The organism is Facklamia sp. P12950, assembly GCF_050409465.1.
Taxonomy (GTDB): domain Bacteria; phylum Bacillota; class Bacilli; order Lactobacillales; family Aerococcaceae; genus Facklamia.
The window spans coordinates 1-57,671 of sequence record NZ_JBNUPK010000009.1 but is presented as its reverse complement, the minus strand read 5'-3'; the positions used below and the strand labels follow the sequence as shown (position 1 = coordinate 57,671).

Below are 57,671 nucleotides of genomic sequence, written 5' to 3'. Positions count from 1 at the left end.
GAGTGTCGCTATTGATGCGGCAAATGGAGCCACTTCACCCTTAATCAATCAATTATTTGCTGATTTAGACACTGATTTTTACACCATGGGTGATCGACCTAATGGGATAAACATTAATGATCAGGTTGGATCAACTCATCCAAAAGCTTTGCAAGAGCTAGTTAAGGAAAAAGAAGTGGATCTAGGATTAGCCTTTGACGGTGATGGAGATCGTTTAATTGCAGTTGATGAAAAGGGAAATCTAGTTGATGGAGATAAGATACTCTTTATTTGTGGAAATCATCTGAAGCAAAAAGGACGATTAAATGATAATACGATTGTCTCAACGGTTATGAGTAATATAGGTTTCCATAAAGCTTTAGAAGCCAATGAAATGGTTGCAATAAAAACGAATGTTGGAGATCGCTATGTTGTAGAAGCTATGCGTGAAGGTGGTTATACCTTAGGTGGTGAACAATCTGGACATATCGTCTTCTTAAATTTAAACACAACAGGAGACGGTCTATTAACAGCCGTACAATTAATGGCTGTTATGAGTGAAACGGGGAAGAAACTATCGGAATTAGCAGAAGAGGTCATCATCTATCCGCAAAAGTTAGTCAATGTTCGAGTTAGAGATAAACATACTGTTTTAGAAGAAGCAAAAGTTCAACAAGCCATTGAATCGGTTGAAAAAGAAATGGCCGGTGAAGGAAGAATTTTAGTTCGCCCAAGTGGAACGGAACCATTACTGCGAGTAATGGCCGAAGCTCCGACCGACGAATTAGTGGATAAGTATGTGCATAAAATTGCAGATGTTATTCGCCAAGTTAGAGGGATTGAATAAAATAAGCGCTTCATGAAATAGAATTTTCATGGAGCGCTTTGTTTTATTAAGCTAAACTAGAAAACTTTCGTCGATAAGCTGAAGGGGTCATATGATTACTTTCCTTAAATGTTTTTGAAAAGTGTGAAGGAGAATGAAAGCCAACTATATCAGAAATTTTTGAAATCGTAATAGACGTTTGAGCTAACAGTTTTTCTGCTTCAGACAGTCGCACATGAATTAAATAATCAATGGGAGAAAGTCCTGTTTGTTGTTTAAACAGTCTAATCATATAGTATTTATTGATATCAACAATATCAGAAAGCTGTTCAAGAGTTACTTTTTCAGAAAAATGTTCACGAATATAGTTTTTGATTATTTCGATTTCTTGGTGACGCACTTGAATAGAGGAGTCTTTAATGGACAGTTCATGGTGCCTCAGCACATGAACCATGACACACTCAATTAGTTTTCTTAAAACAAGTTCAGACCCTCTAAAGGGTTGTTTATATTCGATAAGGGCAAGATCTAAGTAATTTTTAATGGTCTGCGATTGATCGCAAACGATAAAAATATTATCCATTGATTCAATTTCAGCAGATGAAGTAAACAAAATTCCGGAAATTTCAACACGAAACCATTCTAATTTACGGATTGGTTGGATTTCAATCGAATGGTTAGGATTTAGGATGATGATATCACGTTTCTTAAAACCACCTATTTTCTCTTCAGAGATGAAATCAGCTGCCCCTTTATGAACATAAATTAAAACCAATTTATCTGAAGATTGGACTGTGAATCTTTGACTGGATGTGATTTTTTCGGATTGAATACTGTCTAGTTTAACAGAAGCTGAATTAATATTAGAAATATACATAGCGACCCTCCTTATTTTATATCTTCCCTACAATATATCATTTTAACAATATTATACACTAATTTTATTCCGATTGGTATAGTTAGAGTATTAAAAATTTTATATGATATTTTATTAATAAAAAGAAGCTTAACCATATAAGATTAAGCTTTGTGATATAAATTTTTTTAAACTTAATGAGAAATCATTTGAAAAACTTATTAAAACAATAAGAAAATCTTATATAATCAAAAAAATGGAATAGATGGACAATAAGGGTTATTTAAAATAGAAATAAGATACTAATAAAATCCTTTAAAATCAACTGTTAAAAGAAAAAATATTCTTTTATTTAGTAGCGCTTCAAGGATTATGGAGTCGTTTTATTTTGCATAAAATACTCTGCATAAAGATTGAGCCAGCGAATAATTTTATGATCAAATAATGTCAAGATGTCTGCATCGGGAATAATTAATAGATGGCGAATTAGAAAGGCCCCTTGATAATAGATTGATTGAATAAAATCGGAATTTTCATAAAGAGTGGTGGCGAATTCAGTGAGAATATACGCCAATGGGACGGTATCTTTTTTAATAACTGTTAATTTACCAGCTTCGAAGGCCACTTCTTTAGAAGTGGTAGTTTGCTCGGACAGCTCAGAGGTTTCGGATTTTTCCTGAGTTGTCGTTATTTTTTCTTGATTATGATTATCATTATCTTCTTGATCGTTAGTGACGGTTGTTAATTGATTGCTTGTGATTGTTGACTCATCTTTACTAGCTTGACGACTTGTTTGAGTACTTTCATTCGGATCGAAAGTAATCGGTGGAGTAGGAGCAATCACTTCCTGGGTGGTAGTTGTTGATTCATCCTCGGGTTTTTCAACGCTGAAGGTTTGTTTGTTGCTTGGGTTTTTAACGGGATTAGTCTCAACTGGACTGGATAGCCTGTGGAAGCCTGAAGCTTGCGTTTCAATATAGGGAGATTTGATGCTGATGATAAAAAAACACATCAACATTATAAAGCATAGAATAGTCTTTGAATGGTTTAATTTTAGCTTGTTTTTCTCACACACTTTTATGCTCTCCTCCCTAATGATTTGTTAATACTAGTTTATCATTAATTATTTAATTTATGTGGTTTGTTACCTGAATGTTGCCAGCTTGAGAAGAATGTCATTTAATGTTGCTTTGTTAAATATATATTTAATGATAAACTATTTAAAAGAAAAAAGCCTAATACTTAAGGAGGATTTATTATGAGAGTTGAAATCTATAACAGTTCAGAAGAGGCATCATTAAGAGCTTTAGAAATATTCAAGCTTAGTCAGCAAGAGGGGGCTGATGTATATGGTATGGCGACTGGATCGACCCCGGAAAGATTATATGAGCTTTTAAGTCAGTCGGATATGGACTTCAGTCAGGCTGTTGCAATTAATTTGGATGAATACGTTGGATTAGATGACGAGAATCCTCAAAGTTATGCTTTCTATATGAATGACCATCTCTTCAAAAACAAACCCTTTAAAGGCTCTTTTATTCCGAATGGACAGGCTAAAGATATCGATGCTGAGTTAGCTCGATACGATCAAGTAATTAAAGACAATCCGGTTGATTTGCAACTATTAGGCTTGGGTTCGAATGGCCACATAGGGTTTAACGAACCTGGGTCCGATTTAGAAGCTGGCACATCCCTAGTGAGTCTGACGCAATCTACAATTGATGATAATCAACGTTTTTTTGGTTCTAAAGAAGAAACGCCTACCAAAGCAATTACGATGGGTGTGGGAGCTATTATAAAAGCTAAAAAAATAATAATTATGGCCTTTGGTAGTCAAAAGGCTCAAGCTGTACGAGGTATGATTGAAGGCCCTATTACATCAGACTTACCGGCTAGTGTTTTACAAAAGCATCGGAATGTTTACGTACTCTTAGATAGAGAAGCGGCATCCTCATTGACTCGTTAAAGTCTAAGAATAAATAATGGTGCTTCATCTTCGCTGATATTAAGTGTTAAAGATAATAGCTTTATATTCACTCTTTTATTGCAATCGCTTATAATAGATTTATATGAAAGGATGTGCTAAGGATATGTTTATGTATATTTTGTTAGGTGTAATAGGTATAATCGCTCTTTTTTGGGTAGGTGTTTATAACAATTTAATTAAAGCTCGTAACGGGGTAGAAGGTTCTTTTAGTCAAATTGACGTTCAACTTCAAAGAAGAAACGATCTGATACCGAATGTGGTTGAAACAGTTAAAGGATATGCTGAGCACGAACGCCAAACACTAGAAAATGTGACCAAAGCGCGTCAGCAGTTAGTTAATCTACCTGCTGATGCAAGTCCAGAAATGATCAATAGCAAATCTAACAGCTTAACTTCAGCATTATCACGTTTGCTTGTCGTAGCGGAACAATATCCTGATCTAAAAGCGAACGCTAATTTTCAAGAATTACAAAGATCACTTGAAGATACAGAAAACAAGATTGCAGTTTCTCGCCAACTTTATAATTCAAGTGTACAAACCTATAATGAGAAGGTTCAAGTTTTTCCTAACAATGTGGTAGCGGGAGTCCATGGATTTGGCGAGAAAACTTATTTAGAAGCTCCAGAAGCTGCTCGTCAAGCACCTCAAGTCTCTTTTGACTAATAATTTTATGCCTTCTTTAAAATTAGGCTTTGCATTGGAAATCAAAGAGAGTAGAATGTGAGTTACCGATCTTTAAAAGAAAGGAGGTAGAGAATGAATCGGATTAATCTTTATGTGCATTATGATGCCGTTACTAATTATTTTATGACGCGAGGAATAAGTCTAAAAATAATGGATTTCAATCGTCAATATTTACCACAAAATATTATTTTAGCGAATGCACCGGAAGAATTCGGTCGTTTTGACGTTCAAACGGATTTTAAAATTCTACGCAATCAGACAGAAGTTTTAGACTATTTTGAACTTTGTCAAAAAGAAGGGCGTCGAATGTCTAATTGGATTGATTTCGATAGTATGGAATTGATGCACCAATTAACCCCCGTTGAAATTTCAGAACTACTCTACCTTTTTCACGCTAATAAAGCCTTGAGATCACCTTTCTTTTATAAGTTGCAAAATAACTATGTTTATTTAACCATGTCAAATGGCCTAAATAAAACATATTATCGGCATATGTCTCACTTTTATGGGCGCTTTGCTCGGGCTCTAAGTGAACATCTGTCTAACATAATCAATGAAAATGTTGGGTGGTTTACAAGACGGAAAAAAGTAATAGCACCAATGCCCGTTAGACTAGTAGAGGAATTAAGCCCCCTATTTATGAATGGGTTAAAAATTGATTTAAAACAAGCCATTAAAGAAAATGATACTTGGAGTATCCCTCTATATATAATTGAGGATGAATTAACTTATTTAACACGTAATTTCGATCGTAAAGATGCTGTTGGACAGATAATTTACCAAGAATCAACCAGTCAATGGCGCATCGAAGACTTAAGCCAACAGTTGGAAGACAAGACGGAGGGAACTCAATGAAAATAATATTACTATATGGTGGGCAAAGTGCTGAGCATGAGATCTCTATTATTTCAGCTCATAATATTTCGCAAGCAATTATGTACAATTTATATACAGTGCAGCCGATTTATATCACCAAAGATGGGCAATGGATTCAAGGGCCGGAAATGAATGAACCTTCTTTAGGTGATCAGCAATTAATATTTAATGAATCCGATCATGCAAAGTGGTCAACCACAAATACACCTTCAAAAGGAGTGGTTATAAAACCGGGAGAGATTCAAGAGGAGGATGCCATAGTCTTTCCTGTTTTACACGGTCCTAATGGTGAAGATGGCACTATTCAAGGCTTTGTAGAAGTTTTAGATATGCCATATGTTGGAGCAGGGATTACCGCTTCAGCAAATGGTATGGATAAAATCATTTCTAAATCTTTATTTACCCAAGCAGGCATTCCTCAAGTTCCTTATGTTTCCTTTGATGATGTAGAGTGGAAAAATCAGCAAGAAAACTTAATTATTAAAGCTGAAGGAACATTACTGTACCCAATGTTTGTCAAGCCAGCTAATATGGGATCGAGTGTTGGGATTTCTAAGGCTCAAGATAAATATCAGCTAATTGAAGCAGTTAATGAAGCTTTGAAGTATGACCGTCGCATTGTGGTTGAGCAAGGAATTAGTGCTGATGAGTGTGAAGTAGCCGTTTTAGGTAATGAAGATATTCACGTGTCTTGTGTGGGACGATTGGTAAAAACCCAAGATTTCTACGATTATTCCGAAAAATATATTAATAATACGGTTGAAATGGAAATTCCAGCTGATTTACCTGAAAGTCTATCTGAAGAAATTCAAAACTATGCGAAAAAAGCTTATCGGGTGATTGATGGTTCTGGATTAGCAAGGGCCGACTTTTTTGTCACTGCTAACCATGATATTTACATTAATGAGCTAAATACCATGCCAGGATTCACCCAATACTCGATGTATCCAAGTCTTTGGAAAGCAACAGGCTTAGAATATCGGGACTTAATTGAAGAACTCATTCAATTGGGGTTGAGCCGACATAAAACAAGGTCTCAAATGAAAAGTTATAAAAGTTAGGGAGCGAGTCTTTGAAAGCAATTCAAATTAACGAAATCATCAAGACTTTAAAACTAAATCCGTTTAATTATCAGCCAGTCTTAGGTCAAGAAATTACTAGTGTAGAGTTTGACTCACGTAAGGTCAAAAAGGCTAGTCTTTTTGTGCCATTAGTAGGGGGTACTACGGATGGTCATGACTATATTCAAAATGCAATAGATAATGGTGCCATCGCTTGTTTTTGGTCACGTCCTATAGAAGAAGCACCCTCTGAACAATTAATTGTTATCAAGGTTGAAGATACATTAGCGGCCTTTCATCAATTAGCAAATTATTATCGTCATCTTATTCAGCCTATTGTGATAGGTATCACAGGGAGTAATGGTAAAACAACTGCTAAAGACATGACAGCCATGAGTTTAACTTCAAAATATAGTGTCCATAAAACCCAAGGGAATTATAATAACGAAATTGGTATGCCTTATACACTATTGCAAATGCCTGAAGATACGCAGGTATGTGTCTTAGAGATGGGGATGAGTGACTTTGGAGAAATTAGTCGATTAAGTAAAATCGCTGAGCCTGATATTGCTGTAGTGACTATTATCGGAGAGAGCCACTTAGAATTTTTAGGGAGTCGGCAAGGCATTACACAAGCAAAATTAGAAATATTAGATGGTCTCACTTCCAATGGTATTTTCTTATACCCTGGCAATGAGCCTTTAATTGAAGCAGAGTTGCAAAAAAAACAGGTTAAAATTAAAAGTTACTGCTTTGGTTTTGAAAAAAGTGATGATTTTTATGCTTACGCTATTAATCAAGAATATAATAAAACTTTTTTCCGCACGAATATTGATGAAAATGTGCTATGTTCGATCCCAATCATTGGAGCCTATAATGTTACTAATGCTTTAATTGCTCTAAGCATTGCTAAACTATTAGAAGTTCCTACCGAACAAGCTATTTTCCAATTATCACAATTTAAACTGACAGCCAATCGGGTACAATGGTTAACCACTAAAAATGGCGCTAGACTTTTAAATGATGCTTACAATGCCAGTCCAACTTCCATGCGAGCTGTTTTAAATACTTTGGCTGATGTTGAAGTAGAAGGTGCGGGCCGTAAAATTGCTGTTTTGGGTGATATTAGGGAGTTAGGAGCCAAAAGTGAAGAATATCATCGTAGTTTAAAAGATTCACTGGACGTAAGCGTGTTAGATAAGGTATACTTGTTTGGCGACCAGATGGCTTATTTATACGATGAATTGCAAAAAACTTTTGCAAAGGAACAGTTGTTTTATGAAAAAGCAGATCATCAACGTTTGATAGACGCTCTTAGTATAGAGACATCAAATGAAGATGTCATCCTAGTTAAGTCTAGCTTCGGTGTTGACTTACTGAGCGTTGTGACGGCGTTAACTGGAATCAAAACACAATGATCAACCATAAGGTTTCAAAACTTTATAAACAGATGATAGTGGGGCTGGGGTAAATACCCAGTCCCTTGTTGAAATTCTTATCAATAGAAGAAAAGGAAGAATTATTTGAAATTTAAAGATTTACAATTAGATGAACGATTAGTTAAAACACTTGATGAGTTAGGTTTTGAAGAGCCAACTCCCATCCAGCAAAAAGCAATACCTGTAGCACTGGAAGGCCGTGACTTAATCGGTCAAGCGCAAACAGGAACAGGAAAAACAGCAGCCTTTGGTCTGCCTTTATTAAATAAACTGGAAACTAACCATGATAATATTCAAAGTTTAGTGGTAGCTCCAACAAGAGAACTCGCTATCCAAGTTCAGGAAGAGTTATTTCGTTTAGGAAAAGGCGTTCGTTCGCGTATTTATGTGGTCTATGGTGGCTCACCAATCGGTAAGCAAATTGAGCGTATTAAACGTAATAAACCACAAGTTATTGTGGGGACTCCAGGACGACTACTAGACTTAATCAATCGAAAAGTTTTGAAATTAGAGCATGTACAAACTTTGGTTTTAGATGAAGCCGACGAAATGCTAAATATGGGTTTTATTGAAGATATTAAGTCAATTGTTTCTAAAACACCTCAAGCAAGACAAACGTTACTCTTCTCAGCGACTATGCCACCAGCAATTCGAAACTTAGCAGATCAATTTCTTAAATCACCAGCTCATGTACATATTGAAACAAAACATGTAACAGCAGACTTGATTGAGCAATTTTATGCTAAGTGCCGTGACGATGAGAAATTTGATGCCTTATCACGTTTTCTTGACGTTCAAATGCCTAAGCAAGCGATTATCTTCTGTCGGACTAAAAAGCGTGTCGATGAAGTCGGCCGTGGTCTAAAACTAAGAGGTTACAATGCAGAAGTGATCCATGGTGATATTACTCAACAGAAACGGTCTAGCGTGATTAACGCCTTCAAAAAAGGCAATGTAGAACTCTTAGTCGCAACTGATGTTGCCGCCAGAGGATTAGATATTACAGGCGTTACTCACGTCTATAACTATGATATTACGCAAGATCCTGAGTCTTATGTTCACCGTATCGGGCGTACAGGGCGTGCAGGCAATGAAGGTTTGTCATTAACCTTTGTCTTACCGACTGAAATGCCTTATTTAAGAACCATCGAAAAATTAGTCGGTAAACAAATGCAACCGATGAAACCACCAACCATTCAAGAAGCACAACAAGGACAAATCCACCAAATTATCGAACAGATTAATGAGCAATTAGAAGGCGACCAGGTTAATCATAGTCGGCAAAATGCTAAACTACTTTTAGCTAACTATGAAGCGGAAGATTTAGTAGCAGCCCTTTTAGGACAAATTGTTTCAGAAAGCCGTGAAATTGCCGTTTCGATTTCACCACAAAAACCATTACCAAATGCAGACCGCAAAAAACGGAATAATCGTGACAACTATCGCAAAAAGTCTGGCAAATCAAACCGCAATAAATATTCCGGTGGTAATAAAGGCAACTATTCAAAGTCTAACAAGAAAAATTTTAAGATGAAGAAAAAAGAGCGTTAATATTTGAGGTATTATAATGGAGATAGGAATTGATATTGTAGAAATTGATCGGATTGCTAAGGCCCTAGCTAGACACAAAGCTTTTCCAAATAAAATATTATCAGATCAAGAACTACGAGTATTTGATAAATATTCCTCTCAGCGGCAGCTCATTTATTTGGCTGGCCGCTTTTGTGCTAAAGAGGCTTATGTTAAAGCTATGGGTACAGGGATTGGACACTTGAAGTTTTCTGATATTTCAATTATCAATGACGAGAGAGGACGACCTAAGATTACAGCAGGTCCAATAATAAAACATGCCAAAGTATCGATTAGTCATGGTCAAGATTACGCAACGGCTATGGTTGTAATGGACTGTGATCAGCAAACAATTGACCAAGCCTATCAAAAATTTATAAACAAGTCGTAAGGAGTCAAAAAATGTATCGAGCAAGTGAGCACCGCCCAACGCAAGCAGTCATTAGTTTAGAAAACATTAAACATAATATCAAGCTATACCAAGATAAGAAAGCTTCACATCAACAAATATATGCAGTAGTTAAAGCCAACGCTTATGGACATGGAGCAATTCCAATTGCTAAGGCAGCCATTGAAGCAGGTGTGAATGGATTGTGCGTTGCCACAGTAGATGAAGCCATCCAACTCCGCAAGCTGGGTCTGACTAAAATACCAATTTTAGTAATGGGCTTAACATTACCCTATGGAATAGCCGAGATTTTATATTATGATTTAACGATTACTGTTTCAGATTTAAGCTTTTTTGACCAGTCTTTCCACCAGCTTAAAAAGAATCAGCAAGAGAATCTGTTGAAAGAGAATCCATTAAAATTTCATTTGAAGCTGGATACGGGGATGTCACGAGTGGGGTTAAGGACCAAAGAAGAAGTACTAGCCTTTGTTGAAGGCGTTAAAGCTTATTCGTGGCTAAATTGGCAAGGGGTTTTCACTCATTTTGCAACGGCTGGTGGTGGCCCCTTAAGTTATATTGACTATCAATGGGAGCGTTGGCAAGCTTTAATTTCTTATATTCCTGATTTTGTGTCTTTAAGACACTTTGATAATTCAGCCATGGGACTTTATCCTGCAATTGGCGACCGATCAGATATTATACGCTTAGGTATTTCCATGTATGGTCTCAATAGTAGAGACTGTGTCCCTGAAGATTTAGTGACGGACCAGCAAATTACTGATTATCATTTAGATAAAGAGGGTTTACGCAGTAAAAATTCTACAAATGAACTTAATTTGAAGCCAGCATTTCAATTGTTGTCTGAATTGTCCTATGTGAAGAAAGTTGAAAAAGGAACGCGTATTTCTTATGGAGCAAGCTATGAAAGTCCAGAGGATGAATGGATTGGTACTATTCCGATTGGCTATGCCGATGGTTGGCTTCGCGCTTATGCTAAAATTCCTATTTTGGTAGAAGGATATGCATGCCCTGTTTTAGGTGTGATTAATATGGATCAATTAATGATTCGTTTACCCAAGGAATTCCCTGTGGGAACGGAAGTGACAATAATCGGTCAAGATGGTAAATATTATAATCACCCCTCTTTGTTGGCACATATGGCAGGAACTATTTCCTATGAAATATTATCATGTATTAGTGAAAGAGTTCCTCGAATTTATATATAGGAGGATAATATGTTAGAAGTAGCTATGAAAACAGTGGGTCCTATGCAGGAAAATACTTATGTAGTGATTCATCCCAATCAAGAGGTCATCCTTTTTGATCCGGGTGCAGAAGCGGATAAATTAATTGAATGGATTGATGGTCAAGGCTGGAAACCGAAAGCTATTCTTCAAACCCATTGCCATTTTGATCATATTGGTGGTTTAGACCAATTGAGAGATTATTATCACGTTCCAGTCTATGTACATACATTAGAAGCTGATTTCCTCGGTGATCCAGCCTTAAACTTGTCTACAATGCTTACTCAACCGATTATTCAGCGTAAAGCTGATCATCTTTGGGAAAGTATGGGGGAAGTTTCAATCGCTTCTTTTAAGTTTGAAGTGAAGCATACACCCGGACACAGTCCAGGTCATGTGATTTATCTATTTGATGAGGATGAATTTGTGATATCTGGTGACCTTGTTTTTGCAGGCAGTGTTGGACGTACGGATTTACCGAATGCTAGTCATCAACAATTAATGGAAAGTATTCAACGCGAAATTTTACCTTTGAGTGATAATTATCAGTTGTACCCTGGACATGGCAACCCAACGTTTGTAGCCCAAGAGCGTCAGAATAATCCTTATTTTCCTAAATAATTATAAAATCCCCGTTAACTCTTCTTCGATTAGAGGTTAGCGGGGATAAATATTTTAAATGTACCAGAATTCAACCGTGTATTTACGGCGTTGCAAATCTTGAACGAGGTTTTGAAAGGTAAGACGGCTAGTATCTTGGTGGATTTGAAAGAGGATATAGGAACGGTTGTTAAAATCGGTCTTATCAATGGTCATTGAGGAAGAAATATCGCAATAACGGTTAACTAGACGGGCAATCTTAGTGAGATTGCCCTTTTTACCGAGGGCTTCTACTTTTAATATATAGCCTACGACCGGCATATCCCAAGCTTGATTTAAAAAGCTCAGAAAGTTTGTGTGTTCCACAATCCCTAAAAAGGTATGTTCCTTACTTAAGACAGCAACATAGGGTAGGTCTTTTATGGCAAAAAACAATTCCAAAATTGAATGGTGAATACGGATAATTTTGGTGGTGTTTTTTAAAAAGCGGGTCACGGGTAAAGAACTAAGATCAGCGTCAGGATGATGAAATTTATATTGATAAATATGGAAGCGGTAAATGTTACCACGGAAAATGGATTGGCTATCATCTACCACCGGGGCGCAACGAAGATTATTTTTTTCTAATAATTCAATAGCTTCTAGACAAGTGCATGTTTCCGGTAGAGTGAGAAGGGCATTTTTGGGTGTCATTAAGTCTTCAATCATTAGTTTCTCCAATTCTTTACTAATTATTTAGGTAAAAGTTGGCATCTACTCTCCTATTTTATCATAGTAATTAAAATGCGCAATCGTTCTCTCATAGTTTTTTAATAATTTGCTAGTTTCTATCCAGATAAAGTGTTGCTTTTTATATTGAAATTACCTATTATAAAAGTAGTCGAAATTTTTAGATGCATAAAGGAGAAATGAACTTAACTATGGACTCTTCGGAGAATTCACTGATAGCGCAATTAGTCTTAATTTTATGTTTAACCGCAATTAACGCTTTTTTCGCTGCAGCAGAAATTGCTTTTGTTTCAATTAACCAATCGAGAATGAGAACGTTAGCGGAAGAAGAGCAGAACAAAAAAGCACAACGAGTGCTGAGATTAATCGATAATGCAGATGATTTTTTAGCGACCATCCAAGTAGCAATTACTTTGGCAGGTTTCCTTTCATCTGCGTCAGCTGCAACAAGTTTTGCAGATTATATAGTAAGATGGATACCATTTTTTCCGGGTGCGAAGTCACTTTCAATAGTGATAGTAACGGTCTTGCTTTCTTATGTGACCTTGGTCTTGGGTGAGCTTTACCCTAAACAAATCGCTTTACAAATGCCTGACAAAGTAGCTATGGCTACTAGCGCCATTGTTGAATGGGTTCAAAAACTATTCACTCCATTTGTTGCCTTATTATCGGTTTCTACTGGCTTTTTAAAGCGGTTAACACCTATTGATTTCAATGCTGATAACGACCAGTTTACCCGTGAAGAAATGGTGGCTATTCTAACCCAAAGCCAACAAGAAGGAACAATCGATTTAGCGGAGTATTCAATGCTTGAAGGAGTCCTGTCGCTTGACTCTAAGCTTGCAAGAGAAGTCATGGTTCCACGGACCGACACACAAATGGTTGATATAGAAGATGAGTACGATGAAATTCTCACAACTATTTTAAATAGTCCTTTTTCACGTTTGCCTATTTATGAAGAAAGTAAAGATAATGTCATTGGTGTGCTCCATGTTAAGCAATTATTAAAAACGGCCAGTCAACAAGGTTTTGATCAGATTGATTTTTTAGAAATTGCTAACGATCCTCTATTTGTCCCTTCTACGGCCTATATTGATGACTTGCTGTTGGAATTCCGTCGAGAAGAGACCCATATGGCTATCTTACGAGATGAGTATGGTGGTGTCGAGGGAATCGTTACTCTTGAAGATTTAATTGAAGAAATAGTAGGTGATATCAATGATGAGTCCGATATTACCGCTTCTGTCGTTCGCAAGATCGATGATATGAATTATTACATTAATGGCGTTATGACCTTAGAAAAGTTCAATCATTATTTTGATGAGCACTTAGACTCAGAGGAAGTAGATACTATCGCTGGTTTGATGATTCAAGTGATTGGCTATGTACCAGATGATGACGAGCGTACATCAGTCAGAATGAATGACTATGTCTTAACGACCAGTAATGTTGAAAATGGAAGAATCCGTGGTATTCAAGTCACTCATGATTCAGCCTATGCTTTAGAAACAGATTATAGTCTCTATGAATTTGAGCACGATAGCGATCGTCGGGATAATGACTATGGTTTAGATACTGAAAAAAAATAAAACAAACCGCAGTGAACGAGTGAGTCAAAAGACCTTCTCGTTCACTCTTTATTTATAAGGAGATGAAAGTATGTTAAATGAAATGATGCATCGACCGGTAGTGATGGAATCCATCGTTCAATTTATGCGAGAGGGTCAATTGCCTTTTGAAGGACAAGTTGCAGAGATAGAAGCCTATGCTAACGAGAGAGGAATACCCGTCATTCCTCATGAAACAGCAAAGTTTATTGATTTTTTATGTGCAAGTCTTCAACCCCAGCGCATTTTAGAAATCGGAACAGCTATTGGTTTTTCTGCTAGTTTAATGGCTCAGCACTTACGAAATGATGGACACTTAACCACCATTGACCGCTACCCTGATATGTATGAAAGGGCAAAAGAAAATTTTGCTAAACAAGGGCTAAATAATCGTATTGAACTTCTTGAAGGAGATGCAGCAGACTTATTGCCCCAGCTAGATGAGGCTTATGATCTTATATTTATGGATTCCGCCAAGGCAAAATATATCGAATTTTTACCTGAGTGTATGCGTCTTTTGCGACTTGGAGGGATCTTGATTATTGACGATGTTTTTCAAGGAGGAACCATTTTACACGACGAAAAAGAGATTCCCAAACGGGTTCGTAAAATTCATCGTAAACTCAATGAGTTGCATCAAGTAGTTTTAACTTCCAAAGAACACCGTTCTTGTTTAATTCCTTTAGGAGATGGTTTGCTAATGATTCGTAAAGAATCAGATAAGATTGATTTTTAAAGCCAAAAACAAAGCAATTAAAAGTGTCGTATTTTGACTATTTACATGATAAAGGTATAATATGCATAGAAGAAAAAAGGAGTCGCAAGCTCAATAATAAACCCTTCCTCGTTAATTTTTTTATGAGAAGGAGATAAGGAGTGAAACAGCGTGAAATTAATTCTTGTTGTGGACGATGAGAAACCAATCTCAGACATCATTACATTTAATTTGAAAAATGAAGGATTTGAAGTAGAGACAGCTTATGATGGTGAAGAAGCTCTTGAAAAGTTTGCTGAAAAATCACCTGATCTCATTTTGTTAGATCTAATGCTCCCTAAAATTGAGGGACTCGAGGTGTGCCGTGAGATTCGAAAAACCAGTTCTGTGCCAATTATTATGTTAACCGCTAAAGACTCTGAAATCGATAAGGTTTTAGGCCTAGAGTTAGGTGCAGATGATTATGTGACAAAACCTTTTTCAAACCGTGAGTTGGTTGCTCGTGTTAAAGCTAATTTACGTCGAAATACTGTAAGAGAAGAAGAACTAGAAGCTGCTCAAAATAATGACATCGAAGTGGGAGACTTGATTATTCATCAAGATGCCTATATTGTTTCAAAAAATGGAGTTGAAATCGAGCTAACTCACCGAGAATTTGAATTGTTACATTACCTTTCTTTACATATTGGACAAGTGATGACGCGTGAACATTTATTAGAAACTGTTTGGGGCTATGATTACTTTGGTGATGTTCGAACAGTGGATGTTACTGTAAGACGTTTACGTGAAAAAATTGAAGATTTACCAAGTCATCCGACCTATATTATCACCAGAAGAGGGGTTGGCTATTTTCTTAAGAACCCAGATCAAGAGTAGGGAGCAGTTTAATGAATCGTTCGTTTTTATGGATACAATCGATTTATGTGAAAATTCCCTTGCTATTTGTAGTGATTTTAGTAATCGTTTTTCAGTTTGTCAGTATCTATTTTATTGATCAGTTGGAAACACAGACCGTTACTGCAATGAAGGAACAGATAAATACGCAAATCGATTTTCTTACCAATAATGTTGTCCCCATTTTAGAAGATCAACAATTGACGACTGAAGACCGTAACCAGCGCCTAGAACAGGCGCTGGATTCTTTCAGTTCAACCTATTCCACTAAAATTCAAATTGTTAATTCACAAGACTATCTATTAGCTACTAATGACTTGGCTGAGCGTTCTTCGATTGGAACTCGCACGAATGATGAATTAGTCCGTAATGTTTTAATTAACCAACGTCCCTTAGAGGATGATTATTTCATTCGTTTTCAACAACCTTATCATGTGGTGAAGCCGATTCTTTCGAACAAGGGAGATCGAACCGTCATGCTAGGGGCTATTGCTGTGCAAACAGAAATGGATCGGATAAATGAACAAAGAGAGAAGGTAACAGATCTCTTTTTAAGAGCCATTTTAATTGCCATTTTAGCTGGTTTTATTTTAGCCTTTGTGCTTTCGCAAGGGATTACTACCCCGATTGAAAATATGCGGCAACAAGCTTTACGCATTTCGGAAGGAATATATGATTTTCCGGCTGAAGTCTTTGGACATGATGAAATAGGAGACCTTGCTGTAACCATTAATGACCTGGCTGTAAAAGTTAGAGATGCGCAAGAATCGACTGAATCGGAAAAGCAACGCTTAGATGGTGTTTTAAGACATATGACTGATGGCGTAATTGGTACCGATCGTCGAGGAAATATTCTCTTAGTAAATGATCGAGCCTTACTCTTATTAGACATGTATCAAAACGAAGCTGTAGGTCAGCCGATTTTAGAAACTCTAGGCATTAATGAAAATTATACCTTAGCTAAGTTTTTAAAAGGGGATCATGAGGTTTTGGTTAATCGCTTCGTCGATGGGATGAAGACGGTTTTAAAATGTGAGTTTTCAGTGATCAGGCGAGAAACAGGCTTTGTAACGGGCCTAGTTTGTGTGATTCAAGACGTTACTGAACAAGAGAAAAATGAACAAGAACGTCGTGACTTTGTTTCCAATGTTTCTCATGAATTAAGGACCCCGCTGACAAGTATCAAGTCTTATTCGGAAGCCCTAGTGGATGGAGCTTGGAAAGATGAAATGCTTGCTCCGGAGTTTCTTGAGGTTATACAATCCGAATCTAATCGCATGATTCGGATGATTGGTAATTTGCTAGATTTGTCTAAGCTAGATGGCGGTCAAGTGAAGCCAAACTTTGAATATATTGATTTTAAGCGTTTAGTTAACTATATCCTAGACCGGGCAGAGTTTACCTTAGAAAGTGAAGATAAACCTAAGTACCAAATTGTTCGTCATTTAACCTCAAAAGAAATTTATGTAGAAATAGATCAAGACCGTATTACTCAAGTGATTGATAACTTAATGAATAATGCGATGAAATACTCCCCTGATGGTAGTAAGATAATTGTAACCTTGGCGGATTATCGTGACCATGTTGTATTTAGTGTGAAAGACTCAGGCCTAGGAATTCCGCAAAAAGATCTTCCCTATCTGTTTGATCGTTTTTACCGAGTAGACAAAGCACGTTCGCGCCAACAGGGAGGTACTGGATTGGGGTTAGCCATTTCTAAAGAAGTAATTGAACTTCATGGCGGTAAAATTTGGGTTAAAAGTGAAGAGAATAAAGGTTCAATATTCCTTTTCTCTCTTCCATATACTGAGCTTGAGTTCGAAGATGATTGGGAGGATGCCTAATGAATAAACGAATTTGGATTTCAGTTTCTTTAATAGTGGCTATTCTCATTAATATTGTTTTTTCTTATTTTCTAATTAATAATCAAGCTTTTAAAATGCTTTATCAAAAATATGCTGATTTACCTAAGTCAGATATGCAGATAGGTGAGGTAACGATTGATCAACCCTATTTTCAAACGCATCAGTTAGAACTTACCGACTTGGTCGCCCCTTACCAACTTATTATTAAAAATGAAGGTAAGTACTATCATGCTTATCAATCTCAAGTTCTTCAAGAAGTTCATAAATTAACTGATGAGCCCATCACTGTGCTAGTGGATAATCAACCACAAATTGATCCGATTCAATTGGATGAGATCATGGGCGAAGATCATATCCAATTTATCTATTTGACAAAAATTTCGCTACTTTTATTAGAAGATATGGTCGAAATACCAGAGGGTGCATCTACTCAATTCAAGGTCAACCGTGTCATCCTTCCCGTTGAAAAGCCAGGAAAAGTTTATTTTGTAGATTCTGTCAATAAATCCTTCTTGGAAGGGAGAATTAGACGATCGATAGATATTGAGCAATTGTTTGCCGCTATTGCTACAGGATCTGCTGATCGAATTGAAATGGCTGAATATGAGATTAATCGAGACACAGTGTATCTGCCTAAAGAATCCTTAGCTTCTCCAAGTCAAGTGTATTCTCTTGAAAAAGTACCTGAAAATTATTTTATTGATCCAGTATTTGAAGGAGCTAACTTTGATATTACTCAACCCGACTTAAATAATGTGCGTTCTTATCATACTTATAATAGTAGTTTGATGATTGATGATGACACCAATATTATGACTGTAAACCATCATAATAATCAAATTAACGGTCTTTTAAGGAGTGAAGAGGATTTAGTAACGCAAAAGGATTTAGTAACGCAAAAGGATTTATTGCAAAAAGGCTTAGAATTAGCTGAGCGGTTTAATTATTGGGGGGAAGATGTAAGGGTCTTTTCTGAGCAAAATAACCAGTTGATTTTGCGTCGCTTTTTAGCAGGGATGCCTATCTTTTCAGATCCTACTTTACCGGATTATGGAGCAAGCAAATTGAGATTCACTTCGCAACGCAGTCAATTAAAATTAGAAAAGTTACAAATGTCTTTAGTGATTTTAGGTGTAAACATTTCAGATTTATCTTCACCTCAGCTTGTTGAATCAGGAGCAGAAATTGCTGAGCTTTTAGAAGAACAGAATCTCAAATTCTCAAAATTTAATCAAATTATTTTAGGCTTCGAATGGCAAAAAGATATGGAAAACTTCAAGAAAGTGAATTTGGTACCAAAGTGGTTTTTTGTAGTAGGGACTCAAGTCTATTCGATTGATCAATTAAAAGATGGCAGTCTACGCATTATGCTGCAGCAAAGAGACGCCAGGACCAATGCTTAGCTGACTGAGGATAGAAGGGAGAAAAAATGGATTTCAAAAGGATACAAATTATATTGCTTGTTTTCTTTGTAATTTTTGATATGTTTTTAGCCTATCTCCTAGTAGAGCGCGGAGCATTTGGTCTCAACTTTCAAGACCCGACAGCTCAAATTAATCCCGTTCAGGAAATGAAAGATCGTGGAATTAAATTCAAGGATGCTGTTGAATTGAACGATAATGCTCCTGAATTGGCAGTGTTAAAAAACACCCCTAACAATGAATTGTGGAGTAAAAGACAACAATTACAAAATCAAATTGTTTCACTTGATCCTGATGGCGTCTTGGTTAGTGAATTCTCAAGTCCGGTCGAATTAGACATTTCTCTTGGAGAGGAAACATACAGTTTAACTAATGAAGATTTTGCATGGATTCATGAAAATATCTTAAAAGACCCTACTTACTTTATTAATGGAGAATTTTATTTAAATCATTGGTATTCTCCGCAAGAGCGAATGATTATCATTCGGATGGTGACTAAAAAAGGGGGAAGTTTAGAAGATTCTTCCATGAAATCGGCAGTACCAATTTCTGATGGAACAGCAGAGATTCGTATTTTATTAGATGAAAATTATGACATGATTTCTTATATGCAGACCTATCAAGAGCCTTTTGTACGTTTAGAAGATCAAAGACAATTAATCTCAACCAATGAGGTAATTGCTGTTGTAGAAAACCGAATTGATACCACCTTGCCCAACGATGCTGAAATAGTTTCAATGACTTTAGGCTATTTTCGTTCAGTTGAAACCAAGCAATTTAATTTATATTTACCCGCTTGGGAATTAATCTACTATCGTAAAGAGAGTGGTCAGACGATCTCAGTATTAGTGGATGCTATTAAGGGTAATGTTGTTAACAAAAAACCAAAAAATTAAAAGATAACTTTTTAAAAATTAGTAGTGAAAGAGTAAAGGTGTGAGATATGAAGACTTATTTTTGTTTGCAGACATTACGAAAACACATAATTTATAGCATCATTCTTTCTGTTTTTCTAATTGGAGGAGTTTTGCATCATACAGTAATTGCTCAAGAAAATGCCTATGAAGTCAAAGAACAAAGCATTGAAGCGACAATAGATGCTAAAGGTAGGACCCAAGTACGTCTATATTATCAAATCCAGGCTGAGTATCTGAATCAATTAGAATTAAGTATTCCTACTGAAAATCAGAATTTATCGTCTTATCGAATGGGAATGATCGAAAAAGATCAATCCATTAATTATCTTGCTGAAACTTCTAGTGGAGTAGCAGGAAGCTATCAAATGACTCAAACCCCACAAGAAGCAAGGTTGATTATAAGCTATCCGGTTGTCAATGATACAGTGGAGTATATTATTGAATATGATTTGGAGCAATCAGTGACTAACTACCAAGATGGTGCTTATTTTGAAGGAAGCTGGATTCCTTTAGTCGATACAGCCAAAGAAAGAAAAAGCCAACTGAAGTTGATGATGTCTTTTGCTGGCTTGATTGAGGAGGAAGCACTTTCTTATTGGTTACAAGGAGGAAAAGTAGAAAATAGCGAAATGCTTAATCAAGAAGGTCAAACCACTTTTACTTTGAATCTTTTCATCAATCACCCTACAGAGAATAATGACCTTCTTTCTCTTCATATGTTTTTCCCTAAATCGGTTACTCCTAATAATACCAATATAATCGATATTAAAGGGAAACAATCGATTGAAATTAGAGAAGCTCAAATTCAAAAAGATATCGCTGATCAAGTTAAACAAAAGGAGTATCAATTATTATTAAGAACCTTCTTAGCCATTCTTATTCCTCTTATTGCGACCCTCTTTCTTTATCGTAGCTACCAATTAAATAAAAAGAACGACACAATTCCCATGGTTGAGAAGACTAGATTAGGAATGATACCTGAACCGATGGATGTTTGTTTGATTAATGCGGTTGTTTATGATCAAGCCCCTGGGTCTAATGAGTTAGCGGCTAGTCTGTTAGAATTAGGAAGAAAAGGGTATTTGAAGATTCTTCCGGTTAGAATGAAAAATAGGAGTCACAGTCGAATAAGAAGCGGTTACACTCTGGCTTTTCAATTGTTAGAAGACCGATCAAGATACACCCACCTTCCGAGCCATGAACGCTATGCATTAGAGTTAATTAGCTTAAGTATGAAGGAAGGAGCAGTCATAACTTTAGAAGAAATTATTGTAAAAATTCGCCAACAAAAACAAATAAAGAAGAAATATCAAGATTTGTGGAAAAAATATACTGATGCCATTGAAGTGAAAAGTGTTTCAGCGGATCATTTAAAAAATAAACACAAAAATTTTTCACCTCTTTTAGCCATTGCCAGTAATGTTTTGACAGTCCTCTTTGTTATAGGAATTTCTTACGACATGTTTAATCAGCAAAGAAGTCAATGGTTAGTTTGGATTTTATTAGCGCTTGCAAGTATGCTCATTATTCAATTGGTCTTTCTTTTCTTATTAAGCAAGCAAAAAAAACATCAAAAATCAAATAATCAACAAAGACTCGTTTGGAATTTATTTAAGCAAGACTTACGTAACATCAATCAAATTGATTTAAGGCGATTTTCAACTATTGATCAGTGGGAGAAAATAGTGATCTATGCTGTCTGTTTAGATGAAACAACAACCATTCAACAAGCCTTTACCCATCACTTTGATATGGCAGACTTAGAGAAAGTTAGTAGAAGTCAAAATGCTGATTTTTATCGTGTCCAAGGGTCCGTTGCGAATATATTACAACCAGCTATTAAAGAATGGATTGAATTAATTGATCCTAAAGGCAACTGGTTACGTCGCTTTTCAGAAGGTGACTAGTAAAAGGGGAGGTATTTTAATGTTTAAGCATTTCCTTCAAAAAATCTTGGTTTTTGTAGTCACACCGCTTTGTATTTTCGCTTGTCCATTAAACCCAATAATAAGTGCACAAGAAGTTGATTTTTCAATTACTGAGCAATTCATTAATGCCAAGGTAATGGAAGATGGAAGCGTTGAATTTACAGATTATCAATATTATGATGCAAATTTTATGAACGGTGTCTTATTTGATTTAGATCATGAGGGCTATCAACTTTCAAACTTTTCGGTTGGCGTTAGTGAGGATAGAGAAAGCTCTATTGAGATTTTAGACATAGCAGACAATGAAAATAAAGGGACCTATCAAATGCATGAAGAAAACGGTAGACTTACAAGTAAGATCTTTTATCCCTTAGAAAAAGAAGGCAGGTATTTTGTTTTTCAATATACCCTCGAACAATTAGTCACCAATTATCAGGACACTGCAGAGTTCCTTAGAAAATTTGGGCGCTCAGATTTTACAACAGATGTTCAAATTCGCATTGAACTGCCACAAAAAGCTGAAACTAAAGAAGAGGTTCGTGCATGGGGTTATGGGGCTCCTCAAGGGGAAGTGAAAATTGTTGAAGAAGACCAAAAAACAGTTGTCTATCTAGACGTTCCTCAGCGCACTGCCAGTCAGTTTGTTGAAGGACAGATTGTGTTTCCTAAGGAGTGGACCTCCCTTAACTCGAATAAGATCGATGAAAAGCGATTAGACCAACTCTTAGCAGCTGCCCAAGCTCAAGTCGAAAAAGATGCTCAAAATGTAAATCAAATGAAAATGATTGCCTATATAATGGCTATACTTGGGTCAGTCGGACCGCCTTTATTGCTTTTAATTAGTTTAATGAAATATCGTCATCAATCGAAGCAGTTAAATCCTCACCCCGTTTATGTACCAGATTATTTTTATGATCTACCTGAAGCTACCACACCTGGTCAGATGGCAACAAAATATCTTCGTGAATGGCCAAATGAAGATGACTTTGTTGCGACCCTTTTACACTTAGTTCAAAAAGGTTGGTTGAAAATAGAGGCCCTACCAGGTAAGAAACAGTCTGCTGAGACTGTAAAGATTATTCCTCTTTACTGGGGTCCGGATTATCCTGAGGGTATATTAGAGCATGAGAAATTTGTTTGGGATTACTTTACTCAAGCAAATGAAGGAGCGGGTGTTACTTTAGCACAATTAGACCAGTTAGCTGAAGATAATCCTTCATTTCGTAAGAAACAATATCGTTATTGGTTACGATTTAAAAATAAATTAGCAGTAGAAGGTGAACAATTTTTAGGCCAAGCCTTAGCTGAAACACGAAAGATTGAAATGGCCAATAATACAGCTCTTATTTTAATAATTGCTGGAATTATTATTAATTTACTCTTTCTATATAGTTTGGATATCGCTCGGTTATTACCAATGAAACTAATCGGGGTGATTATCGGAATTGGAACAGTCTTATCAGTTGGACTATACATCTATATGCGAATAATCATGAAAAAACGACCACTTATGACCACCGAACAACAAGAAATGAGGGATAAATGGCGTGCTTTCAGCAAGATGTTAAAAGATATTGGGCGTTTTAATGTTAGAGAAATTGCCTCTTTACCTCTTTGGGAAGAATATTTGGTCTTTGCAACTAGTTTAGGAGTAGCGGACAGGGTTGTTAAAGCGATTGAAATGGAGTTTAAGCCGAGTGAAATTCATGCCCAAGAGCACAGGCCCTATACATTGGCGCACCCATACCTCTATGGGTCTTTATTCCGCAATCAAGTGACTCAAACTATTCATTCTGTTTCCCCTCAAACAACAGCTCAAGGTGGTTTTGCAGGGAATAATAAGGGTGGATTCGGAGGTGGTTTCTCTGGTGGATCGATGGGTGGCTCCGGCGGTGGAACTTTCTCTGGAGGATTTTAGGTAAGTGTGTAGAACGGAACAGGAGTGAACGCAAATGAAAGAAGCAAAGTTAAAATTTGAGCAACAATTATATACCAACTATCAAAGTCAAACGGCTAAAGAAAAGATAGAAGATATTTCAGCTCAACGGACTGATTTAAGCTTCTCAATTTTAGCAAGTGGCTCAACTGGCAATTGCACTTATATTGAATCGGGCCAAAAAAGATTTCTAGTTGATGCAGGCTTAAGTGGGAAAAAAATTGAGGCTTTATTTAAACAAATCGATCGAGACATTAATCTAATCGATGCTATCTTCGTCACTCATGAGCACAAAGATCATATTCATGGGGTGGGAGTTCTTTCTCGACGGTACAATCTTCCTATATATGCTAATAGAGAAACTTGGAAGGCCATGGATCGAATGATTGGTGAGATTGCTCCAGAAAACAAACAGTATATTGAACCGGAGACCATGTTACAATTGGGTGATATTGATATTGTGAGTTATAATGTGAGTCACGATGCAGCCCAACCACAGTTTTATGCCTTTCAAAAAGGCAATAAACAATTTGTAATGTTGACGGATACAGGTTATGTTTCCGATCGATTGCGCAGTCAACTTAGGAATGCGGATGCCTATTTAATAGAGGCTAATCATGAAATTGAACTTTTGAGATATGGTCCTTATCCTTGGTCTGTAAAACAACGTATTCTTAGTGATAAAGGTCATTTATCTAATCAAGATGGAGCACTAGCTATCCGAGACTTAATGGGATCCAAAACCAAAGATATCTACCTCGGACATTTAAGTCAGGATAATAATACCAAAGAATTAGCTATGTTAACGATGGAAGACACTTTACAAGCTTATGATGTGGATACTGTAAGGGATTTAAAACTTCATATGACAGATCCAATTAAGGCCACACCTATTAAAAAAATATAAACAGATCTCAAATTTCTACAATTCACTTTAAAATTAACGATGATAATTCATACTTTCTTAAAAAAACAGTGTTATAGTTCATTCTGTAAGTATAATAGAAAGGACGTATAGTAAAATGAGAGAAGAATATAATCAAAATGATGGCACAAAACGTTGGCGTAAAATATTTGTGGGTCTTTCAGGCATGACTCTATCCTTATTATTGGCAGGTAGTTTGAGTTTTAATAATGATTTTTCGGCCTTTTCACAAGAACCCTCTCAGGTGGAAAGCACCATTAAAACTGCCGACTCTGTTCAACTACCAGAAAATGAACAGAATATGGTAGACACAGTGGATCAGGCAAGTGAGGCAGTGGTGTCCATTGCAAACATGCAAAAAAGTTATCAAGGATTAGATCCTTTTTGGGAATATCAATATAACCAATACTTCATACCAGATGAAGAAGATCAAGATTTGCAAGTGATTGGAGAAGGGTCAGGAGTTGTCTATCGCATAGATGGCGATAAAGCATACATTGTTACCAATCATCATGTAATTGAAGGAGCAGATGCTTTAGAAGTTCGTTTAAAAAATGGTGAAACTGTCAAAGCAGAAATTATTGGAAGTGATGCCTTAAGTGATTTAGCTGTAATAACAATTGATGCTTCTGCAGCAAGTAAATCCTTAGAATTTGCTGATTCTGATAATGTTCAAGTTGGACAAGTCGCTATTGCAATTGGTTCACCCTTAGGTAGTGAGTTTGCAACATCAGTAACTAAAGGGATTGTTTCTGGTTTAGATCGATCTGTGCCAGTGGATTTAAATGGCGATGGTGTACCAGACTGGGATATGAGTTTACTGCAAACGGATGCGGCCATCAACCCTGGTAATTCAGGAGGAGCCCTCTTAAATTCTGCCGGCCAATTAATTGGAATTAATTCAAGCAAACTATCAGCGACCGATGTCGAAGGAATGGGCTTTGCCATTCCATCTTCAGATGTAGTGGATATTATTGGCCAACTTGAGAAAAACGGCGAAGTCGTTAGACCTGTATTGGGCATCCGTTATACTAGCTTGAGATTAGTCCATCCAGATTATCGCACCCAAGTAATGGGCTTGAATGATGAAGATGTAAAGGGGGCCTTTATCCGTGAAGTAGAACCTGAAGGGTCTGCTGCTAAAGCTGGTCTTAAAGAGTACGACTTGATACGTGCTATTGATGGCAAGGAAATAGAGACGATTAATGACTTGAAAAAATTCCTTTATGAATATAAAGTTGGCGATAAAGTGAAATTATCTATCCGCCGTGCTAAAGAAGACATGGAGATAGAAATCACTTTAGAAGCAGCGGTTGAAAACCCGACAGAAATTCAGCCTTTCCCATCCGAAGAAGAGTCTGAAGAATCGAATAGTGCAGTTCCTTACTAGTTTATCCACAAACATACAGGCTTATCCACAGCATTTAAAATAAACTGTGGATAAGTCTTTGTTTTATTAACAGTTATCCACCTAATGAAAGGAGTAAGGAATGATACGTGTTGATATAATCTGTGTGGGCAAAGTCAAAGAAAAATACATTAAAGCAGGAATGTCTGAATATCTCAAAAGATTGTCAGCTTATGCAAAGGTTTCAATTCATGAAGTAGCCGATGAATCAACTAAAGAGCAAATGACTGATACGGAGGTTGAACAGCTTTTAGAACAAGAGGCTGAGCGCATAGAGAAGAAATTAAATAAACAAAGTAAAGTTTTTGTTTTAGCTATTGAGGGAGACTTAATATCATCAGAGGATTTAGCTGAATCAATCAATCAATTTGCTACTTATGGACACTCGCACATTAGTTTTATTATTGGCGGGTCTTTAGGATTGGCTGAACGATTAAAAAAAACAAGTGATAAAGCTATCTCATTTGGTAGAATAACGCTTCCTCATCAGTTGATACGACTAGTTTTAATTGAACAAATCTATCGAGCTTTCCGCATTTTAAACAATCATGCCTATCATAAATAAGTACAAAAAACCTCAGATGGCTAGTTTCCATCTGAGGTTGAATGTATTAAAGACGATTTTGATAGACTGTTTTAGCCAATTCTAAAAGATAAAACTCCGCACCTTCCACACTTGGGTGAATAGCGTCTTCTCGAAAATATTCCGGATGACCTGTTGAGATAGCTCGCCAATCAACTAAATGAACATTAGAGTATTTTTGAGTAAGTGTTTGAATCACTTGATCAATTTGATCTAAAAATTCGATGTCAGAGTTTGAGTTAACTAAGTATATTTCTCGCTCACCAGCCATCTTTATCAATTTTTCAACGGCCGGAACATCCAACCCCCCGTTAGTTCCTAAGTTAACGACTAAGTTTTCCTTCACTAAACCCTGGTCTATAAGCGCTTGGAATTTATCGTAAGATGTCCAAATGTTTAAACTAACATAACCAAATGCATTAGCCTGATCAAAAAATGTGTTAATATTAGCTCCAATAAATTGAGCCACTGAATCACCGAATAATGTGACTGGAAGGTCATTAGCATAGAGTATTTCTTGCGGGCTGAGGATAGTTGCCAGCTTAGGAAATTGCTGTTGAATTTCTTCGAATCTTTGTCTTTTTTCTTGAGAAAGACTGGCAATCTGATTTAAGATAGAGTCTTTTTGGATAGATTGTATGACTTTATCCGCTAGTGTTGTTTGGTTGATGGAATATGAAAAATTACTAGCTGCTAGTTGATCAAAATCATTTAAACATTTTTGAGATTTTTTAAATGACTGATCCACTTTATAATAAGGACTAAATGGATTGGGATTGGTAGCGTAGATTCCATATTGGAGATCAAATAAAGCTAGTGGTATATGATTATCACTTCGAAGCAGGCCAATCAAACTAGAAATTATTAAAAAAAGATAGCTTGTTGCAAAGGCAAAATCTTTTTTGTTGCTATTTGGGAAATGTAAATATCTTTTAACCCAGTAGAGCTTCCTTCTTAGGCTGATTTTGTTTGAGAAGAGTATATGGAAACGATTAGACTCAAAAATATAATAAAAAATAGAAGAAAAAAGGATAATTGAGCATAGGCCGATTAATTTTAAAATATTCATGTGATTAGCAAATAAACGTTGAAAACTAAAAGTGACAACTAATAAAGGATAATAGCAAAGATATATACTATAAGATCTTCTACCTAACCAAGTGAAAATTTTGTTACCTAATAACTTTTCAAAAACGATGAATTTCTGCCCAGCACCTAAAATAAATAGGGCAGTAAATAAATTAGAATAAGGAAGTCCTAATAAATAGCCTGCTGCTTCTTGATCGGATTGAGAAAGAAACTGAATAAGCAATAGAATTAGAGCTATTATCACGATAAAGAAGTAATGGATCCTTAATTGTCGTCTTTGAAGTTCTTCAACTGTTTCTTGGATTACTAGAATAAGGTAATAAGTCGCTATCCCTATCGCAAAAGAAGCATACCGCGTTTGAAAACTATAATAAATGTTTGAGGGATCCTTTTGATAGGAATAACCATTTGCAGTTAAGAAAGTACATAGACTAAAGATAAAGAGCCAAAATAGGCCTAAATAGATAGCAGGTACTTTTATTTTTTTGCTTAAGAAGACTAAGAGTCCAGTTATTAAAAAGGATTGGAGATAAACGGCTACATACCATAAGTGTGTTAAATAAGAAGTTACAGCCATATCCGTAAAGTAAGAGCGACCGTTTAGAATTTGAAAGTAATTATTGGCAAAAAGGAGACTAGCAAACAGTTCGTTGCGCATAGACTTAAGTATGAGAGGGTTAAAAATTTGAAGGAAAAATAAAATTAATATAATTAACCACATCATCGGAAAGAACAAGCGTTGGACTGTTTTTTTGAAAAGAAAGAATAATGATTGCCAAGACTCTACCCTTTTATCTTGGTAAAGTTTTATAGTTAAAAAATAACCTCCTAAAACGAGAAAAAGATTGACTGCCAAAAATCCACCGGGGAAAATAGTTGGCCATAAATGATAGAGAATAATAAAAAGAATTGCAATTCCTTTAATACCATCAAACGATTTAATTCTAGCCATAATAACCGTCCTTTATTGATTTGTTGAAATAATTCTAGCATAAAAATTTGAAAGAAAGGTGAAATTTTACAAACAGATTACATAAAACGGCCTAATATGTTTGAGAGGTTACAGATCCAAATCAATTCTTTGATTTGATTGTTCAAAGCTTGTTTAAGAAAAGTAGTTGATTTAAACTACAATTACTTAAGAAAATAAACTATTGAGGTGTATATAAATGAAATTTAATAAGAAAGTGAGTTTAGGTGCTTCTCTAATGCTGATGCTTACGCCTGTGGCGATTACATCTGCTCAGAATTGGAATGCGCGCACGGTTGAAGAAATAAGTGCTGAACTAATGGTAGATGAAGATAATCAAATGACTTACATTGTTAAATATGGAGACACCCTTGGAGCAATTGCTGAAGCGATGGATATTGATTTAGCTTTTCTTGCTGAAGCTAACCAAATTGAAAATGTTAACCTTATTTACCCAGAAACAAAACTAGTCGCTCAATATGATATTAATCATAAAGCTGAAAAGTTAAACGTTGAAACATCCGCTGGGGAAACATTTGAAATGGACATTCCAGTCAGTCTAACTCCAGAAGTTGAAACTGAAGATCAAGCAGTTGTTCTTGAAGAAGAAGTTGTAGTTGAAGAGATCATTTTAAATGTCAATGAAGCAGATGATTTTGAAGTGGAAGAAGAGTTAGCAATAGCTGAAGAAACAGTCCAATTAGAAGAAGTTGCTGAATCATCTGAAGAGTTATTAAACGAGCTCCCTCTAGTAGAAGAAGTCTTAACTGACGAAGTCGTGGACAGGACTATTGAGGAAGTTTCAACTACTGGAGAAATTACAGTAAACCCTGTAAGTGAAGAGGAAGTTATTGAAGCTGAAGAGCTTGAAGTTGAGACAACACAATCTAGTGCTGTTGAAATAGAAAGTGTTATTGAGGAAGTTGAACAACCACTAGCGTCAGAAGAGTTGACAAAAACAACAACAGCTATTCAAGAGGTCACTGAAGAAGTAGTAATAGTAGAAGAAGTGCCTGTTACTGAGAAAGTTGTAGAGGAAGTCATTGAAGAAGTAAGTAATGATTATACGACACCATCGACCTTAGCTGGTGTATCACAATCAGCGGCTAATTATGGTAGTCGAATTGCTAATCAATATGGAGTTGCTGCATACGGGCTAAGACCTGGAGATAGCGGAGACCATGGTAAAGGATTAGCTGTTGACTTTATGGTGCCCGTAGGTTCAGCTTTAGGCGACCAAATCGCTGCAGATGCAGTAGCTAATATGGGTAATAGTAATATCGCTTATGTTATCTGGAAACAACAAATCTATGGCCATTGGACAGGCGGCCAATGGCAACAAATGGAAGATCGTGGTAGTGTGACACAAAACCATTATGACCACGTACATGTCTCATTTAATAACTAATTGATAATTAAAGTTCTCGCTATAATTAATGGTGAGAACTTTTTATTTTAAAAACAATTTAGGCAGTTTGACAAGCGCTTACAATGTTGTTATAATAAGTAGATGATAAAATAAATTCTAGAAGGGAGGACAAAATATGCGGAAAATTTATATACAAGAATTACAAGGTTTGTTTAAAAAAATTAACCAAATGTTTGATTTAACGCAAAGTATTTTTGATAACACCCATCAAGCAGTTATTGCCTCAGATAATGAGCTTGCAGTTTCAACGCTTGAAATGAATGAGAAAATTAATGAATTATCTGTTGAATTAGAAAAAGATGCCTATCTTATAGTCGCTTTACAGCAACCCGTTGCAGCAGATCTTCGTTACATATTTGCATTGCTAAATACTAGTGTTGAACTGAAGCGTATTGCAGAACATACTACTACAATTGCTAAACGTATCAAGCGAAATAAGCCTGATTTTTCAAATTATCAAGACGTGATGATTATTGTGAATCAAATGGTAGAACGTTTACAGTTAATGTTTGAACCATTAGCAGGTATCATCGAAAATGGTGATATTCAAGAGGCTAGTCAGATTGCCCTTATGGATAGCCAAATTGACAAACAGTATGATCTTGTTTTTGAAGAAGTTACTTTAAGAATGGCTACCAACGAAGATTGTATTCCAGCAGGAATCTTTACGATTGATTTAGTATCTAGTTTAGAACGTATAGGTGATTATATTACCAATATCTGTGAACATGTTTTATATTTAGAAACCGGTTCAACTGTATACTTAAATTAATTATTTTTACTTAGAGCAGAAAGATTCAGTAGGTCTTAAAAGACCTACTGTTTTTTTGATTATGTCTAATTAGGTGAGCAGAACTAGGTCCGTGTGATAAAATAAGAATAGGAGGAGGGATTTTATGAAGCTCTATATGAAACAAAAAATGTGGTCATTTAAACAAGATTTTGATATTTATGATCAAAATAAAAGCCCAATATATCGAGTAGATAGTAAATTAATTTCAATCGGTCGAAAAACAAAAATTCTTGATGTTCAATCAGGAAAAGTTTTATGTGAAGTTAATCAAAAAGTTTTATCACTTTTACCGACAGTCGATGTCATCCAAGAGGGTAAATTCTTTTGTCGAATTCATAAAAAATTTACCTTCTTTAAGCCTCAGTATGTGGTAAAAGGGGTAGATTGGGTAGTTGATGGCAGTATTTTTCAACATGATTACATGATTAAAGACTCTAAAAGACAGCCAATAGCTCGTATAAAGAAAAAGTTTCTTTCTTGGTCAGATACCTTTGAAATGGACATCCTAGCTGAAAGTGTAGATACAGTTTTGGTTTTAGCAACTATTTTAGCCATCGATTTAGCAATGGACTTAGATTCTAATTAATAAAAACTGCCTGCTCACTCCATTTATAAAGTGAATAGGCAGTTTAATTATTGCTTAAGTATTGTTAGCTATTTTTCTTTCAATTTTAAAAGCGTTCATCATTTCATTACTTGCATCGTCAATTGGAACTTTTTCCTTTAGTTTTCCTTGCACGATGATTCGGTTAACAAAATCCTGAGTACAAGTAACCAAGGTAACAATTGGTTCAGATGAAGGGTTTAGCACTTCAACGGCTGAAGGGTCTACTACTAAAATGGAAGAAATTTCATAAACATAGATATTATCTAAATCAGTCATATAAATTTTCTGTCCTTTTTTTGCGTCTTTAAGTGGAGAAAAAAGTAAAGATTGATCATACATGTGATGGCTAGCTAGGGCATAATTGGATTCACCCATTTTTTGATCAGCCGAGAGCGTTCCTGCTCCGAAGAACATGCCTTCATTAGATGTTCCTTTATTAATTGGTAAGTTAATCTTTAATTCAGGGATTGAAATTCCGCCAATAACGGGTAGGTCCTTAGGATTCACACTACTAGAAATAACGGTAAAAGGATCTACTTGTTGAATATCCTCGAAGTCAAAAGTGACATCTTTTTGTTGGTTAGCTAGAATTTGATCACGAGTCATATTAGAAATTTGAATATCATTGGTTTTATTTTGAATGAGGTAGTTCTTTAAGGGGTTCACTAATAAAAGCCCTAGTGCCACAATAATTAATAGAACACCGATAAGAGTTGAAAAAGAAAAACGACGTTTTCTTTTTTGGTGCATCCGGCTACGCGAAGGGCCAGGGTTAGGTTTACGATTCATTATTTATTCCTCCAATACTATCAACAAAGTAATTAAACTTATTTTAACATTTTTGAATGTCAAATAAAATAAAACAGCTCAAATAACACACTTAATTCATAATTTTCGAATTAAAATCATAATAGCATATTTTTTTACAAGAATACCAATACAAGATGCATTTTTGGTGGAAAAGTTATAAAATAAGAAACAGAAAGTTTAGAGGTGACTTATGGAGAAGACAAAACGATTTTTTAAAGAGATTTTTTCTTGGTTAATGTATATGGCTATTTGGTTAGCTGTATTATTTACCTTTTATCATTATGTTGCACAACCCTTTTCGGTAGATGGTTCCTCAATGGAACATACTTTGGAAGATGGCGAAAAGGTTTGGATGTGGAAACTATCAGATATCGAGCGTTTTGATGTTGTGATTTTCCCTCAACCTAATCCACTACCCGGTAAAGAACCCAAGCTTTATGTGAAGCGTGTGATTGGAGTTCCTGGCGATAAAATTGCTTATCAAGATGATCAGCTGATAATTAATGGACAGAGGGTGGATGAGTTTTACTTAGATGAAAAGGCGCAAGAGTATCAAGCGAATGGTGGTGGAAACTTTACCGAAGATTTTGAAATGTATAAATATACAGGTGAAGATGTAGTTCCTGAAGGCAAGTTTTTTGTAATGGGGGATAATCGGCAAAATTCTGTTGATGGACGAACTTTTGGCTTGATAGACTCTGATTCGGTAATTGGTAAAGCTACTTTTATTTATTGGCCACTAAAGAATTTTGGTAAATTGCCTGATTACGATCTCAATTCTCAAGGTGATGCTATTGTTTTAGAATAACTTAGGCTTGTTTTTATTCCTTGATTCTTTATAATAAGAAGTGAAAATAGACTAGTAATTTGTAGATGGTCCCCAGCAAGAGGCAGAGGATGGAAGTGTCTCCCCACTCAGCAAATGAACCTACTATCTTATTGAAATCAGGTGGCTCCTTTATCGCCTTGAGTGGGCATTTTTAAGATGCAAATAAGGTGGTACCGCGGAGACTGACTGTGCTTCGTCCTTGATAGGATGAAGGCAGTTATTTTTTATTTATAGGAGGAAAATAATGGTTACTCGTAAAGAAGATTTTTCGAAATGGTATTTACAAACAATTCAACAAGCAGATTTAATGGATTATTCACCAGTCAGAGGCTGTATAATCTTTAAACCAAATGGTTATGAAATCTGGGAACATATTCAAGAATATTTTAATAAGCGTTTAAAAGAAGAAGGTATTCGCAATGCCTACTTCCCAATGCTTATTCCTGAGTCTTTCTTTACTCGTGAAAAAGATCATATTGAAGGATTTAGTCCAGAACTGCCATGGGTAACTGAAGCAGCTGGTGAAGTTTTGGAAGAAAGATTGGCCTTAAGACCGACTTCAGAAACTATGATAGGCGATGCGTTTTCTAATTGGATTAATTCCTACCGTGATTTACCTTATGAAATTAATCAGTGGGCCAATGTTTTCCGTTGGGAAAAACGCACTTTGCCTTTTTTAAGAACTTCTGAGTTTTTATGGCAGGAAGGACATACTGCTCATGCTGATGAGGAAGATGCTCGTCATAGAACCATGCGTATGCTAGAAATCTATGCTGAATTATTAGAAGAATTATTAGCAGTACCGGTCTTCAAAGGTGAGAAGACTCCTTCGGAGCGCTTTGCCGGAGCGGTGCAAACATTTTCAGTTGAAGCCATGATGCAAGATGGTAAAGCTGTGCAAGCAGGAACTTCTCATTATATGGGAACTAAATTTGCAGAAGCTTTTAATATTCGTTATTTAAATAAAGATAATGAGCACGTTTATGCCCATACCACTTCTTGGGGTGTTTCGACCCGCTTAATCGGTTCAATGATTATGACCCATTCAGATGATCAAGGATTGGTTCTACCACCAGCCATAGCTCCTCAGCAGGTTGTTTTCATTCCCGTTGGACCTAAGAAAAAATTAGACCAAGTGCTTGAAAAAGTAAAAGACTTAGACGCTCAATTAAAAGCAGCAGGTGTTAGAACTTATATTGATGATTCAGATAACTCAGCAGGTTATAAGTTTAATGAGTGGGAGTTGCGTGGAGCGGCTATTCGTATAGAAGTGGGTCCAAGAGACATTGAAAATAATCAAGTGATTATGAAAGCCAGAGATGAAGATGAAAAAAATGCCATCACAATGGATGGCTTGGCTGAACAAGTTCATCAAGCTTTAGCCTTAATGCAAAATCGTCTTTTAGAAAAAGCTCGCCAACGCAATCAGGCCAATATGTATACTCATATTGATACTCTAGATGAATTGATTGACCATATTGAAAATAAAAAGGCAGCCAATGAAACCCCAGGTTGGGTATTAGTTGGCTGGGATGGTAGTGAGGAATCAGAAGCTAAGATTAAGGAATTAACAGGCTTTACAACACGTAATTTACCATTTGAAAATTATTTTGCAGGTGAAAATGCTCTGGTTAAGAAAGATAAATGCCTTGTATCTGGGAAGCCAGCTAAAGAAACAGTTTGGATTGCAAGAGCGTATTAAAAAATAACCAATAGGTTGAAAGGAGACCATGATGAGAAGTTTAGCATTAGATACCTCATCCGATGTTTTATCTCTAGCTCTTTTTGAAGAGGATCAATTGATCATCGAAGTCAATTCGAATGTCTCCAAGCAACACGGGGCCTTCCTTCTACCCTTGGTGGAACAGCTATTACTTGCTGTTAAGTGGGAGAGGGAAACCATTGACCAAATTTGGTTAGGGAGAGGTCCTGGTTCATATACAGGCTTGAGGATTGGAGCAACAATGGCGAAGGTTTGGACTTCCACCAAAAAAAGTCATTTAGAGAGTTTTTCCAGTCTAGCGATTATGGCAGGTCAAGTGGCCGATGATGGTGGGAAAACTTGGATTATTCCTATTATGGATGCGCGAAGAGGGACAGCCTACACAGCGGCCTATCACTGGCAAGATGGTTTATTGAAAAATAAAATTAAAGATGATCATGTTGACTGGCAAGATTGGATTCAAGAGAAACTCTTGCCACAATTTAACGAGACAGACCTTAAGCAGTTAATATTCCTGAGTGCCCATGAAAATAATCTTACTAACTTTGTTAAAGAAAGCCTTTCTCAGCAAAGTATTCAGCATCGATTTGTAACAGGTCAATATGCTTGGCCAAAGGTTGGTAAAGTGCCTTACATTGAACGAAAGCATGTTGAAGATGTAGATATTTTTGAGCCTTTCTATGCACATTTGACTTTAGCAGAACAAGAATGGGCAGCCAAACAAACTAATCAAATCCAAGAAAAGAATGAAAGTTATGTTGAGCAAACTAATGAAACGAGTATTTAATCCTTTTAAAGAGAAAACTAAAGTAAGACATAAAGCAATGACTCAAATTAGCCCTTATATTGATTCTTTAGCGCTAATAAGGCAAAAAAAACAAAAAAACATCCAATGCAGAGTAAGATTAGCCAAAAAGACTGACTTACAAGCTTTAGTGCAGTTAGAGCAAAAAGGTTACGCAGGTTATATTGCTTGGGATTTATCTGATTTTGAAAGGGATTGGCATAAAAATCCACAGATTTTATACTTAGTTATTGAAGCAAAAGACTTAGCAACTGATAAGTCAAAAATTATTGGAATGATTACGGGTAGGTGTTTAATTAATAATACCCATATTAGCCAATTAGTCATTGATCCTGAGTGGCAATCACACGGTTTGGGTTCTTATTTATTAAAGATTTGGCTTCAAATCAGTCGTGAATTGGATAGAAAGTCGGTAACTTTAGAAGTAAGAGAAAGCAATACGCATGCCCAAAAAATCTATTATCAACAAGGCTTTGTCCTTGAGAACAAAAAACCTTTCTACTATGAAGATAATGGCGAAACGGCTCTCTTTCTCCGCTGTCATTTGTAAGGAGATAAAGAAATGATGCTTAAAGAAATCGCAAAAGCAGATAAAGAACCTGCTTTACTTCAGCAAATCTTAGCCATTGCTCAAAGTTTTAATTGGTCAGCGGATGCCACCATTCAAGAATGGCAGAGTCCTTATGCTAGATTATGGATTTGGGCCGACGCCCAAGAGTTAGTGGCTTGTTGTGGCGGACAAGTCCTTTTTGAAGAAGCAAGCATACATTATTTTTGGGTTGGTCCTCTATACAGAGGCAAAGGGAGGGGAAAAGCTTTTTTAAGAGCTCTTCTAGATCAATTTCAAGAAAATAAAGTAGAAAAAGTTAACTTGGAAGTTCGAGTCAGTAATCAGGTGGCTATTGCCGTATATCAAGCAGTGGGATTTAAGATAATTGATGAACGGCCTAACTATTATCATGATCCGGTTGAAGATGGCTGGGTTATGCAGTTAACATTTGAGTAGGAGGAATAGCCAATGCAAGAAGAAAATTTAATATTAGCCATTGAATCGTCTTGTGATGAGACGAGTGTAGCCTTGATAGAAAATGGCTGTCATATTAAAGCGAATATTGTTGCCTCCCAGGTAAAGAGTCATATGCGATTTGGCGGTGTTGTCCCTGAGGTAGCTAGTCGTCACCATGTCGAACAAATCAGTCAAGTTTTGAAGTTAGCATTAGAAGAAGCCCAACTAGAATCGATTGATCAGGTAGATGCGATCGCAGTGACCCAAGGTCCTGGGCTAGTTGGCCCTCTATTAATTGGAGTTACTGCAGCTAAGACATTGTCCTATTTATATAAAAAGCCTTTAATTGCTGTCAACCATTTAGCTGGACATATTTATGCCAGCCGCTTTATTAAAAACTTAGAGTTTCCATTAATGGCTTTAATTGTCAGTGGTGGACATACTGAGTTGGTGGTTATGAAGTCGGCGAATAATTATCAAGTCATTGGTGAAACGCAAGATGATGCGGTAGGAGAGGCTTATGATAAGGTAGGCCGCTTGCTAGACTTACCTTATCCAGCAGGTAAGTATCTTGATCAAATGGCTAAAGAAGGAAACCCAGAAATTTATTCAATCCCTCGTGCCATGTTAAATGAGAATAACTTAGATTTTTCATTTTCAGGTATGAAGAGTGCGGTGATGAACCTGGTTCACAACGCTAACCAAAGAGGAGAAAGCATCCAGCCAGTTGATTTAGCAGCGAGTTTTCAACGTGCCTGTGTGGATGTTTTAACGGGAAAAGTTAGCAAGGCTTTGGAAAATCGTCCAGAGATTAAGCAATTTGTTTTAGCCGGCGGAGTAGCCGCCAATAGTGAATTGAGAGCAAGCATACAAAGCCTGTTTGAAGCTCACTACCCTAATGTAGAACTTTTAATTCCACCTTTAGCATTATGCGGAGATAATGCAGCCATGATTGGAGCAGCTGCCTATCCAAAGTTATTAAAGGAAGAATATACGGATTTAGCAGCCAATGCCAGACCAGGTATGACTCTATAAAGAACACACACACTGAAATTTTCAGTGTGTGTTTTTAAATTTATTTTAAATCGGGGTATTTTTCAAGATAGTCTTCAATAGCCAGACTGTATTCTTCCCATTGTGTAACTAACTGATTACTAGTTTCTTGCTTTTCTTTTATTTTCTGATCAATAGCAATTAATGCTTGATGATCGTTAGCATTTGCTGCTTCGAGCATCATTTCTTTATCTTTTTCGATCATTTCTTCAAGAGCTTCGTTATCAGTCCAAGCTTCGTCTGCTAATTTCTGTAGTCTTCTTAGTTCACTTTTTATTTTTTTATTTTCTTCATAAGACAGCTGACCAGCAGAGATAAGTTCTTCTTTTTGCCCATTCTTATTTTCCTCAGCTGCTTCAAAGGCTTCAAATTCTTCTTTTTTAGCTAAATAGTAATCATAATCGCCAAGATAAAGCTGGCTCTTGTCAGCAGCTATTTCTAAAACATGAGTAGCAATCCGATTAATAAAGTAACGATCATGAGAAACAAATAGCAGCGTTCCGTTAAAGTTAATGAGTGCTTCTTCTAAGACTTCTTTCGAATCAATATCTAAGTGGTTGGTTGGCTCATCCAACAATAGGGTATTATCGTGATCAGCCGCTAAAAGAGCTAAGGCTAAACGAGCTTTTTCACCACCACTGAGCAGACTGACTTTCTTTTCCACCGTTTCTCCACTAAAAAGAAAAGAGCCTAAAATGGAACGGATTTTCCACTCATCTGTTGTATCATGAGCACGCCAAAGGGTCTCGAGTACGGTAACGTCGCCAGACAGATGGTTGACGTTTTGGTCGTAGTAGCCAATTTGGACATTGGTTCCCTTCTTAATTGTACCATCGATAACTGGAAGATAGCCTAAAAGAGTTTTTAGAAGAGTTGTTTTCCCAATTCCATTAGGACCAACAATAGCGATAGCATTTTGCTTGGTCAGGTCAAGGTTGATGTTTTGACAAAGAACATCTGTAGGAGAATAACCAATACTCAAATTTTCTGCCTGAATAACTTTTTCACCCGATTCTTTGGCAATTGAAAATTGAATACGAGGAGCCTTAGCATCTTGTTTAGGTGCTTCAATGCGGTCCATCTTTTCTAACTGTTTGCGTCGGCTTTGGGCTCTTTTAGTAGTGGAAGCACGGGCAATGTTTTTTTGGACAAATTCTTCTAAACGATTAATCTCAGCTTGCTGTTTGAGATATTGTTTTTGAGCGTGTTCCATGCGAGCTGCTTTTTCTTGGACATAAAAAGAATAATTACCTTGATAATGATGTAGATGGTGGTCGCGAATTTCATAGATTTGAGTTGCGACTTTATCTAAAAAATAGCGATCGTGAGAAACGATTAAAAGTGCGCCTTGATAGGTGGTTAAAAACTTTTCTAACCAGCTTAAAGTCTGCATGTCTAAATGGTTGGTAGGCTCATCCAGAATTAATAAGTCATAGTCTTGTAATAAGAGTCTGGCTAAGGCGATACGAGTCTTTTGGCCTCCAGATAGACTTTGAATAGGTTGATCATAATCCTCCGGATAAAAACCAAACCCATGAAGAACAGTTCGAATAGTAGATTCGATTTGATAGACATTTTTTGCTTGTAATTCCATTTGAATTTGATCATATTGGGCCAAGGTCTCTTGATATAAAATAGATTGAGTATCACCTTGATCAGCTAGATTCGCTAGTTTGTCAGCAATTTCTTGGGCTTGGTCTCTCATAACTAATTTTTTAGAAAAAAGAGACAGCATTTCATCCCAAACAGTTAAAAGAGAATCTACTGCTATATGTTGTTCTAAGTAACCGATGTTTAGCTTTTTAGCACGACTAAATTGACCATCATTGATGGGTTCATCACCAATGATTTGTTTAATTAGAGTTGACTTACCCGTTCCATTACGTCCGACCAATGCAATTCGGTCACGTTCTTGAATCGAAAAGTTAACGTCTTCGTATAAAGTCACATCGGCAAAACGACGACTGATATTGTTTGCTTGTAGTAAAATCACGGGCCATCCCCCTTTGTTCAATCTCTCCCATTATAGCACGCTTATTAAACTCTCACTAGTTTCGATTCAACTGGCTTTTTAAAAAGTTTGTGAATTTTTTTTAAAAAAGACTCTCTACTGATTGGCATTATCTTCGTTTGATGATATACTAGACTTATCAAATTGTGAGAAAACACACAAACAAGTGAAAGTTAGGATGAACGGAGGAAGTAGAATGGTGAAAGAAATCCCACGAGCGACGGCCAAGCGTTTGCCAATTTATCATCGTTATTTGCGATACTTATACAATGCTGGTAAGACGCGCATTTCATCAACCGAACTCAGTGATGCTGTTAAAGTTGACAGTGCGACCATTCGGCGTGATTTTTCTTATTTTGGAGCCCTTGGGAAAAGAGGCTATGGTTATGATGTGGAATATTTGCTTCAGTTTTTTGGGAAGACACTCAATCAAGATCGTCTAACAACCACTGCCTTGATCGGAGTTGGATCATTAGGGAATGCCTTATTAAACTATAACTTTAGAAAATCTAATAATGTCAGAATTGGTGCCGGTTTTGATGTCAATCCTGATTTGATTGGAACTGTCCATTCGGGCATTCCTATCTATTCGATTGATGAGTTAGAAGAGCAATTAGAAATCCAAGCAATCGATGTGGCTATCTTAACTGTTCCTCAAGAATATGCAGACGAAATAATGGAACGATTAATAGCTGCTGGTATAAAGGGAGTTTTGAACTTTACCCCATTACGTTTTGAAGTACCTGAAAGTGTTCGCGTACAAAATGTTGATTTAACCAATGAACTGCAGACCTTGATTTATTTCATTAACCAAGAAGAAATTGCTGATCAGTTAGCAAGAGAATAGAAAATGATTGGACTTCTTACTATTTATAGTGAGAAGTTTTTTTATGGTTTTAGGAAAAAATAATGAGATTTTTATATCTATTTCTTGCTTTTTAATCAAAGATGGTCTAATATATTAATTGTGATTAGCACTTATATCAACAGAGTGCTAAATAATAAAATTTGGAGGGATTTTCATGTTGAAACCTTTAGCAAAACGTATTGTTCTAAAACCAAAGGAAGTCGAAGAAACAACAGCAAGCGGCTTTGTGTTACCTAGCTCTGCTCAAGAAAAACAACAAATTGGTGAAGTAGTATCGGTTGGTCCTGAAATAGAATCAGAAGACGGAATTAAAGTTGGCGATCAAGTTATCTATAAATCTTATTCAGCGACCGAGATTGAAGACCAAGGTGAAAAATTTATTATTATCGAATTAAAAGAAGCTTTAGCAATTATTGAATAAAAGATATTTAATAAAGAACTCAATAGAAAAAGATATAAAGGAGCGGTATAAATGGCAAAAGAATTGAAATTCTCAGAAGACGCACGTGCAGCTTTATTGCGCGGGGTAGACTTATTAGCAGATACGGTTAAAACAACAATGGGCCCTAAGGGACGTAACGTTGTCTTAGATAAGACTTACGGTTCTCCACTTATTACAAACGACGGGGTAACCATTGCGCGTGAAATAGAATTGGAAGACCGTTATGAAAATATGGGTGCTCAATTAGTGCAAGAAGTAGCTTCAAAAACCAATGATATAGCTGGAGACGGAACAACGACTGCCACTGTTTTAACTCAAGCAATTGCACGTGAAGGAATGAAGAACGTTACAGCAGGTGCTAACCCAGTTGGTATTCGTCGTGGAATTGATAAAGCAACTAAGACAGCTGTAGCAGCTTTAAAAGAATTATCACAACCTGTATCTTCTAAAGAAGCGATTGCACAAGTAGCAGCTGTATCATCAGGAGACCAAAAGGTTGGCGAATTGATTGCTGATGCTATGGAAAAAGTCGGCAACGATGGTGTAATCACTATTGAAGATTCTCAAACCATTGAGACTGAATTATCAGTTGTAGAAGGTATGCAATTCGATCGTGGTTACTTATCACAATATATGGTAACCGATAATGAAAAAATGATTTCAGATTTAGAAAATCCATATATCTTAATTACAGACCGCAAGATTTCTAACATTCAAGATGCGCTTCCAGTATTAGAAGCAGTAATGCAATCTGGCCGTCCGTTATTGATTATTGCTGAAGATGTTGAAGGGGAAGCTTTACCAACTTTAGTTTTAAATAAATTACGCGGAACTTTAAATGTAGCTGCAGTTAAAGCACCAGGATTTGGAGACCGTCGTAAAGCGATGTTAGAAGATGTTGCGATTCTTACTGGAGCTACTGTAATTTCTGAAGAATTAGGCTTTGAATTAAAAGATGCAACCATCGACCACTTAGGTTCAGCTGGAAAAGTGACTGTGACTAAAGATGACACAACGATTGTTGAAGGTGCTGGTTCATCCGAAGCTATTAAAGAACGTGTAGCTTTAATTCGTCACCAAGCAGAAGAAACTACTTCAAGCTATGACAAAGAAAAATTACAAGAACGTTTAGCCAAATTAGCTGGTGGTGTAGCAGTCATTAAAGTCGGAGCAGCAACTGAAACCGAACAAAAAGAAGTTAAATTACGTATTGAAGATGCATTAAATGCCACTCGCGCTGCTGTTGAAGAGGGAATCGTAGCGGGTGGAGGAGCAGCTTACTTAATCATTAAAGATCAAGTAGCTGCCACAGAAACAGAAACTGATGATGAAGCAACTGGGGTGAAGATTGTGGTTCGTGCTTTAGAAGAACCTGTTCGTCAAATTGCTGAAAATGCAGGTCGTGAAGGCTCAGTGATCGTCAATAAAATTATTTCTTCAAAAGAAGGAACAGGTTATAATGCAACAACGGATCAGTTTGAAGATATGATTCAATCTGGTATTGTTGATCCAACTAAGGTAACTCGTTCAGCCTTACAAAATGCTGCATCAGTAGCAGCTTTATTATTAACAACTGAAGCTGTCGTAGCTGAAATTCCTAAAGACGAACCTGAAATGCCTGCCCAACCAGGTATGGGTATGATGTAAGTCAATTAAATAAATTGATTAGGCAAACGATTTAAGGTGGTTTTAACCTTAAATCGTTTGCTTTTTTTATTTTCCTGACTATAATTAGATAGTTTTAATGAAATTTGTCCTTAAACACATTGAAAGTGCCTAATAATATCGGTAAAATGATAGAGATAATATGGCTATCAAAATTAGGACGTACTAGAGAAAGATAATGTTCTATATAGCTAATAGATTATAGTGAGGAATGAAAGCATGTTAAGAAACCAAGAGACGTTATCACTTCGTTTCGTTCAATGGGTAGAAAACCTACCTTTTGCCCACAAACGATTGATATGGGCAGTCAGTGACCTTTTAGCTTTTTGTCTAGCAACAATTGTTGCTTTAGTCATTTTTTTAGGTATATTCAAAGTCCCAATGCAGTTTTATGTGGGACATTTATTATTGTCCTTTGGTTTATATTATGCAGTCTCTAAGCATTTTAAAGTCGATTCACGTATAAAGCGCTATGCGACTATGGTCGACTTTTCGCTTTTATTTTTAATTGTTATTTTTGCCAATTTAATTTCTGGGTTGATTTTATCTATAGTGCTTAAATGGCTCTCTTTTCGCTATTTAATTATAGTAGCAGGTCTAGCAGGAGTTGCAATCAGTGCTTTACGAATATTATGGCAATATATTTATCACACTAAAAACAGAGTCACTAATATCGATAACAAAAATAGAGAAAATATTGTATTAATTGGAGCAGGAGACGGTGGATCACTTTTTATGAATGCTTACCAACGTCATCCAAGAAACGAAAAAGTGGTTGCTATCCTAGATGAAGACCACTCTAAAATTGGTATGAATATAGGAGGCGTCGAGGTAGTAGGGGGCTTAGAACAACTTACGGAATTAACTAAGCAGTACAATATCGTAAAAGCTGTCATTGCTATTCCTTCCCTGAAACCAGAAAAATATGAAGAAATACTTCGTTATTGTAACGAATTAGGTGTGCGCGTTTATAATATGCCAAAAGTTGAAGACGTTTTATTAGGAATCCATCAACCAAAAGAATCCATGCGTGAAATTAAGATTTCAGACCTTTTGGGCCGTCAGGAAATCGAACTAGACGAAACTGCTATGAGAAAGGAATTAGAAGGGAAAACCATTCTAATAACGGGAGCAGGAGGGTCTATCGGATCTGAAATAACCCGTCAAATTTCTAAACATAATCCAGCAAAAGTTATTTTATTAGGGCATGGGGAGAACTCTATCTATCTTATCTATCATGAGATGATTAAAACTTATAACGAACGTATGATTCAATATATTCCGGTTATTGCGGATATCCAAGACTATGACCGTCTATTAGAAATATTTAAAGAATATCAACCTGATATTATCTATCACGCGGCTGCTCACAAACACGTACCTTTAATGGAAGCTAACCCGGTCGAAGCTTATAAAAATAATATTTTGGGCACATACAATGTCGCACGAGCTGTCGATCAAGCTAGAGTGTCTAAAATGGTAATGATATCTACGGATAAAGCGGTCAATCCCCCTAATATTATGGGAGCGACTAAACGAGTAGCTGAGTTAATTATCACTGGCATGAACAAGCAGTCAGCATCCCTTTATTGTGCAGTTCGTTTTGGAAATGTACTGGGCAGTCGAGGCAGTGTTGTTCCTGCTTTTAAAAAGCAAATAGCCGCTGGAGGTCCTGTGTTAGTTACAGATTTTAGAATGATTCGCTATTTTATGACTATTCCAGAAGCCAGCCAATTAGTTGTTTTTGCTGGAACTTTTGCCCAAGATGGTGAAGTTTTTATCCTTGACATGGGGGAACCTGTTAAAATTCTTGATTTAGCCAAGAAAATGATTCTCCTTTCCGGGCATACAGTTGAAGAAATCGGTATTCGAGAGTCAGGTATTCGACCAGGTGAGAAGCTTTATGAAGAATTATTGACCGGATCAGAACTTGTTGAAAATCAATTAAATGATCAAATATTTGTTGGAAAAGTTGTACCAATTCCACTACAAGAGACTTTGGAATTTGTCGAAAGTTTGAAAGAGTCGGTTCATCAGCCTAAAATTATGAAAGAAAAGATAATAAAATTTGCTAATGATAGCACACAATACGGAGGTTAACATGCAACAAGAAGAAATTAGCTTAAAAGATTTATGGAAATTATTTACTAAGCATGCTTTTAAAATATTTAGTTTAATACTCTTAGGGATTATTTTGGCGATTGCTTTTATGATTTTATTTGTAACACCTAATTACCGCTCAACGGCTCAGCTTTTAGTGAATCAATCAGAAGAGCGAATGGGACAATCGCCTATCCAATACAGTGAATTACAAGCTAACTCACAGTTGATTAATACTTACCGCGATATTATCACGGGTGACAGTGTTCTTAATCGAGTGAGCGATGATGCCAATAAGGCTTATTCGGTAGGAGATTTAAAAGATGCTATTACGGTGGAACAATCACCAAACTCACAAGCTTTTTATGTTTCCGTTCAGCTTGAGTCTCCTCAAGCTGCTCAAAATGTTCTTTATAATGTGATTACAGTTTTTGAAGAAACAGTCAGCGATATTTATGGGGGAGAAGATACCAACATTTTTATTCTTTCTCCAGCTTCTTTTAACCCAAACCGAGTTTCTCCTAGTTTGCCAATTTATTCAATTATTGGGGCCCTAATGGGTCTGGCGATAGCCATCTTAATTATTATATTATCCGAAATTTCTGACACAACCGTCAAAGATGATGAATTTATGGCAAGTCTAGGAATGAATGATTTAGGACATATTTATCAACTTTCAAATAAAGAAATGAAAAGTTCTCGTATAGCAAGTAGTAAATCACAAAAACGGACTAGAAAGAAGGTTTAGCATGTTTAATACTCGAAAGAAAAAAGAAAGCAAATTATTAAAAGATCAAGAATTTGGAACCTCTTTAATTACTTATACATCTCCTCAATCTATTAATGCGGAGCAATTTCGTGCCATCCGTACGAATATTGAATTTGCTCAAGTCGATCGGAAGCTTAAGAGTTTACTAATTTCTTCTTGTATTCCGGCTGAAGGCAAGTCGACCGTTTCAGCAAACTTAGCGGTTGTTATGGCTCAAACAGAGAAAAAGGTTTTGATTGTTGATGCGGATATGCGTAAGCCAACCCTTCATCGAACTTTTAGAATCGATAATAAAGAAGGACTGTCAACCTTAATTGCCAATCCTGAGGTCAAATTTAATCAGGTAGTTCAACATAATCCCGAAACAGGTCTTTACTTATTGCCGTGTGGACCTATTCCGCCGAACCCTTCAGAATTACTCGGTTCAGCTCGTATGACATCCATTATGCATGAGTTGAATCAATATTTTGATTTGATAATCTATGATACGCCACCTATTACTGCTGTGGCTGATCCACAAATTTTAGCAACACGTGTGGATGGTATTTTGATGGTATTACGTTATGGCTATGTTCGTCGTGAGGAAGTACGCCAAGCGAAAGAAATCTTAGATAATGTCAATGCGAATATTTTAGGATATGTTATGAATGGTGTTCCGCGTGAAGAAGGATCAGGCTATTATTCATATTATGGTTATGGTTACGGTCATGATTCCGAAAAAGATAGCAAGGGTGAGTAATAAAAATGATTGTTGATTTACATTCACATCTTATACCCGGAGTAGACGATGGGGCGCAAACGCTAGAAGATTCTATTTACCTAGCTAAAATGGGTCAAGAAGAAGGGGTCCAACATATTGTTTTAACCCCCCACCATCGTAATGGTCAATTTATTAATCATAAAGAGGATGTTATAAAATTTACGGACAAATTATCTGCTGATTACGAAAGAGCTGGCCTACAAGTTAAAGTGTATCCCGGTCAAGAAATACGCTTAACCAAGCAATTTATGGAAGATTATTATAATGGTGATTTATTATCTCTAGATGGATCGGATAAATATTATTTGATTGAATTTCCAACTGCTAAAGTCCCAGAATTTGCGCCTAAAATGCTATTGCAGTTAATTGATATGGGAATAACACCTTTAATTGCGCATCCAGAAAGAAATCATCAATTAGCTGAAAATTATGAGGATTTATATGACTTAATTCAGATGGGATGTTTATCACAAATCACTTCTTCTTCTTATGTGGGCTTATATGGTGAAAAATTTCAAAAAACAGCAAGAGAAATGATTGAACTTAATTTAGCACATGTTATTGCTTCTGACGTCCACCATGTGGATTTTCGACCATTTAATATGAAGGCTGCATTTAATCAACTAGAACAAGATTTTGGTCAGGCAAAGGTCGACTATTTCTTACAAAATGCTCGGGATATCTTTAACGGAGATCCCATTCATAAGTTAGAAGCTAAACGCTCAAAATCAATAAGAAAAAAGAAAAAAAGATTCTTTGGACTCTTTTAAAAAACTTGATTGTCGTTTAGTAGCGACAATCAAGTTTTTTTATTTTCTAACTAAAAAGTTTATGCCTATTTATAGGCTGAAATCTACAAAGCGATTAAAAGAGTAGATAGAAGGAGGGTTATGAGGGCGATTGCTATTAAAAGATAAAGCTTGGTATCGAATGGATAAGGGATAGATAAAAGATAAGTTACGATCAGTATTTAATTGATAGTAGAAGAAGCCGTATTTGATAACCGTTTGTCGATTAGTATGATCTTCGAGTGTATTAAAATAGGAGCAATAGCGTAAATTGAGCCAAAGAAGGCTATCTAAACAACTATTAAAAGGTATGAAGAGGTGTTGGTCTTGGAGTATATTGTGTGAAATTTGTTCTAAGGATTGGTTGGAGTACCAAAAATCTCCGTTGCTATCAATGATTAGAGTATTAACATTGATATGGGCTGAACTTAAGTCGCATAAGAGTATGGGGATAATTGAATAATGAGATGGGAGGTAATGAGCTTTACTTAGCGCTTGATGAAGAAATGCAAAATAATGACGATGACACGGAGCAACTTTAATACTTATCTTAAAATTTAACGACAAGAATATCACCACCAAAAAATATTTATCAAACAAGTTGAAAATACCATATAGTAATTCTTATTTCAATAGAAAGGCGAACCAAAATAGCTACTTATATAAAATTTTATATAGCATAAGGATTCATATAAAAAAATAATAAATTGAATAGATAATCTTACTGTCGTGTTAATAATTAATGACAAAAGTATGAATCTAAAATGATTTCCGCTAGAATAACTTTGCCTGCTTATTGGGTCATGTTATACTATAGTTACTAAACAAAACTATTAAAAAAAGGGGGTTCTCATAGATGAAGAAAACAATTCAACAGCTGATCAATAAATCGGCTATTTGCTTGTCTGTTATCACTTTAATGGGCTTGACTCAAGCATCAGCCAATACCACCCATGTGGTCGAAAAAGGCGATACGATTTATAGCATAGCTCGTAAATATGGTTTGTCTGAACAAGACTTAATGGCTTTAAATGGCTTATCAAGTACAACTATCGATATAGGTGCTCAATTGATTGTGAGTATGGATGGAGGAGACAAAAGTAGTAATCAAGAGGAGGCAGGTTATTATGTCGTAAAAAAAGGGGATACCCTCTATTCCATTGCAAATAAATTCGGTTTATCCGTCGATCAATTACGATCTTTTAATGGTCTCACAGGTAACTATATAGATGTAGGTGATCGTTTAGCTTTAAATGGTTCAAATACAACAGATCAACCAAGTCAGCCACCGGTAGTGAAAGAAGATCCAGCCACTTATGTGGTTCAAAAAGGCGACAGTCTTTATAAAATTGCTAATGCCTACGGCTTAACGGTTAGTCAGTTAAAGGCTATGAACGGGCTGTCCTCCGACTTTATTGATGTAGGGGACTTATTAGCAGTAGCTGATGGAGGAACTACTTCTGTAACACCTGGGGGATCTAATCAAGGATCCAACAATCAAGGTTCGTATGTTGTTAATAAAGGCGATAGCCTTTATACCATTGCTTTAAGATATGGTGTGACTGTTAATCAGTTAGTGGCATGGAACGGCTTAGTTTCAGATTTAATCTATCCGGGAGATAAACTAGCAGTAACATCTAACGGATCAACTGATCTTACAAATCCCAACCGTCCAAGTCAACCGTCTTACTCATCCAATGCTTACACGGTTGTGGCGGGGGACAACTTTGATACTATTGCTCAAGCCTATGGTATGACTGGCCGTCAACTGATGGCTTTTAATGGTCGAACAGATACCATGATCTACCCTGGTGAAGTGATTTATTTACCAAGCTCAGGCTCCAATTATGTACCAAGTCAAACTAACACAACTTCTAATAACTCAACAGGTAATCAATTAACCACCACGCCAGATACATCCAGTGATTCTCAACCACAAAGCGATGGGCTAGGTATTAATAATGAAAAACCAAAGACTCTTAAAAAGGAGCCGCGCGAAGTGAATATTCGCAAACCTAAAACTTTACAAAAAGATGAAGATAAACTCACTGATCCGAGAACCAAGGCGCTAGATCCTGAAAGTATTGACTTGCCGACTCATGAAGTGACTGAAGGGGAAAAATTGGCTGATATTGCAAAGGCTAATGACATTAATGAAAATGATTTACGCCAATGGAACGGCCTCTTAAATGATGCGATTGAAGTAGGAGATATTCTTTACTTGAAGGATCCAAGCCAAGCGATTACAGTCTTTAAACAAGCTCGCCCATTAGAAGAAATTTATCCAATTAAGCATACTTTAATGGAAGACGAAAGAATTCAAGACTTATTAGAGGTTTACCCAGTAACAGAAGCTCAAATTATTGAATGGAGCGAATTAGAAGAAGGTAAAGAAATTGAGCAAGGAACAGAATTAACCCTTTCCCATCCTGAAAAGGCACCGAGTATTTATAAGGTGACTGAAGAAGATTCCTTAGAAAGTATAGCGAATCAATTCGAAGTTTCGGTTGAAGCGCTTCGTGAATGGAACGGTTTACTTGACAACGTGGTCTATATTGGTGAAGAAATTGCTGTCACTAATCCATGGGTAGACTACCATCAAGTAGCTCCTGGCGAGACACTCGAAGTTTTAGCAGACAAGTATGAAGTAAGTATTGACCAATTGAGACAGTGGAACGATTTACCAGCTGAATCAATGGTTGTAAATGGCGTGTTAATTGTATCGAATCCGAAAGCTTTTGAATTAGAAGATGAAGATAAGGATAGCGACGCTGAGAGTACTGAAGAAACAAGTGCTGAATAAAAAAAGATAAAGACAAAAACATCGCAAGCCTTGGCTGCGATGTTTTTTATTGCAATGAAAAATATAAACTCTTTACGAAGAAAGACTGAACCAAGCCGCGTGTTGTCCAGAAACAGCACCTGTTGCAAAAGCAGCTGTAATGTTATAGCCACCTGTATATCCATTAATGTCAATGATTTCACCACAGAAATAGAGGCCTTTCATTAATTTAGACGCCATGGTTTGAGGGGTGATTTCTTTTAAGTTAACCCCTCCACCCGTTACAAAACCTTTTTCAAGTGGTTGACTGCCATAAACAGTGAGTGGAAAAGCTTTGACTCGTTTCCACAGCGCTTCTTGAATAGAATGGTTGACTTGCTTATAAGCTGACTTTTCTTGGATTCTTACTTGTTTTTGAATCAAGCCATTTAGTTTGTCAGGTAACCATTGGCGCAGAATGTTATCAACTTGCTTTTCTCTTTGTTCTTCTGCCAGTTTCTTGAGCTCTTCATATGAAATATATGGGATAAGATCAATGGTTAGATTCGCAATTTTTTCTTGGCTTTCTTTAAGGTATAAATTGACATGGCCGGAGCATCTTAAAATAGCTGGTCCTGAATAACCAAAGTGGGTAAAAATCATATCCATTTGATGGGAAACAATTGTTTTCCCTTTTTTATCTAGTACTTTGACATTAACGTCCCTCAATGAAATACCTTGTAATGACTTGTCTTGAACAAAGGAATCGTTGGATAATAAGGGGACTTCAGTGGCATAAAAATCCGTCAAACTGTGACCAGCGTCTTTAGCCCATCGATAGCCATCTCCCGTCGAACCGGTGCGAGGATAGGCCTTGCCGCCTGAGGCTAAGATGACAGCTTTGGCAGTATATGTCGCTTTGCTGGTTTGAACACCTCTAACAGAAGCTGTTTCTTGATTATACAGAACTTCTTCAACAGGTTCACCAGCAATTACTTCAATGGCATAATGTTTCATCTCATTAATTAAACAGTCGCGAATGGTGCGCGCAGAGTCCGAAATGGGGAACATCCGCCCATGATCTTCTTCTTTTAATCGAACACCTCGTGTTTGAAAAAAATCGATTATATCTTGTGAATCAAATTGTTCTAATACAGAATAAAGAAACTTACCATTACCTGGAATATGATCAATGAATACTTCACGAGGTGAACGATTGGTGACATTACAGCGGCCTCCTCCGGTAAGAATTAATTTGCGTCCTAATTTATAATTTTTTTCAAGTAACAGCACACGCGCGCCATTCATGCCAGCGTGGATTGCTGCCATCATTCCGCTAGTGCCTCCACCAATAACAATAACATCAGGGCGATTCATCATTTTCCTCCTCGCTAGGCATTTGTTTTGATTGTATCATAGGAAAAAAATAAAAGGCAAAGTGTTTCCACTTGCCTTTTAGTATATAGAATTTACTATACCATTGGATAGACAGGAATTTTAGCTCGTGTTGCTAATTGTTTAGCGAAATAATCACTTAAGAAATAATCAACCATGCCGTGGATAAGAGTTCCTCCACCCACTAGAACAATTAAAACATATAAGAAGTTTTCACTGGCTTGGCTAAAACCAGCTTGGGTGATCACATAGACGACGAATACTTCAGCAACCGCATGAATTAAGTTGATGATGAAAGAAAACGTCCATTTATTGCGACTTGTTGCTAACCATTGCGGTTTTTGTTGAAGCATTTTAGCGCCAACAAAAGCAAATACAACGTGCGAAGCAGCTCTTGCAACAATAATCATAGGAAAGCCAGCTAATTGAAATCCCAGACTAGTACCTAAACTTACTAAAACAGCTGTAAAAGGCGAAATAAACATGGCCATAAAAATTGCCACATGACTAGCCAAAGTATAAGAAGCAGGAGGAATCACAATTTTAAGTGGCATAACCATTGGTATGATAATACCAATTGCTGTGAGTAAGCTAGCGAACGTCAATTGGCGTGTTTTAGATAAGCGAGTAGTTTGAGACATAAGAACCTCCAAAAAATTTACTATAAAAGCAGTTTAACAACAATCTATAATGGTGTCAAGACACCTGTCTATACATAGAGGATTTTTTCTTGTGACAAAGCATTTTCGATTAGCTTAAATTCTTTTAGACTAGGCACCTGTATGGTATGTGAATGAATACCATCCGTTAAGGATGCTAACATTTCACCTTCATAAGTTGCCATACGTTCTAGAAAGGCTTCAAGATCAGCTTGCGAATGAATATGAAGGGCAGCAGACAATAAACCATAAACCGGATGCTCTATTTGCACATCAAGCACTTTACCCTGATAGGCTAATATTGTTTCTAACTCTAGCCGCATTTGACTATCATCATGACGACAAACAATCACCCCCGTATACCCCTTAGTAGCAGTATTGTTAATCGGGGAAGAAGGAATTAAATATCCCTGATTAGTGGCTAAAATTTCTACTTTATGATGGGCACGTAATAAAGCAATATCTCCAACAATTACCTGACGACTGACTTGATAACGACTAGCTAACTCATTGGCCGTTATCGCTTCGCTTTGTTCTTTTAAGAATGCTAAAATGGCTTGGCGTCTTTCTTGAGCTTTCATAAATTTCACTTCCTTTGAAATGATTATACCATGAAGGCAAATGACTGTTGATCGAAAGCAAAATAAATTTGAAGCAGTGTGAGAAAATCGCTTGACATTAGGGGTTAATAAGGAATATAATAGTTGACGGTATTGTTTACCCCACACATGAGCCCCGGAAACTCATCGTAACCGTAAACAACTAGACAAATATTGGAGGAAAACAACGTGCGTCAAACATATATGGCTAAAAAGAACGAAGTTGAACGCAACTGGGTATTATTAGATGCCACAGATATCCCATTGGGACGCCTTTCAACTGTTGTTGCATCAATCTTACGCGGAAAAAATAAACCCACCTATACCCCACACGTGGATACAGGTGACTTTGTAATCGTAATTAATGCTGAAAAAATTGCCTTAACTGGTAAAAAAGCAACAGACAAGAAATATTATAATTACTCAGGACATCCTGGTGGAATGCGTGTCACTACAGCAGGTGAAATGCGCGACAAGAAACCTACACGCTTAATCGAACGTTCAGTAAAAGGAATGTTACCAGACAACCGTTTAGGTCGCAAACAATTCACTAAACTTTTTGTCTATGAAGGTTCAGAGCATAACCATGCCGCTCAACAACCTAAAAAATTAGACATCAATACATTAATATAAGGAGGGATTAAATGGCTACAGTACAATACTTAGGAACAGGTCGTCGTAAAAACTCATCAGCACGCGTACGCTTAGTACCAGGAACTGGTGAATTCACTGTGAATGGTAAGCCTTTGGAAGAATACATTCCATTTGCTCACTTACACGAAGTAATCAACCAACCATTCAACGCTACTGAAACTTTAGGATCTTATGATGTTATTGTGAACGTAAAAGGTGGAGGCTTCTCTGGTCAATCAGGTGCCATTCGTCACGGAATCGCACGTGCATTATTAAACGTCGATCCAGACTTCCGTCCTGCATTAAAATCAGCTGGACTTCTAACACGTGACCCTCGTATGGTAGAACGTAAAAAACCAGGTCTTAAGAAAGCTCGTAAAGCTTCTCAATTCTCAAAACGTTAGGACAGTCGTTGCGAACTTGTTCCCTTACGAATGTGCTATGGGACGGAGATTCCGCAGGAATCGAGTACCAATCATTATTACAGCAGATATTCAAGACACTTTCCTTTATTGGAAGGTGTTTTTTGTTTTTAAATTTTATTTGTTATTTTTAATTTTATATAGTACACTTAAAAAATATAAGAAGGAGAGTGAGTAAATGGGAAATATGTCAGACGGTTTTTCAAGTATACTATACATGGTATTTGTAATTATTTTTATTGTAGGTATGTGGAAACTTTTTGAAAAGGCTGGTGAAGCTGGGTGGAAGTCACTGATCCCTATTTATCAACTATATATTCAATTTAAAATTGTATACGGTAATGGATGGAAAGTGTTATGGCTATTAGTTCCGCTAGCAAATATCTATTTTATCATCATGTTTTGTTTAGACTTAGCAAAAGTGTTTGGAAAGGGTGTTGGATATGGTCTCGGGCTTCTTTTCGGATTCCCACTTTTTTCAGTAATTTTAGGCTTTGATGATTCAGAATATTTGGGACCAAAACGTAAATAAATGATGCACCTATTTTTATTATATGAATATCATTTATACTTAAACATCTTCCGTTAGGGAGATATCAGTATGTAGATAAAACCCTCTAGATCACAACTTATAGTGATTTAGAGGGCTTTTATATGTATAATAAAGAGAAAATGGGTGATTTCCATGATGTCAGTCAATGCCGATAGTAAAACATTTGAAGCACGTAATCAGATCGCTTTTCATGCCCTTGAAGAACTCGTTCTTGAAGACCATCTTCTGAGAAAAATTGATCGCCCTATAGATTTTTCATTCAACTATGCTGTAGTAGAAGATGTCTATTGTTTGGATAGTGGACGTCCAAGTTTTGATCCGATTACGCTTATCAAAATCTCATCATTCAACATCTCTAAGGTATTCCAAGCATGCGCCAAACCATTCAAGAAATTCAAGTGAATGTTGCTTATCGCTGGTTCTTAGGATTATCTCTCACGGATTCAGTGCCCCATTTTTCAACCTTTGGAAAGAATTACAAGTGGCGTTTTGAAGGAACAAGTATCGCCCAACAGATCTTTAGCCAGATACTCACGCAGTGTTTGGAGGCAGGAGTAGTCGATACCCAAGCAGTTTTTATGGATGTACTCACGTCAAAGCTTGTGCGAATGGCCGAAAATATACCAACGAAGAAGTGCCGGTACAAGCCAAATGGTTGGCAGATGAAATGCTGGAAGCTGTTCAAGCAGATCGGATGATTCATAGAAAAAAGTCGCTAAAAAACACAAAAAAGGAGACCTTAACAAAGTCCCAAACAATCAGTCCCAATGATCCGGAGGTAGGGTGGTTTCATAAAGGGGACCATGGCCAAGTTTTTGCCTATACTATTCAAACAGCTTGCGATCGCAAGGGGATGGGTATTAGCTTATAGTGTCCATTCAGGAAATACCTACGATACACTGGCTTTCCCCTTCTTATTTGAAAAAATCCCTTCTTTTAATCCGACTTATTTAATAGCAGATGCAGGGTACACAACGCCTATCAATGCACATTTTCTATAAAAATATGAAAATACACTGGTGTTCCTTATACGCGACCAAGACGCAAACTAAAAATAGAGATGTTGCTTATGACGCGTACTATAATTGTTATTTAGATATAAATTGCAAATACAACTTAGCCACCTAGTACAAAGGAGTCCTCGCCCATGAGAAGTGTGAGTTCAATGATCCGTGTAGCTGTTTAATCTTTCTGTGAGGGTTTGATAAGGAGCTGAGCCATGGTAGCCTGATGGGCTGAGCGGTTTATCTGGCGTTTACGCTAGGAAACCATGGCGAAGGAGGCTCCTTGTCAAGCCCTCACGTCAAGCTGTTTTCTGTTCATTCTTCCACGCCTTAACAAACACTTCGTGAGCCGTGGCGTAACCTAATAGCTTCCGGGGCCTGTCATTCATCCATTGTTGAATGCGATCAATATCTACCTGTGTATACCTAGCTAAAGACTCCCTTTTTGGTATATAGCGTCGAACGAGACGGTGTTGGTTTTCACTGGTGCCACGCTCCCAAGATGAGTAAGGGTGAGCGAAGTAGACCTCAGCTACAGAGGAGACGGCTTTTGTGAGTGAGCTGAATTCTGAACCGTTATCACTTGTAAGAGTCTTAAAGAGTCGCTCAGCTTACTCTCCTAGGGAGTTCATGAGTTGAGTGATCGCTTGATAAACGACCTGACTTGTCTGATTCTTAATCAAAATAAGCCACTCAAAGCGTGAGTGTCGTTCAACCAACGTCAATAAGGCAGGGTCCTCTTCACCATGCGGACCTACCACAGTATCGATTTCCCAGTGTCCCCATTCCTCACGGTCTTCCACTTTCTGGGGGCGTTCTTCAACCGATTTGCCCAGGATTTTGCGACGTCTGGGTCCAGGTTCAAAAGCCTTGTGCGGTTTGCGTGATACCTTTTCAGGTAAATCAATGTTCTTCGTTCGCATGAGCCCCTTATTGATCCAGTTATAAAGCGTTTTTGTGCAAGGGATCAAGTCTTCACAGAACAATTTATGACGTTCAGCGTAACCAACAACCACATCAGGGCTCCACCTCTCACTGAGTAGCCTTATCCGCCCAATCGATAAAGTCCTTACTATTGACCCACTTAGGTTGTCGTCCCGTTCCCTCATGCAAGGGGTCATACGCCGCTTGTCCCGCAGCAGCACTATAGACATCCCTGAAGTAGAGATAAGTCTTTCCGTTTACAGATTGTTTGCGTTTCTGAGTAACTGTCCCGCGTTTCACTTTTGTATGAATGGTCTGAGGTGAACGTCCGAGTAACCGAGCGATTGCTCGGTTTGAGCCATGTGGAGTCTGCTATTCTATGTCTGTGTTGTTACTACATAGATTAGCAGACTCACTGGCTCTTTTTCTAATTTATATGGCTAAGTTCATTTTACAATTCACCAAAACTTAATATTAGAAGAGTCACCTCATCTTTAAGAAGGGGTAATTGAATTTTAAACTAACTCTTGCATTACAAGGTAGCTAGCTGTATAATAATCTTAAAATACTATGTAATACAAGATAGTGAATTCGTTCTGTAAAAGGAGGGGTAATTTGTCTTCTACACAAATGTTAAAAGGAGTCATTGATGGATGCATTCTGATGATTATAAAAAATAAAGAAGCATATGGTTATGAACTGGCAGAAAAATTATCCCGTTATGGTTTTCATTCGATGAGTGAGGGTACGATCTATCCTTTATTAATGCGAATGAAAAGAGAGGGTTTAGTATCATCGACACTAAAAAAATCCACTGCAGGTCCCAAAAGGAAATATTATTCCCTGACTGAAAAAGGCGCAGATGAATTGGATCATTTTATTAAGCGCTGGGAAAACCTTCAAAGTAGCGTTAACAAGGTTTTAAATAGAGAGTCGTACACGGATAGTGATAAAGGAGATGGAACAAATGGAAAATAATACTCAACTATCGAAACAAAGTAAAGAGTTTTTAGAAAATCTAACCGTATACTTAGTTTCTAAAGGTAAGGAAACGAATGAGATTGAGGAGATAGTTAGTGAGTTAGAAGATCATCTCATACAAGCTGAAGGCCAAGGGAAGCCGATTGAGCATATTATTGGTTCGTCGCCTAAAGATTATATGAGGTCAATAGCCAATGAAATGTTAGTTGATCACCGTTCTGCTATTAAGAATATTATTGGCATTATGGTTGCATCCTATTCTTTCATTATCTTACCTAATTTGATGAGAGGCGAATTCTCTTTTTCGATTCTAGAGATTATGGGTCATTTAGTTATTGCTGGAGCATTTATTGTTGCAGTGCTTGCTGCTTTTAGAAATATTATTCCAGCTAGATTATCAGACAAAATGAAGTATTTAGTATTTGCTATTATTTCACTTGTAACTATAGCTGCCTATGTTGCTTTATATTATGTAGATAGTATGACTCAAACACCAATTATAACATTAGACTCCACCGTCAGCCTTCTCATTGGGTCTATTATGGTGTTGAACTTAATTTTATTATCAATTTGGTCCAAAACAGCGGTTTTACTCGTAACACTTTTGTTAATTACACTACCAGAATATCTTTTAAATCTATCGCCTCTTCCCTACGAGTTAAAGCAAATTTTAACTTTGATTATTATGATAGGAGGATTTGCACTGTATGCTTGGTTTGTTTTAAAAAGATAAATTATCATAACAAGTGCAACGTTCAATAAACGCAGAGTTCATTAGCTAT

General features: G+C 36.7%; 56 protein-coding genes and 3 pseudogenes (1 of these 59 running past the window's edge). 47 read left to right on the top strand and 12 right to left on the bottom strand.

What is annotated here, in order from left to right; translation table 11 throughout:
• On the top strand, positions 1–826 hold the 3' portion of the coding sequence (glmM, locus tag ACQV2Q_RS07965) for a phosphoglucosamine mutase (protein ID WP_428882437.1). 530 nt of this gene lie to the left of the window's left edge; the window shows 826 of its 1,356 coding nt (coding positions 531–1,356); the start codon falls outside the window, past its left edge; the stop codon is at positions 824–826.
• A gap of 46 nt (positions 827–872) precedes the next feature.
• On the opposite strand, the gene ACQV2Q_RS07960 is transcribed toward glmM, so the two are convergent.
• Together ACQV2Q_RS07960 and ACQV2Q_RS07955 are read right to left on the bottom strand one after the other, a co-directional pair.
• The gene (locus ACQV2Q_RS07960; RefSeq protein ID WP_428873965.1) at positions 873–1,682 is read right to left on the bottom strand and encodes a helix-turn-helix domain-containing protein; all 810 of its coding nucleotides are present in this window, start codon (positions 1,680–1,682) and stop codon (positions 873–875) included.
• 349 nt (positions 1,683–2,031) lie between these two features.
• Complete coding sequence (locus tag ACQV2Q_RS07955; RefSeq protein WP_428882436.1) at positions 2,032–2,679, bottom strand: hypothetical protein; 648 nt, start codon at positions 2,677–2,679, stop codon at positions 2,032–2,034.
• A gap of 240 nt (positions 2,680–2,919) precedes the next feature.
• On the opposite strand from ACQV2Q_RS07955, the gene ACQV2Q_RS07950 reads away from it, so the two are divergent.
• The 9 genes from ACQV2Q_RS07950 (at position 2,920) to ACQV2Q_RS07910 (ending at position 11,534) form a co-directional block, all read left to right on the top strand.
• The gene (locus tag ACQV2Q_RS07950; RefSeq protein ID WP_428875116.1) at positions 2,920–3,627 is read left to right on the top strand and encodes a glucosamine-6-phosphate deaminase; all 708 of its coding nucleotides are present in this window, start codon (positions 2,920–2,922) and stop codon (positions 3,625–3,627) included.
• Between the two features lie 124 nt (positions 3,628–3,751).
• Positions 3,752–4,312, top strand: a complete 561-nt coding sequence (locus ACQV2Q_RS07945; RefSeq protein WP_428873969.1) for a LemA family protein — start codon at positions 3,752–3,754, stop codon at positions 4,310–4,312.
• Positions 4,313–4,405: 93 nt separating this feature from the next.
• Positions 4,406–5,188, top strand: a complete 783-nt coding sequence (locus ACQV2Q_RS07940) for a hypothetical protein (RefSeq protein WP_428873970.1) — start codon at positions 4,406–4,408, stop codon at positions 5,186–5,188.
• Positions 5,185–6,270 (top strand): D-alanine--D-alanine ligase, encoded by a 1,086-nt coding sequence (locus tag ACQV2Q_RS07935; protein ID WP_428873971.1) that lies wholly within the window; start codon positions 5,185–5,187, stop codon positions 6,268–6,270. Before ACQV2Q_RS07940 ends, ACQV2Q_RS07935 begins: the two co-directional genes overlap by 4 nt.
• Positions 6,271–6,281: 11 nt before the next feature.
• On the top strand, positions 6,282–7,688 hold the full coding sequence (locus ACQV2Q_RS07930; protein ID WP_428873972.1) for a UDP-N-acetylmuramoyl-tripeptide--D-alanyl-D-alanine ligase: 1,407 nt from the start codon (positions 6,282–6,284) through the stop codon (positions 7,686–7,688).
• Between the two features lie 105 nt (positions 7,689–7,793).
• Positions 7,794–9,260, top strand: coding sequence for a DEAD/DEAH box helicase (locus tag ACQV2Q_RS07925; RefSeq protein ID WP_428882434.1), 1,467 nt, complete (start codon positions 7,794–7,796; stop codon positions 9,258–9,260).
• Between the two features lie 16 nt (positions 9,261–9,276).
• Positions 9,277–9,669, top strand: a complete 393-nt coding sequence (acpS, locus tag ACQV2Q_RS07920) for a holo-ACP synthase (protein WP_428873975.1) — start codon at positions 9,277–9,279, stop codon at positions 9,667–9,669.
• 11 nt (positions 9,670–9,680) lie between these two features.
• Positions 9,681–10,895, top strand: coding sequence for an alanine racemase (gene alr / locus ACQV2Q_RS07915; protein ID WP_428873976.1), 1,215 nt, complete (start codon positions 9,681–9,683; stop codon positions 10,893–10,895).
• 9 nt (positions 10,896–10,904) lie between these two features.
• Positions 10,905–11,534 carry an MBL fold metallo-hydrolase gene (locus tag ACQV2Q_RS07910; protein WP_428875120.1) on the top strand — a complete coding sequence of 210 codons (630 nt, stop codon included), beginning with the start codon at positions 10,905–10,907 and terminating at the stop codon, positions 11,532–11,534.
• A 54-nt stretch (positions 11,535–11,588) separates the two neighbouring features.
• Here ACQV2Q_RS07910 and cbpA read toward each other — a convergent pair whose 3' ends face one another.
• Positions 11,589–12,221 (bottom strand): cyclic di-AMP binding protein CbpA, encoded by a 633-nt coding sequence (cbpA, locus tag ACQV2Q_RS07905; RefSeq protein ID WP_428875121.1) that lies wholly within the window; start codon positions 12,219–12,221, stop codon positions 11,589–11,591.
• Between the two features lie 212 nt (positions 12,222–12,433).
• Here cbpA and ACQV2Q_RS07900 point away from each other — a divergent pair, with 212 nt between their 5' ends.
• The 11 genes from ACQV2Q_RS07900 (at position 12,434) to rlmH (ending at position 26,423) form a co-directional block, all read left to right on the top strand.
• Positions 12,434–13,831: a hemolysin family protein gene (locus ACQV2Q_RS07900; protein ID WP_428874023.1), complete on the top strand. Its 1,398-nt coding sequence runs from the start codon at positions 12,434–12,436 to the stop codon at positions 13,829–13,831.
• 70 nt (positions 13,832–13,901) lie between these two features.
• Complete coding sequence (locus tag ACQV2Q_RS07895; RefSeq protein WP_428873979.1) at positions 13,902–14,585, top strand: O-methyltransferase; 684 nt, start codon at positions 13,902–13,904, stop codon at positions 14,583–14,585.
• Between the two features lie 150 nt (positions 14,586–14,735).
• Positions 14,736–15,440, top strand: a complete 705-nt coding sequence (gene yycF, locus ACQV2Q_RS07890) for a response regulator YycF (RefSeq protein WP_428873980.1) — start codon at positions 14,736–14,738, stop codon at positions 15,438–15,440.
• Between the two features lie 11 nt (positions 15,441–15,451).
• On the top strand, positions 15,452–17,302 hold the full coding sequence (locus tag ACQV2Q_RS07885; RefSeq protein WP_428873981.1) for an ATP-binding protein: 1,851 nt from the start codon (positions 15,452–15,454) through the stop codon (positions 17,300–17,302).
• Positions 17,302–18,726 carry a two-component system activity regulator YycH gene (gene yycH, locus ACQV2Q_RS07880; RefSeq protein ID WP_428882433.1) on the top strand — a complete coding sequence of 475 codons (1,425 nt, stop codon included), beginning with the start codon at positions 17,302–17,304 and terminating at the stop codon, positions 18,724–18,726. Before ACQV2Q_RS07885 ends, yycH begins: the two co-directional genes overlap by 1 nt.
• A 26-nt stretch (positions 18,727–18,752) precedes the next feature.
• Positions 18,753–19,640: a two-component system regulatory protein YycI gene (gene yycI / locus ACQV2Q_RS07875; protein ID WP_428873984.1), complete on the top strand. Its 888-nt coding sequence runs from the start codon at positions 18,753–18,755 to the stop codon at positions 19,638–19,640.
• A 131-nt stretch (positions 19,641–19,771) separates the two neighbouring features.
• Entirely contained in the window at positions 19,772–21,568 is a 1,797-nt protein-coding gene (locus ACQV2Q_RS07870) for a DUF2207 family protein (RefSeq protein WP_428882432.1), read from the top strand.
• Positions 21,569–21,587: 19 nt separating this feature from the next.
• The gene (locus tag ACQV2Q_RS07865; protein WP_428882431.1) at positions 21,588–23,507 is read left to right on the top strand and encodes a DUF2207 family protein; all 1,920 of its coding nucleotides are present in this window, start codon (positions 21,588–21,590) and stop codon (positions 23,505–23,507) included.
• Positions 23,508–23,541: 34 nt separating this feature from the next.
• Entirely contained in the window at positions 23,542–24,432 is an 891-nt protein-coding gene (locus ACQV2Q_RS07860) for an MBL fold metallo-hydrolase (RefSeq protein ID WP_428873987.1), read from the top strand.
• Positions 24,433–24,547: 115 nt separating this feature from the next.
• Positions 24,548–25,840 (top strand): S1C family serine protease, encoded by a 1,293-nt coding sequence (locus ACQV2Q_RS07855; RefSeq protein ID WP_428873988.1) that lies wholly within the window; start codon positions 24,548–24,550, stop codon positions 25,838–25,840.
• Positions 25,841–25,943: 103 nt separating this feature from the next.
• Positions 25,944–26,423, top strand: coding sequence for a 23S rRNA (pseudouridine(1915)-N(3))-methyltransferase RlmH (gene rlmH, locus ACQV2Q_RS07850; RefSeq protein ID WP_428874024.1), 480 nt, complete (start codon positions 25,944–25,946; stop codon positions 26,421–26,423).
• A gap of 46 nt (positions 26,424–26,469) precedes the next feature.
• On the opposite strand, the gene ACQV2Q_RS07845 is transcribed toward rlmH, so the two are convergent.
• Positions 26,470–28,482 carry an acyltransferase family protein gene (locus tag ACQV2Q_RS07845; protein WP_428882430.1) on the bottom strand — a complete coding sequence of 671 codons (2,013 nt, stop codon included), beginning with the start codon at positions 28,480–28,482 and terminating at the stop codon, positions 26,470–26,472.
• A 217-nt stretch (positions 28,483–28,699) separates the two neighbouring features.
• Here ACQV2Q_RS07845 and ACQV2Q_RS07840 point away from each other — a divergent pair, with 217 nt between their 5' ends.
• From ACQV2Q_RS07840 to ACQV2Q_RS07830, 3 genes are all read left to right on the top strand, one after another.
• Positions 28,700–29,908 (top strand): LysM peptidoglycan-binding domain-containing protein, encoded by a 1,209-nt coding sequence (locus tag ACQV2Q_RS07840; protein ID WP_428882429.1) that lies wholly within the window; start codon positions 28,700–28,702, stop codon positions 29,906–29,908.
• A 136-nt stretch (positions 29,909–30,044) separates the two neighbouring features.
• Positions 30,045–30,701: a phosphate signaling complex protein PhoU gene (phoU, locus tag ACQV2Q_RS07835; protein ID WP_428873991.1), complete on the top strand. Its 657-nt coding sequence runs from the start codon at positions 30,045–30,047 to the stop codon at positions 30,699–30,701.
• Positions 30,702–30,825: 124 nt separating this feature from the next.
• A complete protein-coding gene (locus ACQV2Q_RS07830) occupies positions 30,826–31,308 on the top strand; it encodes an LURP-one-related/scramblase family protein (protein ID WP_428873993.1) in 483 nt (160 codons plus the stop codon).
• Between the two features lie 54 nt (positions 31,309–31,362).
• Here ACQV2Q_RS07830 and ACQV2Q_RS07825 read toward each other — a convergent pair whose 3' ends face one another.
• A complete protein-coding gene (locus ACQV2Q_RS07825) occupies positions 31,363–32,118 on the bottom strand; it encodes a class A sortase (RefSeq protein WP_428873994.1) in 756 nt (251 codons plus the stop codon).
• A gap of 211 nt (positions 32,119–32,329) precedes the next feature.
• Between ACQV2Q_RS07825 and lepB the strand changes: the two genes are divergently transcribed.
• The 6 genes from lepB to tsaD all read left to right on the top strand — a co-directional run bounded on the left by lepB (position 32,330) and on the right by tsaD (position 37,537).
• Positions 32,330–32,947, top strand: a complete 618-nt coding sequence (gene lepB / locus ACQV2Q_RS07820) for a signal peptidase I (protein WP_428875128.1) — start codon at positions 32,330–32,332, stop codon at positions 32,945–32,947.
• Between the two features lie 265 nt (positions 32,948–33,212).
• Positions 33,213–34,670, top strand: coding sequence for a proline--tRNA ligase (gene proS, locus ACQV2Q_RS07815; protein WP_428873996.1), 1,458 nt, complete (start codon positions 33,213–33,215; stop codon positions 34,668–34,670).
• A gap of 31 nt (positions 34,671–34,701) precedes the next feature.
• The gene (gene tsaB, locus ACQV2Q_RS07810) at positions 34,702–35,478 is read left to right on the top strand and encodes a tRNA (adenosine(37)-N6)-threonylcarbamoyltransferase complex dimerization subunit type 1 TsaB (protein WP_428873997.1); all 777 of its coding nucleotides are present in this window, start codon (positions 34,702–34,704) and stop codon (positions 35,476–35,478) included.
• On the top strand, positions 35,462–36,046 hold the full coding sequence (locus tag ACQV2Q_RS07805) for a GNAT family N-acetyltransferase (RefSeq protein ID WP_428873998.1): 585 nt from the start codon (positions 35,462–35,464) through the stop codon (positions 36,044–36,046). Before tsaB ends, ACQV2Q_RS07805 begins: the two co-directional genes overlap by 17 nt.
• A gap of 12 nt (positions 36,047–36,058) precedes the next feature.
• Entirely contained in the window at positions 36,059–36,502 is a 444-nt protein-coding gene (gene rimI, locus ACQV2Q_RS07800; RefSeq protein ID WP_428882428.1) for a ribosomal protein S18-alanine N-acetyltransferase, read from the top strand.
• A gap of 12 nt (positions 36,503–36,514) precedes the next feature.
• Positions 36,515–37,537, top strand: a complete 1,023-nt coding sequence (gene tsaD, locus ACQV2Q_RS07795) for a tRNA (adenosine(37)-N6)-threonylcarbamoyltransferase complex transferase subunit TsaD (protein WP_428874001.1) — start codon at positions 36,515–36,517, stop codon at positions 37,535–37,537.
• 40 nt (positions 37,538–37,577) lie between these two features.
• Here the strand turns inward: tsaD and ACQV2Q_RS07790 are convergent, their stop codons facing one another.
• Positions 37,578–39,548, bottom strand: a complete 1,971-nt coding sequence (locus ACQV2Q_RS07790) for an ABC-F family ATP-binding cassette domain-containing protein (RefSeq protein ID WP_428874002.1) — start codon at positions 39,546–39,548, stop codon at positions 37,578–37,580.
• Between the two features lie 214 nt (positions 39,549–39,762).
• Here ACQV2Q_RS07790 and ACQV2Q_RS07785 point away from each other — a divergent pair, with 214 nt between their 5' ends.
• From ACQV2Q_RS07785 to ACQV2Q_RS07755, 7 genes are all read left to right on the top strand, one after another.
• The gene (locus tag ACQV2Q_RS07785; protein ID WP_428874003.1) at positions 39,763–40,413 is read left to right on the top strand and encodes a redox-sensing transcriptional repressor Rex; all 651 of its coding nucleotides are present in this window, start codon (positions 39,763–39,765) and stop codon (positions 40,411–40,413) included.
• Positions 40,414–40,588: 175 nt separating this feature from the next.
• The gene (locus ACQV2Q_RS07780) at positions 40,589–40,855 is read left to right on the top strand and encodes a co-chaperone GroES (RefSeq protein ID WP_428874005.1); all 267 of its coding nucleotides are present in this window, start codon (positions 40,589–40,591) and stop codon (positions 40,853–40,855) included.
• A gap of 51 nt (positions 40,856–40,906) precedes the next feature.
• On the top strand, positions 40,907–42,523 hold the full coding sequence (gene groL, locus ACQV2Q_RS07775; protein ID WP_428874006.1) for a chaperonin GroEL: 1,617 nt from the start codon (positions 40,907–40,909) through the stop codon (positions 42,521–42,523).
• A 237-nt stretch (positions 42,524–42,760) separates the two neighbouring features.
• Positions 42,761–44,641, top strand: a complete 1,881-nt coding sequence (locus ACQV2Q_RS07770; protein ID WP_428882426.1) for a polysaccharide biosynthesis protein — start codon at positions 42,761–42,763, stop codon at positions 44,639–44,641.
• 1 nt (position 44,642) lies between these two features.
• Positions 44,643–45,389, top strand: coding sequence for a YveK family protein (locus tag ACQV2Q_RS07765; RefSeq protein WP_428882425.1), 747 nt, complete (start codon positions 44,643–44,645; stop codon positions 45,387–45,389).
• A 1-nt stretch (position 45,390) separates the two neighbouring features.
• The gene (locus ACQV2Q_RS07760; RefSeq protein ID WP_428874009.1) at positions 45,391–46,149 is read left to right on the top strand and encodes a CpsD/CapB family tyrosine-protein kinase; all 759 of its coding nucleotides are present in this window, start codon (positions 45,391–45,393) and stop codon (positions 46,147–46,149) included.
• A gap of 5 nt (positions 46,150–46,154) precedes the next feature.
• Positions 46,155–46,940: a tyrosine-protein phosphatase gene (locus ACQV2Q_RS07755; RefSeq protein ID WP_428882424.1), complete on the top strand. Its 786-nt coding sequence runs from the start codon at positions 46,155–46,157 to the stop codon at positions 46,938–46,940.
• A gap of 69 nt (positions 46,941–47,009) precedes the next feature.
• Here the strand turns inward: ACQV2Q_RS07755 and ACQV2Q_RS07750 are convergent, their stop codons facing one another.
• Complete coding sequence (locus ACQV2Q_RS07750; RefSeq protein ID WP_428874012.1) at positions 47,010–47,525, bottom strand: hypothetical protein; 516 nt, start codon at positions 47,523–47,525, stop codon at positions 47,010–47,012.
• A gap of 289 nt (positions 47,526–47,814) precedes the next feature.
• Between ACQV2Q_RS07750 and ACQV2Q_RS07745 the strand changes: the two genes are divergently transcribed.
• Positions 47,815–49,761: a LysM peptidoglycan-binding domain-containing protein gene (locus tag ACQV2Q_RS07745; protein WP_428882422.1), complete on the top strand. Its 1,947-nt coding sequence runs from the start codon at positions 47,815–47,817 to the stop codon at positions 49,759–49,761.
• 72 nt (positions 49,762–49,833) lie between these two features.
• Here the strand turns inward: ACQV2Q_RS07745 and ACQV2Q_RS07740 are convergent, their stop codons facing one another.
• The 3 genes from ACQV2Q_RS07740 to ACQV2Q_RS07730 form a co-directional block, all read right to left on the bottom strand.
• Positions 49,834–51,096, bottom strand: coding sequence for an NAD(P)/FAD-dependent oxidoreductase (locus ACQV2Q_RS07740; protein WP_428882421.1), 1,263 nt, complete (start codon positions 51,094–51,096; stop codon positions 49,834–49,836).
• A gap of 95 nt (positions 51,097–51,191) precedes the next feature.
• Positions 51,192–51,755, bottom strand: a complete 564-nt coding sequence (locus ACQV2Q_RS07735) for a hypothetical protein (RefSeq protein WP_428875142.1) — start codon at positions 51,753–51,755, stop codon at positions 51,192–51,194.
• Positions 51,756–51,823: 68 nt separating this feature from the next.
• Positions 51,824–52,354: a 3H domain-containing protein gene (locus ACQV2Q_RS07730; protein ID WP_428874017.1), complete on the bottom strand. Its 531-nt coding sequence runs from the start codon at positions 52,352–52,354 to the stop codon at positions 51,824–51,826.
• Between the two features lie 207 nt (positions 52,355–52,561).
• On the opposite strand from ACQV2Q_RS07730, the gene rplM reads away from it, so the two are divergent.
• The 7 genes and pseudogenes from rplM to ACQV2Q_RS07695 all read left to right on the top strand — a co-directional run bounded on the left by rplM (position 52,562) and on the right by ACQV2Q_RS07695 (position 54,981).
• Positions 52,562–53,005: a 50S ribosomal protein L13 gene (gene rplM, locus ACQV2Q_RS07725; RefSeq protein ID WP_428874018.1), complete on the top strand. Its 444-nt coding sequence runs from the start codon at positions 52,562–52,564 to the stop codon at positions 53,003–53,005.
• Positions 53,006–53,016: 11 nt separating this feature from the next.
• Entirely contained in the window at positions 53,017–53,409 is a 393-nt protein-coding gene (rpsI, locus tag ACQV2Q_RS07720) for a 30S ribosomal protein S9 (protein ID WP_090289633.1), read from the top strand.
• A gap of 196 nt (positions 53,410–53,605) precedes the next feature.
• Positions 53,606–53,959 carry a DUF5684 domain-containing protein gene (locus ACQV2Q_RS07715; protein ID WP_428874019.1) on the top strand — a complete coding sequence of 118 codons (354 nt, stop codon included), beginning with the start codon at positions 53,606–53,608 and terminating at the stop codon, positions 53,957–53,959.
• Positions 53,960–54,103: 144 nt separating this feature from the next.
• Complete coding sequence (locus tag ACQV2Q_RS07710) at positions 54,104–54,382, top strand: hypothetical protein (protein ID WP_428882420.1); 279 nt, start codon at positions 54,104–54,106, stop codon at positions 54,380–54,382.
• A pseudogene (locus ACQV2Q_RS07705) lies at positions 54,352–54,450 on the top strand (transposase); the annotation flags it as partial. The gene ACQV2Q_RS07710 and the pseudogene ACQV2Q_RS07705, both read left to right, overlap by 31 nt.
• A gap of 68 nt (positions 54,451–54,518) precedes the next feature.
• Positions 54,519–54,851, top strand: coding sequence for a hypothetical protein (locus ACQV2Q_RS07700; RefSeq protein WP_428874027.1), 333 nt, complete (start codon positions 54,519–54,521; stop codon positions 54,849–54,851).
• Positions 54,784–54,981, top strand: a complete 198-nt coding sequence (locus tag ACQV2Q_RS07695; protein ID WP_428875144.1) for a hypothetical protein — start codon at positions 54,784–54,786, stop codon at positions 54,979–54,981. Before ACQV2Q_RS07700 ends, ACQV2Q_RS07695 begins: the two co-directional genes overlap by 68 nt.
• A 302-nt stretch (positions 54,982–55,283) precedes the next feature.
• On the opposite strand, the pseudogene ACQV2Q_RS07690 reads toward ACQV2Q_RS07695, so the two are convergent.
• Both ACQV2Q_RS07690 and ACQV2Q_RS07685 read right to left on the bottom strand, forming a co-directional pair.
• Positions 55,284–56,093 (bottom strand): annotated as a pseudogene (locus ACQV2Q_RS07690) (IS30 family transposase).
• Positions 56,094–56,103: 10 nt separating this feature from the next.
• A pseudogene (locus tag ACQV2Q_RS07685) lies at positions 56,104–56,265 on the bottom strand (helix-turn-helix domain-containing protein); the annotation flags it as partial.
• A 258-nt stretch (positions 56,266–56,523) separates the two neighbouring features.
• Here ACQV2Q_RS07685 and ACQV2Q_RS07680 point away from each other — a divergent pair.
• Together ACQV2Q_RS07680 and ACQV2Q_RS07675 are read left to right on the top strand one after the other, a co-directional pair.
• Entirely contained in the window at positions 56,524–56,886 is a 363-nt protein-coding gene (locus tag ACQV2Q_RS07680; protein ID WP_428882418.1) for a PadR family transcriptional regulator, read from the top strand.
• Positions 56,876–57,622: an HAAS domain-containing protein gene (locus ACQV2Q_RS07675; RefSeq protein ID WP_428882416.1), complete on the top strand. Its 747-nt coding sequence runs from the start codon at positions 56,876–56,878 to the stop codon at positions 57,620–57,622. The genes ACQV2Q_RS07680 and ACQV2Q_RS07675 overlap by 11 nt, the downstream gene beginning before the upstream one ends.
• Positions 57,623–57,671 lie beyond the last annotated feature (49 nt).

Excerpts from the sequence above, each read along its gene's own strand:
- ACQV2Q_RS07960 (WP_428873965.1), bottom strand. The coding sequence starts at position 1,682 with ATGTATATTTCTAATATTAATTCAGCTTCTGTTAAACTAGACAGTATT.
- ACQV2Q_RS07955 (WP_428882436.1), bottom strand. The coding sequence starts at position 2,679 with ATGTTGATGTGTTTTTTTATCATCAGCATCAAATCTCCCTATATTGAA.
- ACQV2Q_RS07950 (WP_428875116.1), top strand. The coding sequence starts at position 2,920 with ATGAGAGTTGAAATCTATAACAGTTCAGAAGAGGCATCATTAAGAGCT.
- ACQV2Q_RS07945 (WP_428873969.1), top strand. The coding sequence starts at position 3,752 with ATGTTTATGTATATTTTGTTAGGTGTAATAGGTATAATCGCTCTTTTT.
- ACQV2Q_RS07940 (WP_428873970.1), top strand. The coding sequence starts at position 4,406 with ATGAATCGGATTAATCTTTATGTGCATTATGATGCCGTTACTAATTAT.
- ACQV2Q_RS07935 (WP_428873971.1), top strand. The coding sequence starts at position 5,185 with ATGAAAATAATATTACTATATGGTGGGCAAAGTGCTGAGCATGAGATC.
- acpS (WP_428873975.1), top strand. The coding sequence starts at position 9,277 with ATGGAGATAGGAATTGATATTGTAGAAATTGATCGGATTGCTAAGGCC.
- alr (WP_428873976.1), top strand. The coding sequence starts at position 9,681 with ATGTATCGAGCAAGTGAGCACCGCCCAACGCAAGCAGTCATTAGTTTA.
- ACQV2Q_RS07910 (WP_428875120.1), top strand. The coding sequence starts at position 10,905 with ATGTTAGAAGTAGCTATGAAAACAGTGGGTCCTATGCAGGAAAATACT.
- cbpA (WP_428875121.1), bottom strand. The coding sequence starts at position 12,221 with ATGATTGAAGACTTAATGACACCCAAAAATGCCCTTCTCACTCTACCG.
- ACQV2Q_RS07900 (WP_428874023.1), top strand. The coding sequence starts at position 12,434 with ATGGACTCTTCGGAGAATTCACTGATAGCGCAATTAGTCTTAATTTTA.
- ACQV2Q_RS07895 (WP_428873979.1), top strand. The coding sequence starts at position 13,902 with ATGTTAAATGAAATGATGCATCGACCGGTAGTGATGGAATCCATCGTT.
- ACQV2Q_RS07885 (WP_428873981.1), top strand. The coding sequence starts at position 15,452 with ATGAATCGTTCGTTTTTATGGATACAATCGATTTATGTGAAAATTCCC.
- yycH (WP_428882433.1), top strand. The coding sequence starts at position 17,302 with ATGAATAAACGAATTTGGATTTCAGTTTCTTTAATAGTGGCTATTCTC.
- yycI (WP_428873984.1), top strand. The coding sequence starts at position 18,753 with ATGGATTTCAAAAGGATACAAATTATATTGCTTGTTTTCTTTGTAATT.
- ACQV2Q_RS07865 (WP_428882431.1), top strand. The coding sequence starts at position 21,588 with ATGTTTAAGCATTTCCTTCAAAAAATCTTGGTTTTTGTAGTCACACCG.
- ACQV2Q_RS07860 (WP_428873987.1), top strand. The coding sequence starts at position 23,542 with ATGAAAGAAGCAAAGTTAAAATTTGAGCAACAATTATATACCAACTAT.
- ACQV2Q_RS07855 (WP_428873988.1), top strand. The coding sequence starts at position 24,548 with ATGAGAGAAGAATATAATCAAAATGATGGCACAAAACGTTGGCGTAAA.
- ACQV2Q_RS07845 (WP_428882430.1), bottom strand. The coding sequence starts at position 28,482 with ATGGCTAGAATTAAATCGTTTGATGGTATTAAAGGAATTGCAATTCTT.
- ACQV2Q_RS07840 (WP_428882429.1), top strand. The coding sequence starts at position 28,700 with ATGAAATTTAATAAGAAAGTGAGTTTAGGTGCTTCTCTAATGCTGATG.
- phoU (WP_428873991.1), top strand. The coding sequence starts at position 30,045 with ATGCGGAAAATTTATATACAAGAATTACAAGGTTTGTTTAAAAAAATT.
- ACQV2Q_RS07830 (WP_428873993.1), top strand. The coding sequence starts at position 30,826 with ATGAAGCTCTATATGAAACAAAAAATGTGGTCATTTAAACAAGATTTT.
- ACQV2Q_RS07825 (WP_428873994.1), bottom strand. The coding sequence starts at position 32,118 with ATGAATCGTAAACCTAACCCTGGCCCTTCGCGTAGCCGGATGCACCAA.
- lepB (WP_428875128.1), top strand. The coding sequence starts at position 32,330 with ATGGAGAAGACAAAACGATTTTTTAAAGAGATTTTTTCTTGGTTAATG.
- proS (WP_428873996.1), top strand. The coding sequence starts at position 33,213 with ATGGTTACTCGTAAAGAAGATTTTTCGAAATGGTATTTACAAACAATT.
- tsaB (WP_428873997.1), top strand. The coding sequence starts at position 34,702 with ATGAGAAGTTTAGCATTAGATACCTCATCCGATGTTTTATCTCTAGCT.
- ACQV2Q_RS07805 (WP_428873998.1), top strand. The coding sequence starts at position 35,462 with ATGAAACGAGTATTTAATCCTTTTAAAGAGAAAACTAAAGTAAGACAT.
- rimI (WP_428882428.1), top strand. The coding sequence starts at position 36,059 with ATGATGCTTAAAGAAATCGCAAAAGCAGATAAAGAACCTGCTTTACTT.
- tsaD (WP_428874001.1), top strand. The coding sequence starts at position 36,515 with ATGCAAGAAGAAAATTTAATATTAGCCATTGAATCGTCTTGTGATGAG.
- ACQV2Q_RS07785 (WP_428874003.1), top strand. The coding sequence starts at position 39,763 with ATGGTGAAAGAAATCCCACGAGCGACGGCCAAGCGTTTGCCAATTTAT.
- ACQV2Q_RS07780 (WP_428874005.1), top strand. The coding sequence starts at position 40,589 with ATGTTGAAACCTTTAGCAAAACGTATTGTTCTAAAACCAAAGGAAGTC.
- groL (WP_428874006.1), top strand. The coding sequence starts at position 40,907 with ATGGCAAAAGAATTGAAATTCTCAGAAGACGCACGTGCAGCTTTATTG.
- ACQV2Q_RS07770 (WP_428882426.1), top strand. The coding sequence starts at position 42,761 with ATGTTAAGAAACCAAGAGACGTTATCACTTCGTTTCGTTCAATGGGTA.
- ACQV2Q_RS07765 (WP_428882425.1), top strand. The coding sequence starts at position 44,643 with ATGCAACAAGAAGAAATTAGCTTAAAAGATTTATGGAAATTATTTACT.
- ACQV2Q_RS07760 (WP_428874009.1), top strand. The coding sequence starts at position 45,391 with ATGTTTAATACTCGAAAGAAAAAAGAAAGCAAATTATTAAAAGATCAA.
- ACQV2Q_RS07755 (WP_428882424.1), top strand. The coding sequence starts at position 46,155 with ATGATTGTTGATTTACATTCACATCTTATACCCGGAGTAGACGATGGG.
- ACQV2Q_RS07745 (WP_428882422.1), top strand. The coding sequence starts at position 47,815 with ATGAAGAAAACAATTCAACAGCTGATCAATAAATCGGCTATTTGCTTG.
- ACQV2Q_RS07740 (WP_428882421.1), bottom strand. The coding sequence starts at position 51,096 with ATGAATCGCCCTGATGTTATTGTTATTGGTGGAGGCACTAGCGGAATG.
- ACQV2Q_RS07735 (WP_428875142.1), bottom strand. The coding sequence starts at position 51,755 with ATGTCTCAAACTACTCGCTTATCTAAAACACGCCAATTGACGTTCGCT.
- ACQV2Q_RS07730 (WP_428874017.1), bottom strand. The coding sequence starts at position 52,354 with ATGAAAGCTCAAGAAAGACGCCAAGCCATTTTAGCATTCTTAAAAGAA.
- rpsI (WP_090289633.1), top strand. The coding sequence starts at position 53,017 with ATGGCTACAGTACAATACTTAGGAACAGGTCGTCGTAAAAACTCATCA.
- ACQV2Q_RS07715 (WP_428874019.1), top strand. The coding sequence starts at position 53,606 with ATGGGAAATATGTCAGACGGTTTTTCAAGTATACTATACATGGTATTT.
- ACQV2Q_RS07695 (WP_428875144.1), top strand. The coding sequence starts at position 54,784 with ATGGCCAAGTTTTTGCCTATACTATTCAAACAGCTTGCGATCGCAAGG.
- ACQV2Q_RS07675 (WP_428882416.1), top strand. The coding sequence starts at position 56,876 with ATGGAAAATAATACTCAACTATCGAAACAAAGTAAAGAGTTTTTAGAA.